This is a genomic window from Glutamicibacter bergerei (assembly GCF_054495185.1).
The window spans coordinates 1-56,306 of sequence record NZ_JBTMZF010000003.1 but is presented as its reverse complement, the minus strand read 5'-3'; the positions used below and the strand labels follow the sequence as shown (position 1 = coordinate 56,306).

Sequence of the window (56,306 nt, the reverse complement as noted above, 5' to 3'; positions counted from 1 at the left end):
CCAGCTCGGGCCTCGGTTGAAAATCAAGGAAAGGCAGTCACAATGACTACCATCGAAACCACTGCTGACACTGGCCGAAGGGTCAATGCTCCGTCACTGCCGGAAAGCGTCTGGGATCATGGCTACGAGTACATGGATCTGGCCAGTCAGCATGGATGGGGAGCTATTGGCTCATGGGGCAAAGACGGCTGGGATCTGGGGGATTGGCCATATATGATCATCTTCTACCGCGGACCAAGTGAAGCTACTGGTAACGCTTGGGGAGTAGGTCAGTACATCGAAGGCGACCTTGAAACGAAGTATTACGAAACCCGCGAGAGCTTCCTTGGAGCTATGGATCGCAAGGCGTTCGACCACTGGAAATTCCACACAGAGCAAGCGCCACCCAATTTGCCAGAAAAATTCGAAGATCTCCCGGAAGAATTCCGAGGAATGACCCGCTTCTAACCGCACTGGTTGCCCCGCTAGGGCGGGGCAACCGTGACTCCATAATTGCAGCAACATGAGACGGAGGAAGAGCGATGAAAAATGCGACCAGGGTTTACAGCAAGCCCAACTGTGTCCAATACAGCGCGACTTATCGAGCACTGGATAAAAAAGGCATCGAATATCAAAAAATCGATGTAAGCCAGGATCCTAGATCCCTCGAATTCATCCGTTCTCTGGGATACGCACAAGCCCCCGTGGTGGTCACTGGGCAAGACCATTGGTCAGGTTTCCGACCCGATAAAAACGCCGTCCTCTAACCCGGTTGTCCTTGCCCCGATGCCCGATTGTTGCACTCCTGAAAGCCCAGTCAAGGGCGCTACGCGTCGCTGCGCGATAGGCTCCCCCTACCCTTGACGGACCTTTCAGGAGTGCATTTTGGCATGTATCGGAACAAGGGGAATCCATGCAGTTATGCGCAAATCTTGCGTTTGATCTGTGATGCAATTTTTCTAGCAAGCTAATTTAAAGCATAAATAATTTGCAATAAAGATCTCAATCTATCTTGCTAGCAAGCTAGCAATTTGATAGACTTGAGGTATCAACAGGGGATAGGAACCCACGCTGGACCATCCAGCTCGGGCCTCGGTTGAAAACCAAGGAAAGGCAGTCGCAATGACTAGCATCTCAAGCAACGTAAGCATCTCAGCTTTCGTTCGTACCAGCCTCAAGTTCGACCCACAGGAAGCCGTAGCGATCGTGCTGTGCAACGAGGGATCGGCACTGGCCACCTTGCGAGTCGATCTCTACACCGGTGGACATGTAGCCCAATGGGTTGAAGCAATCCACGGCATCCTCGGCAAGGTCACCGCCGACAACGCCGTCGATGCAACGGTACTCGTTGCCTACGACGATCTAGGAGAATTCAAAGGCGGACAGTACAACGCGCTATCCGAGCTCCTGGAGGAGCTCGGTGCGCCGGTTCGGCGTGCGGTACTCGTCGCCAACGAGCAGATCATGGACTTCAACGGCGACGGAACCGACGCCGTAGCCTACGCAGAAGTTGAGGCCGAAGCTATTACCCTCGAAGACCGACTGCACGGCAAGAACCCAATAAACGATTGGGAGGCTTTCTTTCGGTCAACCTTCAGCACCGTTTTGGTGTTCTTCCGGTACCACGCCCGACGCACCACAGCTTCCTGATCAATGCGGACCTCATCGGCGGCAAACACCAACGTGTCAGGATCAGCTAAGGGTGCGATCAGTTCTTCACGAATCTCCGCAATCCGCGCCGCAATCAGCTTTTCGTCCGCTCGTTTACGATCAAACTTCTCCGGTTTGTGGAATGAGAGTCCAGCCATGCGCAGCAAGAAGTGGTAGGACGAATCCGAGGCATACTCCACGTTGAAGGTGGCCGAAAGCCAATGATCAAGTTTGGGGACATCCCAAAATTCCGCCGGCACATATTCGTCTCCCGGCTGTTGGGATAGAACCTGCAGGACAGCCTCGCGTTGTTCCTCGCTCAGGAAACTGCGGTTCAGATTTCCGGTATGCCCGGTATAGAGCGAGGCCATGCGTTGTTTCTCCCAATTCACTACCCAGTCCTTGAAGGTTGAGGGTTCACGGTCGACAAAGTCGGCAACAATAACCGGGTCAACATCATGGGAAAGCAACAACAATGCCTCGGCCTTTTTCACCACGTGCTTGTGCGGAGCCTCCGCCTTGTAACTCATCAGTAGGCGTCGTTCGGCATCGCTCAGGACAGGGGTTCGCATGCTTTCGAGTCAACACGACGCAAGCAAACAGTAAGGGGATTAACGCGCCGAGATCAAATGGTTTATGAAACCGATTTTGAACTGGGGGCGCCATAGAACTCCCATCGTTCCAGCGGCCCTGCCACTAGGTGAGGGATGGTTCTGAGTTCTCGCCTACCCGTATGTTGGATGCTCCCTGATAACGGTGACTCCCGGTACTTTCGCCTTGCAACCTGTGGGCTAGATGTGGACGCCATTTTACTCAATATCTCTGCTTGGCAGAATGCACATCTGGACAGCAGTAACGTGATGTGTTTCACTTGGGTCACGGATCTGACGCAACGATGAGGGAGAACCGAATGACTTTTGCAACAATGGGCCGTCGCGGATTTATCAAAATTACAGCTGTCGCTGGTGGCACGTTACTTCTCGGAGGGCTAACGGGCTGTGGCCAAAACGGCAGTGGTGGAGGGAGCAAGGGATATTCCGGTGATGTGGCAATCACTGGCCTTGCCAGCCTTATCCACTCCGCCCCGTTTTTCATCGCCCAGTCCGAGGGCTACTACGAGGAAGAAGGGCTGACCCTCGAGCACATTCAGTTCCCCGGAGGGCTTGACACTGTTCGAGGGATCGACTCGGGGATTGGTTTCGGCACGGCTTCCACGATTCCGGTCTTTATCGCGGCGGAGAAGGGGATGGACGTGAAAATTATCGGTAACGTTTATACAGCGGCTTCTGTCGACTTCATCACACTGCCAGACTCTCCGATCTCTTCCATTGAAGACGTGAGGGGCAAAAAAGTCGCAGTCAGCACACCAGGCTCGAATTCGTCTTATTTCGCAGACCGAACGCTGCGGGCTGCCGGCATAATTCCCGGTGAGGACGTCGAACTTATCAGCGTCGGCTCAGCGAGTGATTCCTGGACTGCCGTCTCCAAGAATGTCGTTGACGTAGCGTGGACCGCGTCGCCGCTCTCGGAGAAGATCGCGTCGGATAACGGTGCGAAGGTGGTTTGGCGTTCCCGCGATTATGTAACGGACTGGTCGGATACCTGCCTCGTGGCTACAGGAGCGTTCATCGACGAAAATACTGAGGCGCTGAAGGGCTGGGGCCGGGCACTCCAAAAGGGGATGGACCTTATCACGAACGATCTAGAAAAGGCCGCTGAGGTCTACGGAAAGGCTATCGATTTCAAGCCCGAGGTTGCGCTCGAGGCGCTTAAGAACTCACAGAACTTTTTCAGCCTGGACTTTACTGATGCCCAGCTGGCTGCTGTGGTCGCCGCCGGTAAAGAACAAGGTCAGATCACGAAAGAACCGGACATGGATGCCGTCGTTATGAGGAACTTCTTTTCATGAGCGAAACATTGGTAAGTAACAGTGACGTCGTTTTCGACAATATTGGGATGACTTTCGATACCAATGCGGGAGTAACCCAGGCAGTCGCTAACGTTTCTGGCGTTATACCGGAAGGAAAATTTATTTCCGTCATCGGCCCGAGTGGCTGCGGGAAAAGTACGTTACTTGACATGGTCGGCGGTTTACTCAAGCCCACCAAAGGCACGGTCAGCATTAATGGCGAGAACGTGACTGGTCCTCGGCGGGACACTGCAATGGTATTTCAAGAGGATTCCACCCTGCACTGGCGCACGGTACTGGACAATGTCGCTTTCGGGCTAGAGGTCAAAGGTGTCCCGAAAGCTGCGCGCTATGAGAGTGCACGCCGAATGATTGATCTTGTTGGGCTCAGGGGTTTCGAGGACCATCGACCGGGCCAGCTTTCCGGTGGAATGAAGCAGCGCGTTGCCATTGCCAGGGCTTTGGCAATGGAGCCACGCGTACTCCTCATGGATGAGCCCTTCGGAGCTCTGGACCAGCAGACCAGGCAATTCATCGGGAAAGAGCTGCTACGCATCTGGGAGAAAACCCGTAATCGTGTGTTATTCATTACCCACGATATTCAGGAAGCGGTCTACCTCTCTGATGAGGTCTGGGTCATGTCAGCTCGACCCTCCGTCATCAAGGAAGTGGTGACCATCGACTTGCCGCGGCCACGACCAGAGGGAACCCACGCTCTACCTAGGTTTCGTGAACTGGAAGACCACCTATGGGCGCTGGTGAAGGTTGAGGCTGAGAAAACGCTGGGACCAGGAGCGCGGCTGGCGTGAAAGTCTTGGAAAAGCCCATGGTTGTGGGGGCGAAGCAAAAAGCAGCTCTCGTATCGCGCGCAGCGCTAGTCCGTTGGGCAATTATTGTGGCGATTGTTGCCATTCTTGAGATCACCACTAGAACAGGCATGATCAGCCAATCTCTGATGGTGGCACCATCAGAGATCCTGATTCGATTAGTGGAGATTGTCCCAACGGACAGGTTCGGCCAAGACGCGTCCCGGACTCTGACTACCATCTTGGTGTCGTTCATCATCGGGCTTGTGCTGGGACTCCCGCTCGGGGTTTTCTTGTGGCGGATACCGGCTGCAGGGCGCATTCTTGAGCCGTTCATCGTGACCGGCTACGCAATGCCCACTTTGTTGTTTTATCCTGTTCTCTTGGCCGTGATGGGACTCAACGCAGGACCGATCATCCTTATAGCTGCGTCGATGGCCCTGATCCCGATTGCGCTAACTACGATGGTTGCCTTGAATGCAATCAAGCCTATCCTTCACAAGCTTTCAAAGTCGGTCAGTGCCTCCCCTCGGCAGTACTACGTGAAAGTTCTCTTTCCGGCGGCGACGCCGCTTATTTTCCCGGGCGTGAAGCTCGGGTTTATCTACTCAGTGATCGGCACTATTGCCATGGAATTCATCCTCGCATCCAAAGGAATTGGTTTTCGGGCCGGTTTCTACTATCGGGAACTCAATACCGCTGACATGTGGGCATATATCGCTGTTGTCATCGCACTGAGTGTGTTGGTGAACAGCGTGCTTACCTGGCTCGAGAAACGAATTAGAAGGGACATGCAGTGAGTACTGATGTAACGACTCCTTTGCTTCCGAGAAGTACCACCCAACAGAGCGCGCAAAGGTCCAGGGCTATCCGGGACAACATGTGGCGTGCTGCCGTGTTGGTGGCGGTGGTGCTCCTCTGGGCGCTGCTGTCTTCCATTAGTGACCTCGTCGCTTCGCCCGCTGACTCGCTGAACGCGTTGGTGGAGCGGTTCGCTAATGGCTCCATATACAGGCACCTAAACGCTACTATGCAGTCAGTGGCTATCGGATTCTTCATCGCCGCTGCTATAGGTTTTCCGCTGGGCTATGTCATTGGGCGGAGTAAGTTTCTCGGTGCGGTCTTCGATCCCCTGATCGCAGGCGCCTTCGCCATCCCGCGCGTAATCTTCTTTCCCATTCTTCTGCAAATTTTTGGAGTGGGGGTGGGAGCGCAGTCCGCAATGGCGGCACTGGCCGCGGTATTTCCCATTATGGTCTCGACAACGGCGGGCGTCCGTGCCATCAACCCGCTTTTGCCTAAGCTAGCGCGTTCGCTTAATCTATCCCCGCTGCAGACCGTGACCAAGATATACATACCGGCCATGGCACCGTCCCTTATGGTGGGCATTCGGATCGGCTTCAGTATCGCGTTCATCAACGTGATCATCGCGGAATTCTTCGCGGCTCGCGCTGGTCTTGGGCTCTTGGCGCTACGAGCATACGGGATGCTTGACCTCCCAACTATGTACGGAATCATCGTGCTCCTTGCTGTCATCGCACTGGCCGGGAACCTCGTGCTGTGGGCAATCGAGCGAAGGCTGGACAACAAGCTCTAGCCCGGGGGCTGTATGCCCGCTCATCGGTGTGTGTCTGATTACTCAACGGATTAAGAAAGGGAAAATATGTCTGCGACTGCTGCCCGGGAAGAATACCAGAAATTAAGGTCTCAATTCCAGGAAAAGGGGCTGGGAGGGAGGATCGGCTTCGGGAGTCGGCCGGCACTTTTGGTGATTGACATGATCCGCGGATTTACGGATCCGAATTCGCCCTTGGCCGGAGACCTTAACGAACAGCTTGCAGCGACTAAGGAGCTTCTGGATAGGGCGCGGGCTGCGGACGTCCCGGTGATTTTTTCTACAGTTGCCTATGATAGTGACCTGCAGGAAGCCGGCAAATGGATCCAAAAGATACCATCCAACAGCTGGTTAGTCGAAGGAAGTGAATGGGTGGAGCTTGACGATAGACTCGACCGTCAAAGCAATGAGATGTTGCTTGTGAAGAAGTACGCATCCTGCTTTTTTGGTACTGACCTTGCTGCGCGACTTGTGTCTAGGGGGATCGATACACTGCTCCTTGTCGGCGCTACTACCAGCGGATGCGTGCGGGCCACAGCCGTGGATTCCTGTTCGTATGGATTCCACACCATTGTGGTCGAACAGGGTGTCGGGGACCGGGCCGAGCTGCCGCACCTCGCAAGCCTTTTCGATATTGATAACAAATATGGTGATGTTGTTGGCCTGGAAGAGGCAAACACCTATCTTGAACATGTCCGTGGTTAGAACCAAGACGTCGAAGAAGTTAGCACGTCATCGCTCCAAATGCCCGTCGACGCAATTGCGGCAAACCATCGCCCCGCAGCACAGGCCAAACCTTGGGATCCTTCAGCGCTGACAGGACCCTGAGCATTATCGCAACGGTATTGTTCTCGTTCGCTCTCGGAACCTTGGCAGTGGTAGTTCCAATATTGGCCATTGTCGCAGGATATGGGGCGGTTGAAGTCGGAATGATTGTTGCAGTTGCCGCTGTTTCGCAGCTGGTAACGCGCCTATTTCTTGGTGTGCTGATGCGCAAGGTTCCCGATAAATCGTTCATCGCGGGAGCGGCACTCATGATCGCCGTCTCGTGTGCTCTTATCGCGCTCTCGCACGCCTTGGCGGTTTTCGTTGTGTCACAACTGGTTCAGGGTTCAGCTCGTGCCTTGTTCTGGACCAGCAGCCAGACGCACGCTGTTCGCACGTCAACTTCGTCCGTTAAGGGATTGACTGATGTCAATCTTGCAGCTGGGTTGGGATCCCTCTTGGGCCCTGCATTTGCCGGTTATTTATTGGAAATTTCCCCCTCGCTGCCGCTGATAGTAGCGGCAGCGGCGGGATCGGTAGCCGTCATTCCTGCAGTCCTTTTAAAAAGACTTCCGGTGTTTGCTCCGGATCATTCCAGCAGTGGAATTTTGGCTGGAGGACTGTGGCGGAGGCCAGGGGTTGATACCTCCTGCTGGATGAACGCTGGAGCTGGTGCTTGGAAGAGCCTCTTGGACTCCTACGTTCCCATCGTATTATCCCTCGCCGGACAAACCATCACCGTCATCGGCATCCTTGTATCAATAGCCAACTCAGCCGTTCTAGCCGGAAGTCTGGCCGGAAGCTGGCTGCGCAAACGTGGAAACAGGATTTCCCTTCTCGCTGGTCTACTAGCCGCTGGAGTCGGTTTGGCCGCGGCAGCGTCACTGGCAGGCATAGTAGTTGCCGCCGCAATTGCCCTTGCTCTGTCCGGGGTTGGTGCTGGGATCCTTCAGACTGTCGGGCCGGCGATAGCTGCCGATGAAGTACATCCCGAAGAGCGCGGGGATGTACTGGCGCTGACTGGCACCGTGCGGGCTGTGGCGCTCTTTCTTACACCGTGTGTGATGGCGCTGTTGGTCAGCGTGGTCCCGGTTGCCGCAGCGATGGTCACAGCCGGAGTCGTTATGACACTTCCGGCAGCAAGAGGTAAAGGCAGAAAAAATCTCCCCCAGTAATCCGAATCTGAGCAATCAGAATCAGCTCCGGGCACCCGCTCCAGCAAGATTAGCTCAATGCTCAACAGAAAGAGGTATCCGATGATAACTGAAGCGATTGATACGAATGCTGCGGATGTTCCCCGACTGAGGTTGCTGCATGGGCACTCCATCCCACGCCTAGGTCTTGGTACCTGGCCGATGTTGGAGGATGAATGTGAAGCTGCGGTACGTTTTGCGGTGCAGAGTGGTTACCGCCTGGTCGACACAGCATTCCAATACAGGAACGAAGAAGCGGTCGGCCGGGGGATCCGTACTGCGGGCATCCCACGGTCCGAGTTGTTCATATCCAGCAAATTTAACAAGGAGGCCCACAGCATTGATGGAGTGCAGCGGGCGTACGACGAGAGCCTACGGAAACTCGGTCTCGACTATTTGGACATGTTTATGTGCCACTGGCCGGTGCCTGCGCTGGGTAAGTATGTGGACGCTTGGAAGGGACTCGTGAAGTTGTTGGAGGAGGGTCGCGTGAAAGCCATCGGTGTTTCAAACTTCAAACATTCCCACTTGAAAGAAATTATTGGTGCGACTGGAGTGGCTCCTGACGTGAACCAAATCCAACTGAGCCCCGACCTCGCGCGAACAGGGCCACGCGCCGTCCACGGGCTATTGGGAACTGTCACTGAAGCTTGGAGTCCTATCGGACGATCCTCCGGGCTGAGGTCTGACCCGACGATCATCGAGATCGCTCGGCGTCTGAATAAGTCTCCTGCCCAAATCCTGTTGCGTTGGCATGTACAGCAGAAGATTGTGCCCATCCCGCAGGCCTCAGACCCGCTCTGGATCAAACAGAACCTATCTGTTTTCGATTTCTCGCTCAGCGCCGACGCGATGGCCAAGATTCGGCAGTTGGACAAAGGCGAGGGCGCTGCGCGCGATTCTGACATGCCTGAAAATGGCCATTGAGTTCGGACGTTATTTTCTCTACTGAGCGGTAGGGGTTGACGAGATCGACATTTTGAGACATTCTCTTTTATACAGAATCTTTCTCTGCGATGCAGAGAAGCATGTAGTCCAATGTAAGGAGATCTTCCATGACAGACCAGACCGGCGTTATCCAGGACGTGCAGCGAGGCATGATTCCTGCACACATCTACAACGATAAGGAAATCTTCGAGCTCGAAAAGGAACGCGTTTTCGGACGGAGCTGGCTTTTCGTTGCCCATGAGTCCGAGGTCCCCGAAGCTGGCGACTACGTCGTGCGCCACGTACTCGAAGACTCCTTTATCATTTCCCGCGACGAAAAGGGCGAGATCCGTGCTCTCTTCAATATGTGTCTTCACCGCGGCATGCAGGTCTGCCGGGCCGAGATGGGGAATGCTTCGCATTTCCGTTGCCCCTACCACGGCTGGTCCTACCGCAACGATGGCCGCATCGTGGGCCTTCCATTTCATAAGGAAGCTTATGGCGGGGAGGAAGGCTTCAAGAGAAAAGGTCAGACCCTGCTCCCTGCGCCTTCTCTAGGCATATACAACGGGCTGATTTTCATCAGCCTTGACCCTGACGCAGAACCTCTTGAGGACTTTCTGGGCGATTTTAAGTTCTACATGGATTACTACACCAAGCAAAGCGCTGACGGTATTGAACTCCGGGGCCCCCAGCGGTGGCGGGTCAAAGCGAACTGGAAAATCGGTGCCGAAAACTTCGCCGGCGACATGTACCATACACCCCAAACGCACACTTCGGTTGTAGAAATTGGCCTGTTCCGCGAACCCAAGGCTGAAAAACGCAAGGATGGAACAACGTACTGGGCGGGCAACGGCGGCGGTACCACCTACAAGCTTCCTGAAGGAACCTTGGAAGAGCGGCTCCGGTATGTCGGCTACCCCGACGACATGATCACGCGGATGAAGGAGCAATGGAGCCAGGAACAGCTCGATGTGGTGGGCAAGGACGGATTCATGGTGTCAGCAGCATCGGTCTTCCCGAACATGAGCTTTGTCCACAACTGGCCGAAGGTAGAAGAAGATTCTGATGAAGTTCTGCCATTTGTCTCCATCCGTCTGTGGCAGCCCATCAGCGAGGACGAGACCGAGATCATCTCGTGGTTTGCCGTGGACAAGAACGCATCCGAGGAGTTCAAGGCACTTTCCTACAAGGCCTACCTCATGTGCTTCGGCAGTGGCGGCATGTTTGAACAGGACGATGTAGAGAACTGGGTCTCGTTGACCAGCACTGCGGGTGGCCCGATGGCTCGCCGCTTGTTACTAAATAGTCGCATGGGCATGCTGGAAAACGGCGAGAACGTTGTAGAACCCCTGACCTCAGATGAGTATTCGGGACCAGGCTCTTCCCGCGTCGGTTACAGCGAATACAACCAGCGAGAACTCCTGCTGCGGTGGGCCGACCACCTCGAACGCCCGATGGAGAAGGCTGCCCAGCTGCATGTTGGATCTAATCCCATTCAGACCCCGTGCGGGGATGAAAAGGGGGATCCTTCACAGGAAGCCGTCGGGAGCACCGACACCCCAGCAGCCCAGACCATCACAGAGGAGGCCTAAGCCATGAGTATTGAATCCGATCGCAACGGCAAGACCCTTTCGGAGCAGTCTATCCTTGGCGGCCACGCCCCACGTACCCAGAGGATAGGAGAATCCCTCCCGTTTGATGACACACTCCATCTTCAGGCCCACCGGTGGCTGGTTGACGAATCCTACCTCCTGGACGACCAAGATTATGACGCATGGATGGCACGAATTGCTGAAGACGTGCACTATCTCATGCCCGTCCGGGTGACTACCGCCCTCGGTGCCGGTTACAGCACGTCTCCCGGTATGGCCCACCTCGACGAAAACATGTACTCGTTAAGTCGTCGAGTCGCACGGTTTGCCACAGAGCATGCTTGGACTGAAGATCCTCCCTCACGGTTGCGCCACTACGTCACGAACGTTCGAACGTTCCGCACAGACAATCCGGATGAAATTATCGTGGATTCGGCAGTGTTGCTCTTCCGAAGCAGAGGTGACGTGAGGGAGGCTGCTACGGTTTCCGCCGGACGCGAAGATCTTCTCCGCCGCACCGGAACCGGATGGGAGCTGGCACGTCGAACCATCATGGTGGATGAGTCTGTTATCCGCATGCAGAACCTGGCCATATTCCTATGAAGATTGAATGGGAAGGTGAGGAAGAAGACCGACTTGCCGCCATTCGTGCGGCAGAGGAACGAGACCGGCTGGAAGCGCACATCAATGGCGCTCCGATCATCATTGCCAATGAGTTTTCTGAGATTCACATTAAGAGGGTGGAGACCCGCAATGGTTCGCGGCTGATGATCTCATCTCCGCGCTCCGGCCAGTGGGTTGCTTTATGCCCACTGGAACTCGAATCACTGACATGGCAGGCGCCCTCGACGTTTTCGGCGATGATTGGAAATCCGTTCGGTCCACTTATCGGTGAGGGTGAACATCCGCCCCAATTAAAGAAGAACAACACTTAGTCTAAGGAGTTTGAGCATGCCAGTTGTAAAAGCAGACCTAGGAGCCTGCCAAGGCTACGCCAACTGTGTTGTCGGCGCTCCCGATTATTTTGACTTGGATGACGACGGGATCGTCGTCCTCCTCAAGATTGATGTACCCGAGGCTGACCGGCAGCGGGTCGTGGAGGCAGCTCGCAGCTGCCCCGTTTCCGCACTTAGAGTGGAGGACTAGTTGGATACAGTAACTGTCATTGTAGGCTCCTCCATCGGGGGTGTGCGAACTGCTCAGTCCTTACGCCTGGAGGGATACGAAGGGCGTATCGTCCTCGTCGGCGAGGAAACAGAACTGCCGTATGATAAACCGCCGTTGTCAAAATCTTTTTTGGCAAGCACAGCAACTGAAGCCTCTATCTGTTTACTGAACCAGCAGCAGGCCCAGGAATTAGGAATAGAGCTGCAACTTGGACATGCAGCCACCGGGGTCGACATCACAGGAAACTTGCTGCAGCTGCAGGGACAGGAAGCCTTACATTTCGACAACCTGGTCGTAGCCACAGGTTCCTCCGCTCGCTCATCTCCATGGGGCGACCGCCCTGGCATTCATGTTCTTCGCACCCTCGACGACGGCCGCAGTCTACGCGGAAACCTCGCAAAAGGTGGGCAGCTAGCTGTTATCGGCGCAGGTTTCATCGGCGCGGAAGCCGCGGCGACAGCGCGGATGCTCGGACTGCAAGTGACAATCGTTGACCCCCTGCCAATCCCTATGAGCCGCATCTTCAACTCTGAAGTCGGACAGTGGTTCGGAGACCTGCACCGCAGCAACGGAGTGACGACAATCTTTGGTACCGGTGTCGAGGCCATCGACGGCGAACAAGGTTCCTTCACCTTGCGGCTTACCAATGGCCAGAACCTAGAGGCTGCCACAGTTCTGGTCGGTATTGGTGCCGTTCCCAACGACACCTGGCTAGAATCTTCCGGTCTGCTCGTGGACAATGGACTGGTTCTGGACGAGTACTGCCGTACCGTTGATGCCCCACACATTTACGGTGTCGGTGACGTCGCACGCTGGCGGCACCAGAAGCACGGCGAAGATATCCGGATCGAGCACTGGACCAACGCCGTCGAGCAGGCCGCTTGTGTGGCTTACAACATCACTCACCCTGAGAACCCGCGCGCCTACACCCCGGTCGAGTACGTCTGGAGCGACCAGCACGACTGGAAGATTCAGGTAGTAGGCCGGGTGGGAGGAAACGCTGAACAAGATATCATCGGAGATCCGGAAGTAAACGGGCGTTTCGCTGCTCTTTACACGGTTGACGGCACCAACCTGAGTGGTGCCGCCATCGTGAACTGGCCTAAGGCGCTTCTGGCCTGCCGCCGCGGCATGGGCACAGGAATAACAGTTCAAGAATTGCGGGAAAAACTTGAACCTATGCTCGATCCCCAGCCTTTGCAGGCATCCTGATGGGACAGACTCAGTCACCCCTAATACATGCAGAAGAGCGAGAGACCATCGCTTTAGCCTGCCGTGTGCTGGCCCACCGTGGCCTAGCCGACGGCATTCTTGGCCATATCAGTCTTAGAATGGGAGAAAATAGGCTGTTGGTTCGATGTCGGGGTCCACTGGAGCGAGGTCTGGCCTTTACCGAAGCCCTCGATATCCGCTTGGTGGACCTCGATGGCAATGCTGCTGCTGAGGGCGAGCTGGCAGGGGGATACACAATCCCCAACGAACTCCCCCTCCACACCGAGCTGTTAAGACAACGCCCAGACATCAACGCGGTTGTCCACGCACATCCGCCGCAGGTTGTCGCAGCGGACCTTGCCGGGCTTAGTATCCGCCCAATCGTCGGAGCCTTCGATATTCCAGGCACTCGCCTGGCCGCGAGGGGGGTACCCGTCTACCCACGTGGAGTGCTTGTCAGGAACCGCCAGTTGGCTGCAGAAATGCTCCACGCTATGGGTGATCGTCCTGTCGTGCTGCTTCGCGGACACGGGTTGACCAGCGCCGCGGGGAGCGTGGAGCAAGCAGTACTTCAGGCGATCAGCGTAGATACCCTTGCAAGATTGTCACTTCAGGTGACGTCAGCTGGAGGAACACTCAAAGACCTCCCAGACTCGGACCTAGTTGAACTGCCAGACCTCGGTGGGTTGTTTAACATTCAAACGGCTTGGAGACACGAACTCGCTCGGATGGATGTCAATGTTTCAGGCTGAAGCTTGTCAACAGGAAGTACAAACACTCCCACCAGCGATGAGTACGATATTACGTATGGAGATATCAGAAACAGACACCGTATCCAAGTACGGTACGCCGCCGCAGTACCCTATCGAATCTGTTGACAATGCATTACGGCTCCTCCTGTTATTTGAAACCCAGCCCAGCATCCGATTAACAGATGCGAGTAGCTATCTCGGTGTTGCATCGTCGACAGCGCACAGACTTATGGGGATGTTGCTCTACCGAGGCTTCGTGCGACAAAACCCAGCTACTCGCGTCTATGAACCAGGCCAAGCACTCAGCTCCATCGCCTTCGCCATCAGACGCCAGGTGGACGTTATAGCACTCGCTCGTCCTGTACTAGAGCAGCTGTTCCAACAAACTGGGGAAACAGTCCACTTCGCCATACTTGAGAAGACAGAGGTCCAATTCCTTGATGCCATTGAAAGCTCAAGAGCAGTGCGGGTCGGTTCCCGCCAAGGCATCAGGCTGCCAGCCAACTGCACTGCTACAGGAAAGGCTATGCTAAGCCGGCTCACTCAGGAGCAGCTCCGAGCCCTGTACCCAACCCAGGAGCTCCCTGGACTGACAGGAAATTCAATCACGTCATGGACAGAGTTAGAAGCCGAACTTGATGAGATTCGACGGCTCGGATATTCCACAAGCAAAGAAGAAAGCGAAGACGGCGTCACCTCAGTTGCCGTATCGATCGAGGGACCAAGCGGCACACTTTACGGACTCAACGTTTCCGTGCCGGCCCACCGAATGGTGGACAGGTTGCGAGCCGAACTCGGGGTAACGCTCTCTCTCGCCGCTGAAAATCTGCAAGGCCTGCTGCTTTAGTCCGTGCGTGCCGTACCGGGCGGACTCACTGAAGGGACTATGGATGGGTTGGGTTATACACTGGGTCAGCTCCGGGAGAATGAGGACGATGGTGCGGATAGTGGCCGACCGGTCTGACGCACTGACATCGTGATGCCGACTCGTCCCGGGGTCTGCGGAGAGCCCAAGCATGTTCAGGGTGGACAGGCCAAGACGGTCCGAGGTGGTGATCCGGGTGCTTAAGTTCGGTGATGGGTCCAGTATTGAAGTATGAAGGGAGATCCAGTTCCGCGTCCCTATCCCTCCGACCTGACCGCTGCGCAGTGGGCGCTGATGGCACCACCGGCCGGATTCATGATGCGCTGCGTGCCACAGTGCGCAACGCGAACGGTCGGGATCCGATGGCGTCGGCTGGCATTCTCGATGCCCAGTCCGTCAAGGGTGCCGACACCGTGGGGGTGGACTCGCGTGGTTATGATGCGGGGAAGAAAACCAATGGCCGCAAGCGGCACCTCATCGTCGATATAACGGGCATGTTGATTGCCGTCATGGTCACCGCCGCCAGCATGCAGGACCGCGAGGGCGGCACACAGGTTCTGGCCAAGGTGCGGATGGAGATGCCTTCACTCGCCCACGTTTGGACTGATGGCGGCTACGTCGGGAAGCTGGTCGAGTTCGCCCGCCAGAGGTTGCCGATGACATTGGATATCGTGAAGAAATCCCGGGGCCAGCACACCTTCGAAGCGCTGCCGCGGCGCTGGGTGGTGGAGCGTACCTGGTCTTGGGTGGTGCGTTGCCGCAGCCTCGGCCACGACTACGAGCGGCTTCCCGCTCATGTCGAGGCCATGGTCAAATGGGCCATGATCGGGCTCATGACTAGGCGCCTGGCACCGTCACCCGGACGCCGTCCATGGCAACCCGGAACGGCCGAATGACCACTTTCCCAACACGTTCTTAGAAACCTTTCGACGGGTGAACTCTGGCTGGCATGACTTGCTGGCTCTCAATAGCTGCATTCGACATGGGTCCAAGTGCTTTCGGAGAGCAGATCGGTCCATCAGGTGATGCCCAAGTTCCCTGCCGTTGGTCAGCCTTGATCGGGCTGCATTGGCAGAGGAAACGCTTTAGGTCTGCCGCGTCAAAGGATCGGCGAATTCGAAGTGTTATGAGTCTGGTATTTTCGAAGGCGACTGCGATGGGTGGTGCCATCACTTCAAGGTAGTGCAGACAGGCTTCGAACATGGCCGTCCGAAGTCCCCTGCACAAAACTGCATTCCGTTCCGTAGCCGTCTGCACCAGCGATCAAATCCGGGCACTTCAGCGGGTTTCGCGTTCTTGGGGGGCGGTAGTAAAAGCGTGAAAGGGTGTGCTGGGTCTAGGTGTCCGTCTGGGGTATGCCTTAAGCTGACGCCAGCGCGGACGTTGCCAAAAAATTACGAAATCAAGGTTTTTACTGGCGACAGGTTTCATGTTCTTTATTGGATTACGTTTTGCTCACCGTGCGAATGGCATAGGCGTTACATACTTTGTTCTTTAATACGACGGTAGAGCGTTGCTCTAGACATTCCCATATCTCGGGCTACCTGGGTCGCAGGTTCACCGGCCTGGAGGAGTTTCGCCGCAGTGCGGATCTGCGAGTCGGTGAAGGTCGGACGTCGGCCGCCGAGATCGCCGCCGGTGGTGCGGCGTTTGGTAACAGAGTCGTTGATGCGTTCGCGTTTGATCTCCAGCTCCATTTGCGCGAGTGCTGCCATGACGGTGAAGACCATAGCTCCCATGGGTGTTTTGGTGTCCACGTCGCCGCCGCCGAGGTTTAGGACGCGCAGTCCAATATTTCGGGTGCGGAGCTCTTCGGCGAGGTCGAGCATTTTCTGGGTCGAGCGTCCGAGTCGGTCCAGGGTAGTGATCACTAGGGTGTCGTTCGGGTGAAGTGCGTCGAGTGCTTTATCCAGTCCGGGCCGTTTGGCTAAGGCGCCGGAGAGACCGTGGTCGATGTAGAAGTCATCTCGTCGGACGCCGGCGGCGAGTAAATCTTGAATCTGCCGGTCCGCATCTTGAGCTTTGGTTGATACGCGGGCGTATCCGATCAGTTTCGTCATTGGTCCTTCAAAAGTGTCTCGTAACTAATAGTGTAGACAATATTCTATGACATTAGTTGAAGCACATAGTTGCGAGAATTGTGGACCGTTGGTTTCTAGCGTATTTTTCGTTGGGGGAGTGGAGCCCGATGAGACGTCTTGCAACCTATAACTTTTGCGACGCATTCCAGTATGGGTGGAAGAAATCCAAGGACACGTGAACAGTTGATCTTTTCTGTCTTGTCGCACTGACATCATGGGTATGTGACCGAATCCATCGGTTTCGCCATTCATTCAACAGCGTTGTCGCGCCAGGCATCGCGGAAGAGGGCCGCTGTGCGTTTGACTAACATCCGCGTCGAGAACTATGCACGTTTAGGTGATTTAAAACTCTCAGTTCGGGGCCACCTAGTCATTGTCGGCGCTAATGACGTCGGAAAGACTTCCCTCCTGCGGCTCCTCAATCTCCTTTTGGGAAGTACCGCGCAGCTTTACCAGAATCTTTCTAACGACGACCTGCAGCAGCCGGACAGGCCACTCATTGTCTCCGCCACCTTCAGCTCCTTCACGGATGCCGAGCGTATTCTTTTTCACCGGGAGATTGACATCGATCCCGTCGACCGCTCAGAGTCACTCGATGTTCGACTCGAAGTCCAGATCGATCCGGAAGACATCGAGTCTGTCCTCATCTCAAGATGGTGCCCGGGGCGTGGCGAGGTGAGATCTCCTACCAGAGAACAGATCGTAGCGTTCGGATGGCGCTACCTTCCCGCCGTGCGGTCCTCGTCAGTCAATAATCTCGATGGTCGTGATGGTGCCGTCCAGATACTTCTACGCGCAGTCGAGTCCGAGCTCGGTGATGAAAAAGCTACTTTCAGCACGTTACTTGAGTCATTCAATGACAAACTTAGCGACAGTTCCGCCCTCACCCAGCTGAGAAAGGGCATGGCACAACACCTCTCGAGTTCGATGCCGAAAGAAGTAGAAACAGATCAACTGTCGATCCGTACCTCCGCAGACCCCAGCAAATCAGTTCTCGAGAACGTGTCCATGTACTTCAAACGAGAAGGAGAATTTGCACCGCTATCGGAACAATCCGATGGCATCCGTCAGCTGATATCAATGACACTATTTGATCTCGCCCAGGGTGCAGCGAATGTAATCGCGATTGACGAGCCTGAACTACATCTGCATCCGTCCAGCCAACGTACTGTAGCTGAGCTGCTTACCAAACAGGTGAACCAAAAAATCCTGGTTACACACTCGCCTTATATCGTGCAAAAGTTTGATCCTGCACAAGTGGTTGCCGTCAGCCCGGACGGCGCGTGCCATCAAATCGATCCGACGACGTTTTCCATTGAAGAGCGTACACAAGCTCACTGGTGGTCGCCACGCATGCTGGAAGCTCTCACGGCGCGCTTTGCAATTGTTGTAGAGGGCATAGCTGACCGCCTGATCGTTGAGGCAGCCGCCCAAGCACGCGGAATATCACTAGATCGGATCGGTGCGATGGTCTTTGAACTAGGGGGCGCGGAGAACTTCCCTACGGTCTACAAGTTGCTCGGTCCGCACGGCTTCAACGTTCACGTGCTAGGCCTGGTCGACGAGGCCGAAAGCCCCCGCTGGGTCGGGGCTGTCGGTGGCAGACCCAAGAATGTCATTGGCACCACCGTCTTCATCTCCAAGGTTGATCTCGAAGACGAATACTGTCGCTCACTGGGCGCAGATCGGGTCTCTGAAATGCTCATCGATGCACACGTCGCGGATGAGTCAGCGATTCTCTCTTCGTGCGCAGCGGGCAGTATTCCCGAGGTGGATATATCAGCTCTGGCCAAGTTTTGTCGCTCGAGTTCGAAATCAGGAAATCGGAAAGTGCCTGCTGCTCTGGCCGTTTCAAAGTTGCTCACTGCCGATGAAGCCTTGAAGCTCGAGAGCGTAGCAGCACTTCTTACCCGACTCGAAACAGTCGCGAGCGAATCATGATAGAAATTCCCGACTATGGCGAAGCCGTGAAACATGACGCACAGAACCTTCTGGTCATCGCCCCGCCCGGTTGCGGTAAGACAGAGTTGCTTGCTCGACGGGCAGCGCTATTGATCCCCAGACTTAGCCCGAACCAGAAAATTCTTGCCCTGACTTTCTCGAACAAAGCCAAGTCCAACCTCACTGGTCGGCTTGTTAGTGTTCTTGGAGTTGAACGCACTCGAAAATATGTCAGTATTCACAATTTCCATGGCCACGCAGCGGAGATCGTCAGGGCACATGGAAGAACGCTCGGCATTGATCCGCAATTTAATATGCCAGATAAGCGAACACAATCCGACGCAATCGCCCCCTTGCTCGACGGGCTTTCAGAGAATGTTGCTGGTGATCTAAACAGACGAATCGAAGAAGACCTCCGTAATGCAAAGCAGCGCCCTAATAGCGACTGCCAAGTACTTGAAGCCCTTGCCGCCCATGGAATTACCCAGTCGGCCGAGATAGAGTCGGCGCGGCAAGAATCAGGGACGATCTACTACGATGATCTACTCAGACATGCCCAGAGGCTGATCCGTGTGCCGGAAATTGCGTCGCTTTATCGCAAGCACTACGGCGCCATGTTGGTGGATGAATTTCAAGATCTCTCTCCACAGCAACTTGATCTGGCAATTCGCAGTTGCGAGCAAAGTCGCACTTTCGTGGGGGACCCGCTCCAAGGCATCTATAGCTGGACAGGTGCCCGACCAATCGATGTGGAGAGACGACTGCGCAAGATCTGTGGCGAGCCTGTCGATCTCGGTGTCTCCTATCGATCTTCACCCAGAGTCCTCGGACTGCTGAACTTGGTCTCTGTCGGGCTTGGTGGTCAGGCTCTCCAACCGAAAGATCCCAACGCCTGGTTCGAAGAAGGCATTACTGTCGGAGCTAAATTCTCAACGGGGGCAGAAGAAGCCGCGTTCATTGAACGGGCGTCGGGTCACATTCTTAAGAAGCAACCAAGCGCCACAATTGGAATCATCTGTCGAGCAGCCTGGCGACGTAAACCTATTGACGCCGTATTTGCGGAGTCCTCACTGCCCAGCACACGGTGGGACCTCGCTGTCGATGATGCGGGCATCATCGAACTCATCAATGACGCTACGACGCGGCTTGGCGGAAACCCAGACCTTGCTGTCCTTAAGACCGAAGTACTCGCCCGGATAGATGCCACTGACTTGGACACTGCTGCTGACGTGGCGGAGGCTTTGGATCATCTCGAAAAACTGGCCACTGATGCCGGATCAATTCAGGCTGCTCTTATGCAATTTCGCATCCTCGATCAAGGCGACACCGCCATCCGACCGGGCGTTCATCTGCTCAATGCACACACTGGGAAAGGGCAACAATTTGATTGGGTTTTCATCCCCGGTTTCGAACAAGGCCATGTGCCCAGCTTCTTGGCGAAAAAACAATCCGAGATCGCAGAAGAACACCGCGTCCTCCTGGTGATGCTCTCCCGAGCTAGACACGGCGTAATACTCAGTCGAGCAGATTCACTGATCTCGAAGAAGGGTCAACCATACTCGACGAGAGTAAGTACCTGGGCTAACGAATTAAGAATCGGGCTAATTACTGATCAAGTCGGATTGCTCGAACATGTCGCTAGGATGCCGGAACAATCAAGTTGAGAATATTTACTGTCACGTAACCTAGGTGTCTCGAATCCCATGTGAGTTGCAATGTGCACCAATCCATAATTAGTAATCTTCATTCATTCTAATTTCATGTTCTAGCTGGCCTGCGGTGACTTGAACCCAGGACCCGATTTGCATCATTAAATCCGTGACGAATTCAGCTGCGCTTTCTAGGAGTTGTTCTCTCCCATAGCGAGTGACCATCACAGCCTGAACAGGTTCGTGGTTTTTCACTCGGTGCCGTTCGTCAAAGGGCTGGTAATGATTTGGAAGTGACGGATCTGGATGGCGGAAAATTTCCGTGTGTGGCTCTACACCGGCTTTCACCATGTAGTCACTAGAGATTGAACCTGAATCGACTGACTGGAGTATTAAAGCAATAATATCTTTCGCCATGGCCAAGAGATCATCTACAGGCACCTGCCCGACTTCTCTGATGTTTTGTCCGAACACCCCGTCGCGCGTGAAAGCGAGGGCAAAAGAACCATTTCCATGAAGTTCAATGCGAGCTTGTATCTTACCCGGTCCGCTAGTGCGAGAAGAAGCAAAAATAAATTTCCGCAGACCAACCCGAGTATCATTTTCCAGTAATTCGGACAGAGGTGAGAAACCTTTTTGCTTGAAATATTGATGACTGGCATGGAGGAAACGTCTGGCGCTTATTGCGTTTAGCCTGCGTTCATCTAGTCGCGATTGTAAGGGGACCGCGACGCCTATGATCCACGTAGGTCCGATACCTGGATTAGTGCCCCCAACGCTCTTGACCGTGTCAGAATAGATCTTCGCAAAGTCTTGTTCTTGACGTTGGCGACGCTGTTCTCTTTGCCTATAGGCGTCCGCCAACTGTCGTTCTGCCATTCGTCTGGTGTTCGACCCATCTCGCCATGGCGCTTGAAACCACTCATGATTTCCCTTTTGGTACAGCAAGTGCGGGCTATCAGCGCTTGGGGAAATTAACGCGACGAGCACCCCTTCATCGGAATTTCCCTCAGCAGTAAGGAACATCAGGTCTAAACCGGTGACAGGAGGATAAATTAGGTTGTTGGCTACTTGGCGTATATTCCTGAGATCGGTTTCACCGAATGATTTGAATGTTTTAATAAGTCCAGCCGCAGAGGTATCACCGTCCTGTTCTTGCACGCCATAGACAATCATCCCCCCACCTGAATTGGCCAGTGCTGCAATGTCTTTGGCGAGTTCGATTCCTTGTGCTTGACGACCCGCAGCATCTGTCGCTGTAAGAGGTGGTACAGATTTCCAATCAAGATTTGAGTTTTCTTCAATGCCTTCGTCAACCGCGCGTTGAATCAGCGAAAAATCTAGTGTGCTTCCAATATCGCCAAGTGCGGCATGTAGGGGTGTCCAAGGCATATTCTCAGCTTAACCCGTATAGAACGAAGTGATCCTTATAGATTTATATTGAGCAGTCTAAACCGTGAGTTCGGTGTTAAGCCTGAGCAACCTCGAGTAAATCGTCCGACAGTTACGTGTGTACGAGTTCGTTCTTTATTTTTTGCTTTGTTTGTTCAACGCGCGGTAAACGGTGCTACGGCTGACGCCAAGAACCTCACCAATTTGAGTCACTGTCATATCTCGTTGCTCATAGAGCCTTTTGGCAGTGCGCAGTTTATCGGGGGATAGAGATGCTGGGCGGCCTCCAGTGCGGCCGCGCGCTCTGGCGGCTTGTAGGCCGGCGTTGGTGCGTTCGCGGATGAGGTCGCGTTCGAATTCGGCCAGAGAAGCGAAGATGTTGAATACGAGGCGGCCACCGGAGGAGCTGGTGTCGATGTTCTCCTGGAGGGACTTGAACTCGATGTCTCGTTTTTGCAGTGCATCCATGTGGTTGATCAGATGGCGGATAGAACGACCGAGGCGGTCCAGCCGCCAGACCACGAGAGTGTCACCGGGGCGGATCTGATCGAGCAACTTGTCGAGCTCGGGGCGCGACTCGAGCGAACCGGAGGCAGTGTCGGTGAAGATGCGATAGCACCCCGCTTGGGTCAGTGCATCGAGTTGAAGTTGTGCGTCTTGATCCGCGGTGGAGACTCTGGCGTATCCGAGGAGGTGTCCCATGCGTCCCAATGTATCAATACTCGTTGGCCGTGTAGTGTATCGGCACATAGTTTATGACACTGGGTTTTGCGACGAAATGGCGTTGAAAATCTGTTGAGTTTTCAAGTGTCGGTGTTTTTCGGTCGAGCCACCGAGTCCGTGTGTCATAAACGACCGTTTTTGAAGCGAGTCATAGGTACTCCAGCGTTCGACTAAAAACATCCACTGTGTCCAATGTGTACACAAATGATATTGTGGTTACATGAACTCGATTACCTCTTCCCTCACGATTCGGGAACTTCGCAATGGACTGGCTGATACGGTAGGCCGGGCCAACTTTGGGCATGAGCGTGTGCAGATCACGAAGAATGGAAAGCCCGCTGCAGTCCTCATTGGACCTGAAGATTTCGAGCTTTTGGAGCAGCTGGAGATGCTCCGGGACGTCGCCGATTATCGAGCAGCCAAGTTGGTCGATGGCGGTGAGCGTATGAGCCTCAGTGAACTGCGCGCTGAGCTGGACGCGTGAGTTCGTACCGCGTCGAATTTACTACCGCGGCCGCTAAAGAGCTGAAGAAGCTAGACCCGGGTATACGGCGGCGTGTTTTGTCTGGTATTGCTGATCTGGAGAGAGAGCCTCGCCCTAGCGGGTGTAAAAAACTGGTAGGTGAAACTAACGCGTGGCGGGTTCGGATTGGTGACTACCGCGTTCTCTATGAGGTGATGGACGACGTTCTTGTTGTCACGGTCGTCCGAGTGGCACACCGTCGCGAGGTTTATAGGTAGTCGTTGCCTAGGTTGTCAGCTAACCGCGTCTGGGACGTTGTAGTGAGTGCGCCAGAAACGAACGATATTCACACAGTGAGAGCTACGCCCCGACATATTGTGCCCTGTATTGTGTGAAGTAACGGACGAGGCGCATTAATTGTCCAGTTGGTGACTGGACAATTTCGAGGAGCTTCATCATCGGCACTTATGGTTGATACATGTCCCAGATCGAACGAGAACTACCCAATGATTACTCTGATGCTCTGTTTGCATCACGGTTGCTTGATGAACCTTAGCGTCAACCAAACCTTCAGCAGACCCGCTGTTCCTCAGATGAGCGTCAGTTGACGTAAAGAACCGTTTGATACTGAGGCATGTAACCGATGTATTGCTCGCCCTTGCAATACCGCTGAATACTGACCGTGTAACCCTTGTTTCGGAGGTGCTTCACCCGAGCATTGGTTTCAGCTTTGCAAATTTGCAGGTTGTTGTACCACCGAGTCTGGGTGTCCGCTTGGGCTGCAGGAGCTAAAGCCACCATCCCGGCGGTCAGGCAGAGCGCTGTCGCCCCGGCGGTCACCATCTTCTTAATCTTCAGCACAGTTCGGTCTCCTTTATTCACATCAATTCGCTTTTATTAAAGACTAACTTGCTATTGTGTTCAGTCAACCCTAACTTGGCCATTAAAGCCACAAGAATCAGGCCTACGCGAGCACGATTTTCTGACATGTTGGCATTCACCCCAGTTCGTATAGTCCAGGGGCTCATTGACGGTTTATTTTGCTCTGTTTGGCAAAAAATATGAGAAAACGTTCCGGGTGGCCCGGAACGCTTTGCTCGACCTCGCGAAAAGGTTATTCAATTATGTGCGCCGCGTGAGTTCGCATCTCGATCATAAGCCGAGCAGGTGGAGCAACACAGGTCTACTCGGGGAGATTCAGGTAACTCTCAGAATTCTAATTGCAGCACGTGCAAAGAACGCAGTCAATGGATCTATCTATCTATCAATCAATCGGGTCGGGACAGATACCGTGCAAGGTCTGAAAAGTTTCATGGGGATGAAGAGGGCGGCGAGACTGAGCTAAAGGGTTCCGTTCGCCGCCCTGATTCTTCGCTTTACCTTGTTGCTCATTTTCCAGAATCGGGCGTCCGCTGGCGCGGCCGGCTGTGGACCGGCCTGGCGGCCGGTCGTCTTTTCTGTTTTTTGCTGCTGTCCTTCGGAGTGTACGGGCCACCTCCAAACCCACAAGCCACTCGCTGCGCTTCGGGCGTGCTGCACCCAGAAATTCTTAGGTCCGCGCTCCTTCGTCGCTTTTTCCGGCCAAAGATTTTCTGGTTTCCGCACCCCTGTCGGGTTGATGGGTTTTGCGGCTGGCCCCGCTTCATTTCATTTCGCCAGCAGGCAAAAAACAACTGGGGGAGACGTTGGGCAGGTGGTTAGTTCCCTGTCCCTCTCACCCAAGGCGAAAGGAACCAAGAGATGCAGACCAAAACCAAAGACACCCAGGAAACTGTCACCGTCCCAGCCATTGTTGGACGGGACGTTTACGGCGAAGGGTATGACTGGATGGCGAGCCTGACGGGCACTAGCTGGAATGAACTTTCAGCATGGGGACGGGACGGATGGGATCTAGGATCCTGGCCATACATTATCTTCGCCGTCGCGCAGACCGAAGACGAGCAAGGAAAGCTATTCGGGTACTGCACTTATGTCGAAGGGGACGTGGCCGCGCGTTGGTATCGCACGCGTGACGCGCGAAGTCTGGCGATCAGTAAAGAAGCGTACTGGTATTGGGCGAGTGGCCAAGCTGATGGGCCGGAAGCTCTGGAAGGTTTGGACCCGCAGGAGTTCCGGCCCATTGATGGACTGTGCGAACCGTTTAACCCCAGCTGGGCTAAATAAGGTTCAAGGTGCCCTTCGTGCTTCCTAGAAGAAGCACGAAGGGCACTTTCGCGCGTGGCGCCGTACTGTTGCCGCGCTAGGCGATCCTGCTTTTGGATCATTCGCAAAACGAGACGGACAATCCAGAGAGCACCTAGCTAAGAGACTGCTGAAGAAATCAGCTGTTCGTCACTGGCGACAGATCCACGGGTAAAAATTGCACACGATGTCCCGTTTACTTTTCTTCCTGTGGCTTCGGGGCTACCGGCGGAATATACGCTTTGAGCTCTGCGCTGCTCAACCCGAGACGTTCGCCGATCGATTTCTTCGATTCACCCGTTGCCAACATCAGGCCCACCACCTCCATAGCTTCACGCGCAGTGGTGGCTTTCTTCTGCTCAGCTGTCGCGCGAAGTTCCGCAATCTTTTGCTCGGTCTCTTCGTCAATCTTGGCTAGCTGATCCTCGTGGACGAAGAACCCCGCAGCTAACTCGATCAGCTCCTCATTGCGGCGAGTAATCTCCTCCGCTTTCGCCCGTGCTTTCTCCCGGGCGGCCAACGCTGCAGAAGACTTTCGTGGCTTACTCATCAAATAATTCCTTCACCATCAACAACACAATCATTTTTTGGCGAGGGGACACCCCTCGCGCACCCCGGCCCAAAGCGATAACGGACTTCACTCACGCTCAGGCTCTGTGCTGCGTGGAGTTTTCCACCTATGGACGGCTTTGAGATCACAGGGCATCTCCACCCGCCCACACGTGGAAAACTCCACGCACGGTTTTACACAAGAGACTTAACCGGGCACAGCTGCGACCCTATCAAACCCACCTTGGCCACACCTGCACACAGCCAAGATCGCATGTGCAAAACCGCACCAAAAGAAAATTTTTGATGGTCAGATCAATCTTCCTTCCCGTGTGCCCCTCATCCTCGTCCCTCAGCTGAACACGTCCAGTCGACTTTGCGAAACGGTCAACGACCTCCGGCCAGGATTTTTTCCCGATTCTCAAAGAATAGATCTGTCACACCTCTTGCATCCTCGATAACTTTGGTCAGAATTGCTAGAATCGTCTGTGTGATGACCCTGCATAAGCTCAGCGCAGGCGACGGCTATCAGTACTACACCCGCGAAGTCGCTTCAGCCGATGAGCTGCGCACAGCAGACCGGACACTGGGGGATTACTACACCGTCACCGGTCACCCACCAGGAATCTGGGGAGGCCGCGGAGCAAAGAACCTCGGGGTCTCTGGCACGGTGACCGAAGAGCAGATGGAACTGCTCTATGGTCTGGGACAGCACCCCCTAGCAGGCCAGATCGACCCAGAGACAGGCACGAAGATCGAGGCGAAACTCGGTCAGCGCTACAAGCGTTTCGACCAGTACGATGCGGCACTGACGAAGAAGATCACCACAGCCATGGGTGACTTCACACGCTTGAAGCACCGCGAACCGAGTGCTGACGAACGCCGCATCATCCGCGCCAAAGCCGGCGGACAGCACTTCTACGAGCTGCATGGTCGCAAGCCTAAGGACAAGGAAGAGCTCTCCCAGTTCATCTCCCGCCAGACCCATAAAGGGTCCAACGCGGTGGCGGGTTATGACATGGTGTTCTCCCCATCCAAGAGCATCTCCTACCTCTGGGGTGTCAGCGACCGCAAAGTGCAAGTCGCCATTGAAAAGGCGCATCATGCGGCGATTGAAGACGCGATGAAGTACCTGGAAAACAACGCCACGTTTACTCGGCGAGGCAAGAACGGCGTCAGATCCGAGGACGTCGACGGTGGTCTGATCTACACCTCCTTCCGGCACTATGACTCACGTGACGGCGACCCGCAGCTGCACGATCACATCGTCGTCTCCAACAAAGTACTCGGCATGGACGGCAAATGGAGCGCCCTAGACGGGACCGTGCTTCATAAGTACGCGGTGTCGGTGTCGGAGCATTACAACGCCAAAGTCATGCAGTACGTCTGCAAAGAACTGGGAGCATCCCCAGTCGCTCGCACAGTCGAAGGCAAGCGTCCGATCATCGAAATCGGCGGGGTGCCGATGGCCGCGATCGAAGCTGCCTCCTCACGCCGGAGCAACATCAAAGAGAACCTTGCACAGTTGGTTGCTGGCTTTGAGGAGCGCCACGGACGTGCCCCGAACTCGAAGCAGCTGATTAAACTCTCCCAGCAAGCGACACTGGAAACCCGTGCGGCAAAGAAGAAAGGCCGTTCCCTTTCCGAGCTCACCGGGCACTGGCAGACCAAGTTCAGCGCTGTTCCTGGAGCGCTGACAGGTGATGATTTGTTCGCTGCGGTGCGTGCCTATTCGAAGGCCCAGAACCCGGACTACGAGCCCATAAACGTGCTGCCAGCGGAGACGATTGAAACGCTGGCGCAGTCGACCATCACCCGTCTGGAACAGAACCGTTCCACTTGGACACCGGCGCATGTGGAAGCCGAAGTGCGCCGACAACTCACCAACGAGTACCAAGCACAGCCCGTCGCAGACAGTGTGATCGTTCAGATCCGGACCGCTGCCCTGGACTCGTTGAGTCTGCAAGTCACCCCGGATCTGCCCGTCCCGGCCGCCATACCCGGAGCAATGACTGCCGTGCACCGGTACCAGAAACCCCACGCAGCCCTCTACACTTCCGAGACCATTCTGGAAGCTGAACATACCGCCGTGCAGGCCGCCCGGACCGAGGTGATCCCTGCGGTGACGCAGGGGGAATTCACCCGCGTCCTGGAGAACTTCGAAGGCCGGCTAAACGCCCAGCAGATAGCGCTGGCTCAGCAATTCTCCTGCAGCCCCAAGCTTCTGGTCGCCGGGATCGGGCCGGCCGGCACCGGCAAAACCACCTCCATGCGCCTGGCCGTCACGGCAATGCAGCACAGTGGCCATCATGTCGTCGCTGTGGCTCCGTCAGCGAAAGCAGCCTCCCTGCTAGGTAATGAAGTCGGCGCGGAAGCAATGACTGTCGACCGTCTCCTACGTGCCCCGGACAAGCTGAACCCCGGTGACATTGTTCTGGTTGACGAGGCCGGGATGCTTGGCACCCCGCAGTTCGTGACCCTCATCCTGCAAGCGAAAAAGCGCGGCGCACTGGTGCGGGCCATCGGCGATGACAAGCAGCTTTCCGCCGTCGGAGCCGGCGGACTATTGCGTCTGCTGAACGCGGAAGAGCAGCTGGTGAACTTGGAGGAGATCCACCGTTTCCGCAACATCGATGGCACCGCGAACCTTGAAGAAGCCGCCGCCTCGTTGGCGCTGCGTGAAGCCCCAGCTGTGGGTAAAGATGACCCGTGGGCGTACTACCGCGCCGAACGGAAGATCCAAGCCGGCACGGTGGACCACATGGCTGACCAGGTTTTTGCTGCGTGGCAGAAAGACACCAACGAGGGGACCAAATCCCTCATGCTGGCCGGAACCAATGCGCAGGTTCAGAGCCTGAACCAGAAGGCGCAGGCCTACCGGCTGCACAACGGCCAACTCGACGAAACCCAATCACTGACCGGCCGAAACAACACACAGATCTATGCTGGCGATGTCATCCTGACCAAAAATAATGACCGCCGGATCAGTGTTCACCAGGGCAAAGACTTCGTGAAAAACAACGATGCCTGGGTAGTTGAAGGCTTTCAAGACGGCCACCTGCTGGCACGCCACCAGCAACACCAAGGACTTGCGGTGATTCCTGCCGCTTACGCGGAAAAGCACGTGATCCTCGGTTACGCCGACACCGTCCACACCGCCCAAGGTGCCACAGTTGACACGGCCCACGCACTGCTCACCAACCAGAGCGATCGTGCCGGCGCGTACGTTGCGACCAGCCGCGGCAAATACAGCAACCAGATCTATGTGGGACTGGCAGAGAACGAACGCCCCGATGAAGTGCTGAAGGATATTGCCGGACGTACCGACCTGAACATCACCGCGCACGAATCGATCACCCGCGAACACGACAAGGCACGCGACCTCAACGGGCTTGGTGAAATCTACCGCGACTTGGCAGACCAGGCACAGGCCGCACGCTTTGAGCAGATCTTCCGCACCGTCGTCGGGGAAAACACTGCCAGCACGTTTATTGCCGATCCGGCCTGGGGTGCTGTCAACCGCCATCTGCAGACCGCGGAATCCCAAGGAATCAAGCTGGAAACGCTGTTGGCTGACGCCTACCACCAGCGCGAATTCGCTAATGCTGACCAGCCAGCAGCCGTGCTGGCATGGCGCATGGAACCGCTGATCGAAAACCGGACCGAAACACTCGCCGAAGCGCATCGTCCGCTGCGCGAGGTGAGTACCGGGCATCTGGAAGAACTCGAACGCCGAGCTACTACGCAAGCAGACATTCTGGCTGTTCCGTACCGGGAGACTGCCACTCAGCAGGCGACTAAGGAAGGACTGAGCCCTTACACGCGCCGGTTGTATGGCCACCTCACCGATGACGCACTGGCCGCCCGGGTCAAAACCACCGGTGACGATTTGCTGCGCCAAGTTCCCTCTGACCCAGAAAACAACGAAAAACTTTTGTCTTGGTCGCTGGACAGGTTGCGCGAAGAACAGCAACGACGGGAAAATATGCCAGAGTTGCTGCGCCAAGCAGAGATCCTGGACCGTAGCCATGAGCTGCACAGCACAGCTTCCGGAACGATTGTCGAACGCATCAGCCGTGAGCTGGAACTGCGCGAGCTCGAACAGCCAAACCTTCAACCACCACATGTTCGCAACGAGCTGGGTGAGTGGTACGCACCATCGTCCGAGCTGCATGATCCGCGCACCCCTCACGCGTGGAAGCAGCAGCTCACCGGATACCGTCACGTGCTCGAGACCGAGCAGCAGCGGGTCGGCGCGCAGCTGGCGCAGAACCCACCGGTCTGGCTGGAAGCACTTGGTCCAGTGCCAGGACGCGGTGACCGGGCCGAAGAATGGCGCAGGGTCGCAGCCGAAGTCGCAGCCTACCGACGTACCTACAATATTGCTGACTCAGAACCAGAACTGTTGCCGAAGACTCATGTGAAGAAGAGTGAAGTGGCGCAGGATCTGCGAAACCGTGCGGCCGAGCTGCACAAGCACTCGGAGCTGACCACTCGCTCGCCGATGACAGACGAGGCAACTGCAGAGATGGCAACGCAGAAGAATGATGAAGCAGCCACTACGCTCAGCCCTACGAGCGCTGAAGCGAAACTTGCTGAGCTACGCCGGCTCAGCCAAGGCAACACGCAGCCCGCGACAGATCAGGAGAGCACCGTGCCGGCAGATGCAGAACATGAAATGAGCGGTCAGAAGCCAACTCAAGCAGCGGAGTCGCTGCTTGAAAAATTGCGTAGGAACCGTACTGAACTGCAAGACGAGCAGAAGAACAAGGTGCACGATGACGAACTACGCCGCAAAGGGCCCAGCGGCTCTTCCCTGCGTTAGAACTTCAGAGTTTTTGGAGCTTAGCATTCGGGCCGTTCTTCTTAGCTTTGGAGGGGACGGCGACAAATCGAGAAAAAGACCAGTTGTATTTTTGTAATACACGCAGTACGCTGTGTATTACGCGCTTCATGGTTTTGAAAGGATCTTCGTGGCGACAATTACAGTACGTATAGATGATTCCGTGAGGGATGCGCTACAAGCTAAAGCGGCCGAAGGGCGTCAGACTCTTAGTGATTTTGTGCGTGATCGGCTTCAAGATTCGGTGTTTACTTATCGCGAAGGAAACGAGAGTAACAGAGATGTCGGGCCAGATACGTTGTCCGCACTCGACCGACATAAGCTTGCCCTTCTGCATAGAATTCTTGGACGCGTGTTGCCCGAAGATGCTGGGGACGTCGACGGAGACAAGAAATATCAGCTTGAGCGGGCAGAAGTTCTTGAGCAAGGCTTTACTAAAGAGTATTCCACTGAGTTCTACGGCATTCGAGATGAGCTAAGCGCGCATCATTGCGACTTCGTTATGGACGTGCTCGATATGTTCAGAATCGCTTTGTACAGCATTGCTGAGCTGCAACAAAACGGCGTTGTGATCGAGGAATCAATCCAGAGGGCTTTGAAGTTTAATGGTTTTGACCACAATGACCAGTTCGAAAGTCAGATGTCAGATTACGCCAACTTCCTTGTCAGCGCTGGCAAGTGGAGAGAGCAAGAAGACTTCATACTAGGTCCCGAAAAAGGGAACTCGCATTATCAAGCAATGCCGGTTTATTCGCGGATGCTCACTGAATATCGAGAAGTGAAGCAGCATCGAACCAGGAAATCTGGTTTGAAGAGCTATCTTCTAGACGAAAATGAGCTAAAGCAGATTGCGGGAGCAGCTGTGCATCCTTCAAACCGCTAGGCTGGCACCGCGTGGGCGAAACCAAGCAGGGATGAGCGTCGGTTAAAAGGCAGATGCTCGGATTAAAGGTTCACACTCACGCACAACGGGTGAGGGAATGGCCTTTAAGCCAAGCATCCAGTAACTCGCAAGACGAGCTTTCACTAACTAAACTATAACACCTATGACAGATAGCATCTACAACCTGAGGAGCCTCCTGAATGGCGAAGCGCAGTGGAGGACACCCACCCTGGATCTCTAAAGGACGTTTCCAGAAATACATGGATGCTGCGAATGGGGACGCAAAGCTTGCTCTCGAACTTTATTCCTGGAACGCAGATCTGGGAGCTGCGCTCTTCAAAGACTTTTCTCACTTTGAGATTGCATTGCGAAATTCCTGCGACAAAGCGTTGTTTCGTAGGGGGCAGAGCCTTAACCCAAAAGCGGACTGGTTAAAGTCGAAGGATGCTTCGCTCTTGGTTCTACCTAATTCCCCCGGAACACAGAAAACGGTAAGAAAGCTGTCTGAAAGCCTAGAAGACGCGCGAGAATATTCAGGATTCTTTAAAGATTCGTCGCTACCACGTGGGAAAATCCTTGCGGAGCTTTCATTTGGATTCTGGAAGTACCTTTTCACCCACGAAATGCGCCAAACTCTGTGGGAAGAGTGTCTTGAAATTGAATTCAGATATGTAGACCGAACGAAAACCGTAGATCCGACAAAGTTGCATGCAGATCTTGAAAAGCTTGCAAAACTGAGAAACCGGATTGCGCATCATGAGTCAATTTTCGATAAGTCACCACAGGCAGATCACGATGCACTGCTACGAGTCATTGAGCTTCTCGGTGCAGAAGCGAATACTTTTGTGCGTTCCCACTCAACGGTTCGAGCAATTATTGCTTCACGCCCCACGCGATAATCCTTTTTCAGGGCAATCCGAAGAACAAAAATTCTCGGATTACTCCACAAGGTTAGTCATTTCTGGAAACTTCATTGTGCTTGCGACAAGTAGTTCTCCGTCAGCCATGCAGTGAATTCATTCTTGGACGGTTCAGGGACCGGGTCCACCCGGTCTGGGGCACGGTGCTCGCGCCTGCATCCAGCCATACCTCCCTTGTCACCAGGCGCATTGACGATATCCAGCACATCTGGCAGATAGCGAAGGCTCCAATACACTAAATCACTATTAGGACTCGTTGCCCCGTAGTTGGCGGCCTTCCATGCGACGTAGAACCCCATCAGGTGAGCTACGACGTTAGGATGCCGGAACCAACACGAAGGAATCATGTTCACGCTCAACCCCGCCCCGTAGGTTGCGTTGAACCACGGCAGCCATTCATTGATTTCACCCAGTAGCTCAGTATTTTCTTCGGGGTCACCTTGATGAAGATTCCACGGGGAGGGTGTCTGCTCCTTACTCTTCTGTAGCAACGTTTCCAGCTGGCCAGCGAGCTCTACAAGGACTGCTTCTTGTTCCTGGAGTCCTTGCTCGACTTTGTTCTGGCGTTCCAGCAGTGGCTCAACGATGGGAACGATCAGTTCGATGAGCTCATCGCGGTTATTCTGCTCGCTCACGTTCCGCCTCCTTTCCTCCGACATGGTCGGCGTCCAGAAAGACCTTGCCGCAGGTGCGCAGTGTCTGGTCTTTCATGTCTTTCAAGTCCTGATGGTCTTTGCGCTGCCACACCATTTCGGTGTGCACCACGTGCGGCGGCAGGTTCCGATACACGGCGGTGGCTTGCCCGAAGCGCAGGTGCTTGAGTTCTTCGGCGCGGACGATTGCTTTCTCCTCCGTGCTGGTAGTAGTTGACCCGCCGGTTTTGCTGGAGGAATGGCTGATGCGTGCTTTGTCGCGTACGCCCATGTCGCTGGCGTAGGTTTTCAAATCTTCGCTGTTGATGCCGGGGAAAATCAGCTTCAGGCTGGCGTTGGATTCGATGGCTTTAGCTTCTTCTCTGCCCCAACGTGCTTCGTTCTGGATGAAGGACTGGCTGATGCCGATCACTTGGATGCCGCGGCCACCGGTATCGGTGATGAGCTCGGCCATGTTGCTGAATGCTGCCACGTTAGGTGCTTCGTCAAGCACCATGCGGAATACCGGCCAGAGCCGGCCGGAGGCAAAGGTACTGGATTTGCGCCGTGCGGCCCGGTAGACCTGATCGGCGAACATCGTGCTCAGCGTGCCGAGCGGGGACTTTTCGCCGTCCACCACGATATGCAACGTGTTGGGTCCTTCGAGGAAATCGTTGATGTCGAAGGCTTCCTCGCGGCGGAACCGGAACTGGGACAGCACCTTCTCGGTGACCAATGGTTCAGCCAGAGAGAGCAGAGTGGATTTGATGGAGTCTTCGGTTTCCCCGGCCCTCGATTCGGTACGCTCACGCAGAGGCTGGATGAAGGCCCTGGATTTGTGGTGGTCTTCCAGGATCGTAATGGGGTCAGGGTTGTGGGAGTCGAAGATCCACAGCAGCAGGTCATCCATGGTGCGGTCCTCCAATGCGGCGGCGTGCAGCAGCCGGCCGAGGACGGAGCCTGCTTTGGCGCTGAACCAGGACCCGTTTTTGGTGCCTTCCATCGGTGCTGCATTCGCCCAGGCCTTGCCGCGTTCCAGTGCTTCGTCTTCGTCCTCGCACCCGTAGATCGGCGTCCATTTCACCTTGTGGGGCCAGCCGGTGATGTCCTCCCAATCGCAGACAAATACTTCGCCTTGCGTTTGGCGTGCGGTGGCAGTCCAGGCGACCACGTCGGGTTTGGTCGACGTTGCCAGGACCGGGCCGGGGGCGTTCAGCACCATGGGCACCACGATGCTGGAGGTTTTGCCGCCGCGGGCCGGGGCATAGACCCAGAGGCTGTCTTCGAGCTGGATATACAGGGCCACTTTTTTGGATGCGTTGGTGTAGACAGCCAGTGCGATGAACGCTTCCGCGGTTTTCCTGGTGACCGACGGCCCATAGATCTGGCGTGCCTTATGCCAGGCGGCGGTGAAGCCCATCATCGAGGTGATCGCCGCACCCTGGGGATTGAACGTGGCGGTGTTCTTGCGCGGGGTCACCCATAGTTCGGTGATCAGTACGTATCCGGCGATGAGCAGGACAATGATGCCGCCGAGGATGAACCAGGACGCGGCAGGCCAGGAAAGATCCCCGTCGAGGCCCGCTTCGAGCAGATCCAACGGATTCCAGGAAACTTTGGAATCCGTGGGGGTGATTTTCTCGCCCCAGTTCAACGCGGACAGCACGATCCCGGCAAGCACCGCAATGATCAGAAACGTGATGAAGTTACTGTCACGCTGTGGGGAGGCCATGATCCTGCTCCTTTTCACTCGTGGTCCTAGCAACCAGGGCTTTGTCGGTGTCGGTGAGGATTGTTTCCACGTCGCTGCGCAGATGCTTCACCTCGAACGGGGCTTCGTTGCCGATTTTCATCAGGCAGGTGCCGGTGGCCAGGTTCAGGATCGTGGGGTAGCTGGAGGCCGGAAGGTCGAACATGTCCACTGCTGCCCGGGCGTCCGGTGCTTTCTTCTGCTGGTAGACCAGCACGGTGTCGCATTCTTTGATGATCGCTTCCGCGTCGGTGCCGGAGGGGATGTCTGAGACGTGGTGGAAGAAGAACCAATTAGACAAGCCGATGGCGCGGGAGACTTTCTGGTTGCGGCGGATCACTTTGGCGACCGAGGTATGGACCAGGTGCCAGGCTTCCTCGACGACGAAGTGGGTCTGGCGGCGGTTCTTGGCTTTGAACAGGCGGTTGGTCATCCACGTGTTGATCACCGTCATGACAATTGCCAGGGCTGGCCCGTTTTCTGGTAGTTGGGAGACGTCGAAGACGGTGAGTCCGTCTTTGAGTTTCACATCCGGTGTGGTTTCGTTGTCGATCATTCCCGCCAGGTCTTCTTCGACGAAGCGTTCGAGTTCGAAGGCGACGTCGTACCCCCATTCACGCAAAGTAGTTTTGTCGATTTCCAGGTGAGTGGAGTCTTCTTCGGCGGGGTCGATCATCCGGTGGATGACCAGACGGATGGTGGGAGTGGCGCCCTGGGCGGCGGCGTCTTTCAGTGCGCGGCGGTGTGCTGTGCGCAGGGCTTTGCCTTCGCGGGGGCTGATGGGCCGGCCGAGGACTTCTTCGGCGACTGCGCGCAGCAGCATGGACTGGCTTGGCGGGGTTTCGCCGGTGGTGCTGTCTTCTTCGGTTTCCGCGGAGATGGACGGGTCAAAAATGTTGATGCAGGATCCGCCGCCGCCGATCTTGAACGTGACAGGTTCCCCGCCCTGGTACCGGCAGAGTTCGGCGTATTCGCCTTCTTCCGGGTTGGAGTCGCTGGGTTTCTTGTCGATGACGATGACGTTGCGTCCGATGATCATGGGGCGCAGGCATCCCCAGGTTTTCCCGGCGGAGCTTTTGGCGGAGCCGATGTCGCCGATGACGACGACGTTGGCGTTGTTCACGGTGTGGGGGTAGGCGAAGATCGGGTCGTGCATGACGCCCCACCCTGATGCCAGATCAATGCCGAACAGCAGGCCTTTGTAGGAGGTGGGTGACCAGGGCACGGCGAGGTTGCTGACTTCGGCCTGCCGGGTGGTGGAGATCGCGCCTTCCGGGGCTGGATCATAGAGTCCGTAGCGTGAGCCTTTGCGTGTTTGGCGTCCGGCATCCCAGGTGATGTCCGGACGCTGCTCTGCCCGTGGCGCCGGGACATCGGTGGTATGCCGAGCTTCGTCCGTATTTGGAAAAGGAATATGCCATCGAGGCGGAGTATATCGATCCGGTGAGGATCCCGTTCGACAAGATCCTTTCTGGGCCCGTGATGCAGGGGAGTGAGCACAATCCACAGGTTGTAACGGCTGATTTCAAGACCGATGCCGGGACTTGGTATGTGGAGCTGCATCAGAATGAACTCGGTGGGAAGTGGCTCGTCGGTGGCATCCACGAACTGATCAAGCAGTAGAGATGAAGAGGCAGTGACCGCTTAGAAAAATAACCGGTCACTGCCTCTTCATCTCTAGCCAACGAATATGGCTGCGTGGAAACCCCTGCCGGAATTCGGCATAAACACGGACCAATTCCATACTGAGGTCAACAACCCAACAAAAGTTCCGAACACTGGGGCCAAAAAATCTAGACCAATATGGATAAGCCAGCTGGTTTTTTAAACATGCACCGCACTAGGGTTCCTGTATCTGTTCGTATGTCCTTTCGTGGCTATCCGAGGCCGAGCTGCACGAAGATGAACCACACGAGCATAGGGACAATTGCGATCATTACGATGGCCCAGAGGAGGAGAGCGCGGAAGAAGAGTCGTTCGTCCTTTGGCGGGGCACTAGCCATGAGGAGCGCGCCGCTGGTGGACATCGGACTTACATCCACTACCGAAGAGCTGATGGCAATGGCGGTGATCACTCCGATTGGGCTGAGCAGCGGGTCCAAGGAAATAGGTGTAACAATGGGACTGATTACTCCAAGCGTTCCGGTGGTCGAGGCGAAAGCAGAGACTATAGCGACAACATAGCTCGTAATCAGTGCTGCAATTGATCCGTTACCGAGGCTAGCGATACCGGCCTCGAGTTCTTTCAACGCACCCATCTCTTCGAGCATTCCGACATAAGTGACGATGCCTGTTACGAGGATAATCGCGTTCCAAGGCAGTCCCTCAATAGCAGGCTTTTGAACTCCGGGCTTGATGCAGATCAGTGCGATAGCGATGATCAGGGACGCAACGCCAACATCCAAACTGAAAACCGTGGTTAGAATCAGTAGGGTTCCCACCCCGGCTAGCGTAAGGATCCTCATAGGAGTCGCGTCCACTTTCACCGGTGCCCCGAGCGAAACATCGATATCGGGTTGCGTGCGTGGGTCGGCTACAGCGACACCGGTTTGTGTTCCGGTTGTCGTTCGGTACTGACCTGCGTCATGACCCACGGAGTCATCGGCCAGAGTGGTCCTAAGAGCAGTCCCGCTGCTGGTTGATTCTGAGCGGGGGAGGGACCGGCCATCACGCCTGTTCATAATGGCCTGGATAGCGACGTAGGCGATGAAGGCGAGGATAGCGTTGAATATGAAGCAGTAGAGGAAGAGCTTCAGGGAATCTCCGGAGGCATCCGCGTTATCGAGCATCACATTGGCTAGAACCCCAAAGGGGTTGACCGGAGAGAACGCACCAGCGTTGGCTCCTTGGACGATGACTAAACCCATTGCGAGCGTACTGATCCTGAACCTAGACCCCAGTGCCAACGCCACAGGTGCCACAATAGCGATCGCCGCAGGCGTGAATGCTCCTGCTGAAGCCAAGCCGGCGGTCAGAAGAAACATTAGTACCGGCACTAGGAAGCGCCGGTCTCCGGCGAGTCGCTCGGCCCAGTACGCGAGTAGGTCGATCGTGCCGGTGACGCGCACGATTCCAAACAGCAGCGTAGCTCCAAGAAGGATGAAAAACAGGCCGCTGGGGAATTGTGCGATGACGTCTTTGATGGGCATCCCAACAACGAGACCTCCGACGACGAATGCTGCTACTAATGCTACAAGGCCTGCGTTGATGCGCGTAAATGAGCCGAGAGCAAACGCCCCAATCAGAACGAAGAATGCGATCAGAGACAAAGACATGGTGACTCTCCCCTAAGCACGCCGAGAAGCAGCAGGTGCGTAGGCTCCGGAGAGCAGACCCCCAGCTCCGGCAATTGAAGGTTCATGTCCGAGCGCTTTCAGGATCTCGTACGCAGTTGCCGTTGCGGCCGTAATGACGGGTACTCCCAGCAGATCCTCTGCTTTCTGGACCGCAGGTAGTGATGGCATCTGCACACATGCCGAAAGAATCACGGCATCAATACCCTCACGATTGAGGCCTTGAGCAATCATCGGAAGTTTCTGTGGATCCAATGCACCGACGGCTAGATTGTCATCAACTTCTAAGCTGATCGCATCGACTACCTCTATGCCGGCACCTTCGATGTACTCACGCACCATTTGGGTAAGGGGCAGCATGTAGGGCGCAACCATCGAAACCTTTCGTGCCCCGATTGATTGCAGAGTACGCACCAGTGCGCCGGCACTGCTTGAAACCGCAGCAGGATGACCGTTCTCCTCAGCCGCGGACGCAATGATCTTTTCTGATTTTTCATGGGAATTGGGGCCCTGCGCCATCACCGCCACGAGACAGGCGTAAGCAATGACATCGACGGCGGCGTCAGAAACCGCACGAGCACATTCCCCCGCTTTATCCACCATGGCCAACAGTTCCTCGCGGTTGACGTTCTTCAGTGCAGCACGCGCGGAGTGGAAGGTGTAATGATGACCGGTGGCCTCTGACTGGCGGCGGAACAATTCCGGAAGTTCCGTTTCCATAGTGGTGTTTGAGCTGGGGACAATGAGTCCAATTCTGGACGTTTTGGCATCCTTCTGTTCAGGGAAAGTTTCGCAAGTAACGGTTGACATGTTCACGGGTTCTCCATTGAAAGCGCAGAATCAAAAGTGAGGAAATCCCACTCTGTAAGTTGTAAACTCAGTATGCGGGTTATTTGTCGAGTGTGTCAACTACGTCACACTACGGACACGAGTGATCTGGAATAAGCAACACCGCAGATGCATAGCGAGGTAAAGTCAGGGCTTATGGAAGCAAAGAAAGCGTCTGCAGCCGCGCCGATTCTCGTACTGCAGAAAGCGGTCCAAATTCTTAACTGTTTCACTGTGGAGGATCCTGAACCGACATTGCAGCAACTGATCAAGAAAACACGACTGCCGTCCAGTACATGCCAACGACTGGTTCAGAACATGGTCCGAGAAGGATTTCTAGACAGGGAAGACGACCGTTACCGCATCGGAATCGGTTTGGTTCGTTGGGCTACTCCAGGCACAGTCGGGCTTGATGTCGTTCGTCTCATCAAACCGATCCTTCAGCGACTGAGGGATGAGACCGGTGAGAGCGCCTGTCTCTACACCAGAGACGGAGCTTTTCGAACGGTTGTGGCTGTTGCTGAGACACGACATGTCGTAATGCGCCCATTCATGGTTGGGCAAGTGATGCCAATTCATGCTGGTGCACCTGGGAAGATCTTTTTGGCATACGATCCTGAAGCCTGGGATGCGCTGAGGGACTTGCCATTGACAAAGTTTGCTCCCTCAACTCCGGACAAGCTAGAAATCCTTGAGCGGCAAGTGGAAACTGCTCGCGAACAGGGCTTTTATGCTGCCTTTGGCGAACGCCATGAAGATGTTGGCTCTATAAGCGCCCCCGTATTCGGTCATAGGGGGGCCCTCACTGGTGTTCTAGGTTTGGGGTTCCCAACGCAGCGGGTCGGCCCCAACGACGTTGAACGACTCGGCCCCATCATCGCCCGCTATGCGGTTGAGGCTAGCAACGCATTGGGGTACTCGAATCCAGATATATAGATGTCTGGCCCACAATACAGCGACGGTCAACACAGGTCGATAGCATTGGCCGCGAACCTTGGGATACTGGCTGTGCGGAAAAAACAGATCGGGGCTGTCGATTGATGATTGACTGGACAGATGACTTCGCACTTCTACCGCCCAGCAGAGGGCCACCGGCTTCCGCACGATCCGTTCAATGCAATTGTCGGGCCGCGTCCGATCGGTTGGATTGGGACACTTTCCCCTGCTGGAGTTCGCAATCTCGCCCCGTACAGCTTCTTCAATGCCTTCTCCTACAAGCCACCACTCATTGGCTTCTCAAGTACGACCCGCAAGCACACCGCGCTCAACGCCGAGCTGAGCGGTGAGTTCACCTGGAACCTGGTCACGCGCCCCCTTGCAGAACAAATGAACGCAACGTCAACGACGGCCGACCTCGATGAATTCGTCGCATCCGGCTTGGAAGCCGCCGATTCCGTTGATATCAGTGCACCGCGCGTCGCCGCCTCACCAGTAAGTTTCGAGTGCCGGGTCAGTGACATGATCCCGCTGCGCGGTGCAGACGGGCACGCTTCCACCGGTGTACTCACGATCGGGGAAGTCATCGCGGTGCACATCGATGAAGCCATGATTCCCGAGGGTATTTATCAGACAGCTCTCGCCCAACCTGTCCTGCGTGCAGGTGGGCCAAGTGCCTACTTCGAGATCCTTGCCGAGGGCCGTTTTGATCTCGTGAGGCCACGCTAGAACTTCAGCAACATATAGAGAGCAGACCAGACAGCTTCTGTGGCTTTCTTGGGTCCGTCAATCGAAGCCGAGCGTCGCGTCCGCACGGGAACCTTCACCGGGTCATTGATCGATGAGAGGGCGAGCGTGGACGTCATACGCAAGCCGATAGCTACCGCCCTGTCGGTATTGGCCCTGTCTATGCGGACACGTCCGCCTCTACAGGTATAGCCAATGTTCTAACAGCAGCGCTGCATATGCCCGTTGTTCTTGAGGCACGGATCAGTCGTGGGAAAGTTAGTGTTCTAAAGATGTGCCCTCTCAGAAGCAGCCTGGGTTTCCTCAGCGCTTCAGCTGGCGTCGATGCCCCAATCCTCTGGCCGGAGCTTGTCGAATAGAGGGGCCTCTCGTGCCCCACAATAGCGGCATGGTGAAAATTTTGATACGACCCGAACTCACAAGATGAGGTTGAATGCCCGCGCTGCAACGGCCGCGGTGTATTCGGACTCATGGACAGCATGTGTACGTTCTGCCGCGGCAATCAAGTTGTCGCCACAGAATTCGCCGAGGAGTACGACCGAACTCACAAGATGAGTTCTAGGACCACCACTAGATGAATAAGTCCTAATCGGTTCCGAGGACAAAAGACCCCAGTTCATATGAACTGGGGTCTTTTAATCGCTGGCGGAGAGTGTTAAGCCTCGTATGTGAACCCAAAACTCAACACCCTCCTGACCACACTCTACGTCCTACTCACCGACCGTGTCTTGCCGGATTTGGGATACGACCGCTCGAGCAAACCCGGCCGCAAGGCCGCGCTTAACGACGCGGAGCTGCTGTGCCTGGTCGTGGCCCAGCACCTGCTGCACGGGCATTCCTCCGAGTCGCGGTGGGTGCGCTACGCCCGCATCCACCTGCGGGAACTGTTCCCCGGGATCCCGCAGCAATCGGGATACAACAAGCGCGTGCGCGCCGCCGGAACACTGATCAGTGCGGTGATCACCGCCCTGGCCCGGGACACCGAATCCTGGCACGAGATCCTCCGCCTGCTCGATTCGACCCCGGTCCCGTGCGGCACCAGCCGCGAAACCGTCAAGCGCTCCGACCTGGCCGGGCACGCCGGCTACGGATACTGCGCCTCGCACTCGCGCTACTTCTGGGGCTTCCGCCTGTACCTGATCAGCACCCCGGAAGGCATGCCGGTGATCTGGGGACTGGCCAACCCGAAACTCGGGGAACGCGAGGTCACCGAAGCCCTGCTGCGCCACGACCACCACCTGGTCCGCGACGGACAGGTCATCCTCGCCGACAAGGGCTTCGCCGGCAGGGACTTCGAGCGGTTCATCGCCGAGGACCGCGCGCCCTTCCTCTTGCCAGGTGTCAACGGACAGGCTGCGCTTGTTGCGGTTGATCGAGAGGAAGATCGGGTTGTCTTGGCCGCCCCGGTCAGGAAAGGAGTTGCGTGCGATGTCCCCGGCACCGGGACGTTCGATCTTGATGATGTCAGCACCGAAGTCCCCGAGCATTTGGGTGGCGCTTGGACCCATGAAGACCTGGGTGAAGTCAACGACGGTGATCCCTGCCAGGGGAAACGTCAGGGCTTCTTCGGTCTGTTCTTCGCAAAGATCGTTGGGGCAACTGCCTGGATAACTCGGTGATGGAAAACTTCTTCGGACACCCAAAGGAAGAGATATTCCACCGCCAGGAATCCACCGACACCGGTGGATTCATTGCCGAGCTTGAAGGATACATTCGTTGGTACAACTTTGAGCGCATATCGTTAACGCTGCAGGGCCTGAGCCCGATGGAATATCGGGCCCAGGCCCTGGCTGCGTAGACTCTTAGTTGCCGAGTCCAACTTTCGGGGTCTAGTTCATCATCACCCAATAACATTGGGTTTCTTCGTTCCGCGTTCTCACTCCCTTTTCTAGAGGCTAACGTTGAAGACCAGCGGAACTAAGGTATGCAGGACGATCATGATCAGCACCAGGGAGATCGTGTTCATCCACAAGCCGGCCTTCACCATCTGCTTGATGGTTATCTCCCCGGAGCCAAAGGCCACCGCGTTGGAGGGAGTTGCTACTGGGAGCATGTATGCGGAGCAGACTGCCATGGTTACGGCGATCGTCATGATCAGCGGATCCACACCCACGCCTACGGCTACCGCACCGAAGATCGGGAAGAAAGCGGCCGCAGTGGCTGTGTTCGAAGTCAGCTCGGTCAGTGCTAGTCCAACGATGATGACGGCAAGGACGATGGCCCAGCTAGGCAGGAAACTCAGTCCGGAAACCTGGGTTCCGACCCACTCTGAGAGCCCTGTGGCGGTGAACATCGCCGAGAGCGACAGTCCGCCCCCAAAGAGCAGTAGCAGTCCCCAGGGAACCTCTCGTGTGGCGGACCAACTGAGCAGGGCCTCACTTTTCGGGTTGTCACGGCGTTTTTCAGCTGGCACGATGAAACAGGCCACGGCGGCGGCGATCGCGACCTGGGCATTCGAGATCGATGCAAGGAACGGCAGGTACTCCTGGACCACTGCGATCTCTGCGATGAAGGGGATCGCCACCCAGAAGAAGATTGCGACCAGGAAGACCAGTGCGACTCGCTTTTCCGCAGTCCGCATCGATCCGAGGTTCTGGTGCTCCTCTCGGATCAATTCGCTTCCACCGGGGATCTCGTTTACCTCGGGGCGAAAGACAATCTTGGTCAGCACCAGCCAGCACACTGCCGTCATGACCACGGCAAGGGGCACCCCGACGAGCATCCACTGACCGAAGCCCATCTCGAAGCTCTGCGATTCCAACAGGTATGCCGTCATCAAGGCCATCGGCGGCTGGCCGATGATCGTCGCCATGGAACCGATGGTTACGCCGTAGCCGACGCCGAGGATCATGGCGGCGGAGAACTTCTTCCCGGAGGCGCGGCTATCGAGCTTCCGCACCAGCCCGATGATGGAGGAGGCGATCGGCACCATGATCACTGCGGTCGCGGTGCTGGACACCCACATAGAGATGAAAGCTGAGGCAATCATCAGGCCGAGGACGATTTGTGCGGGTTTGGTCCCCACCAACTTGATGGTCAGCAAGGCCACTCGCAGATGCAAGTTGGATTTCTGTGTTGCCAGACCGAGTATTACACCCCCCATAACTAGGAAGATGACCGAGTTGGCGTAGGGACTGGCTACCTCCTCCAGGGTTCCTGCTCCGACGAGTGGGAAGAGGATGAGCGGGAGCAGCGAGGTTGCCGGAATCGGCACGGCTTCGGTCATCCACCACAGTGCCATCCAGATCGCAATTCCGGCAATGGCCCGTCCTTCAAAGGTCAGACTGCCCGGAAGTAGCAGCGTCAGAACGAAGGCAACTATCGGGCCAGCGAGAATTAACCACCAATTCCGCCCGCCACCGGTGTCCATCGCATCCTTGCCTTGCGGACCCTCTTTCTCAACGGCGACGGCATTCTGTTGTCTACTCATATTTCACCCTCCGGGCTCTGTCTACACAGAACCAAATTATGTACGTCACATCATCGTGAAGATTTCAGAAGAACGACTAGACCAGTTCAGGGTTACCGTAGACTAGGTCTTTTTTTGCTTGAATAAACCGGCATGCCTGCAAGCCTGGGTATATGGGGTCTGACGCGCCAAACACTGTGTCTTTTACCTGGTCGCAGCGCCGGAACCAGAGGGTTGGCCCTCATCTATGCCCTTAGCCGATTGGCATTGGGGCTAACCGACGAACGTCTTTTTCGGAATTGCGGAGACGAAGGCGTCAGAGTGGAACCGTTCGGGGTCGAGCCCGCATTTGCGGGCGAGATCGTCGACTGCTGAGTGGACCATTGTTTCGCTGCCGCAGGCATACACCCTATGGCCGGTGAGGTCCGGATGGTCGTTCATGGCAGCCTGCTGCACCCATCCGGTGGCACCGTCCCAGTCACAATCGGGGCGTGAGAGAACGGGTGTGAACGAGAACCAGTCGAAGCGTTTGGCCGCAGCACGGAGAAGATCCATCTGGTAGAAGTCCTCGACACTCCGCGCACCCCAGTATAGGTGGACGGGGCGGGTCTTCCTGCGCGCGATGTGGTCGAGGATGATCGACCGCATCGGGGCGAATCCGGTGCCTGTGGCCAGTAGCAGGATCGGATCCTCGGAAATCAATCCCTCCTCAGGATCATCCGAGTCCTCGACGAAGAACTCGCCGAACGGCGCCTCGATCTCGACCGTGTCGTGGAACTCGAGCTGCTGCAGGATCCGTGCCGAGAACGCGCCACCTGCCGTGTGACGCACGTGCAGCTGCGCGAGGTCGTTGTGCTGGGGCGAGTTGGCGAGCGAATACGAACGGGTGTCGCCGTCGTCGAGGATCACGTTGAGGAACTGACCGGCCTGAAACGGCGTGCGCCGACCGATCGGGTACCGCAGATCGAGGATCGTAACGCTCGGGGCGACCTGACGGCGATGGTAGACGGTGGTGGTCAGGCGCTTGCGCTTGGGCACCGTGCGCGCCTCGATCCTCTTCGGCGCAATCTCGACGTCACCGACCGGCCGCGCGCGACACATGTGCACCTCGGCCGGGCCGCAGACGGCGCCGGTGCCCGGAACGTCGACCTCGCCGGACGTCAGGGTGCCGACGCATGTGTCGCACACGCCCTTGCGACACGAATACGGGATCACCCAGCCCGCACTCTCGGCTGCTTCCAAAATGGTCTGCTCCGGTGCGCACTCGAAGGCGACCTCGGAGCGTTTGATGCTGATGGTGTTCATGTCATTCCTTCCAGTCCGAATGGGCAAGTAAGCGCAGGGCCGACAGCACCGCGCTCGGGTCCGCCGTGCCGAGGCCGGCCTTGCCGAACACCGGCCCGTGCCCGACGCTTGAGAACGAGACGCCGGCACCGATCGTCACCGCCGCAGCATCGCGTCTGGCGACCGTTTTGATCGGAATGTGACCCTGGTCGTGATACATCGCGAGGTAGCCGTCGGCGTCGCGAGTCCCACCGAGCACGACGTCCGCACCGGTGGGGCCGACCGCGTCGATGCCGAGCTCGCGCAGCTTCGCCACCGCTGGCTCGGTGACCCGCGCGTCGTCGCCGCCGAATAAGCCACCCTCACTCGCGTGGGGGTTGATGCCGAACACGTGGATCGCGGGCATGCTGATGCCCATCCGGCGCAGCGCTGTGTTCAGTGCGACCCCGGCCGAGACCACGCGGTCCGGCGTGAGCTTCGCAATCGACTCCGAGAGCTGCTCGTGCAGGGTCACATGAGCGATTCGCATCCCGCCGCCGACCAGCATGAGGAAGACCTTCTCCTCCGGAATGCCCGTCAGCTCAGCGATGAGCGGCGGGTAACCCGCGAATTCGATGCCGGCCTGGCGTACCGCAGTCTCCGAATGCGGACAGGCCACCACCCCGGCATAGTCTCCGGATGCCGCAAGGCGCACCGCTTCGGTCACGTATGCGATCGTCGCTGTGCCCGCGGCCGCAGTCACCTTGCCGGGAGCGAAGTCGGCGGGCTTCAGCACCCCGACGTCGACGAAGTCGCACACCCCAGGTTCTGCGATCACACCCGGCACAGCGTCGCGCACCGCGAGCCCCAGCCGCTCGGCCGAGGGTGCGAAGACGTGTCGGTCTCCGACCACGACTGGAGCGGCGGCCCCGAGCGCGGCAACGGCCGCGGCGGCGATGTCGGCACCGCTGCCGTTCGGATCACCGATGCTCAAGAGCAGCCGATCGGCGACTGTCATAGCGGAAGCACCAGCAGCGTGTCGGTGCGGGAACTGTCGCAAACGACGATCCGGCGGGACAGCAAGGCCTTGCCGCCAGCGAGCGAATACTCGTCGAGGTAGCGACCGCTCGCGAAGACGTCGGTCGGGCCGTTGCCGGTGATCCGGATGACAAGGAAGGACGTCTCACTCGTCACTGTCTGAACATCCTCAGAGAGGATTGCGGGCTGGCCGAGCAGATGCCGGTAGGCGTGTGGCTCATAGATGTTGGCTTCCTTGAGCGCCGAGACCCGGTCGCGCAGCATCGCCTTGTTGTTGGCCCAGATGACGCCGGCGGGCAGTCCGCGCCGGTGATTGTCGGCGGTGGTGACCTTATAAAAGGCATCGTTCGTAAAGTGCTCGGGCCAGTCCTCGATCGGGCCATCATCGATCGCGCGTACATAGCTGGCCTGGGCTCGGCTGATCAGGGTGAAGGCGTCCATCACTCGCCCTTTCCGATCGTGAAGCCCATCGCTTCTCGATAGAACTTCCAGAAGCCCCGGATCGAAGCCTCGGTCACACGGCTCTCGCTGGAGATGGATTCGTCGCCGCCCATCTGCATAGTGGCGAACTCGGTGCTCGCACCCGCGATGCCGCGCTGCACGAAGCCGCCGATCGCACCGTCCTCCATCGAGACGAAGCCTGCCGGGCCGACGAGGTTGGACTGCTTCATCCGGATCAGCTGCTGTTCCTCAGTGTCGTCCTCGAATCCGAGGAGGGTCCAGTTTAGACTCGTGGATTCGACGCCTGTGGGCAGCACCTGGCGGACCGCAATCGAGTTTTGAATCTGCTGCAGCACGAAACCGGGGGCCACTGACAGGATCTGCAGGGTGATGTCGTCGCCAACCTCGCTGAAGCTGTCGACGAGCGACGGATCTTCGAGCTGATATTCAGCGTCAGAACGGATGCCTTGGTCCTTGTAGTGTTCTTCAGCCTCAGTCTCGCGGTTGTTGGCGGACCAGCTCACATGATGGGCCCCGTTGGGCGAGACGATGATGCCGCCCTTCTGGTTCAGCTTGTTGATGCCAAACGTGGTGAAGAACAGGTGCAGGATACTCGCGTGATAGGAGTCCTTGGTGTTCTCCATGTAGAGCTTCCAGTTGTTTGGAAGCGTTTGCGTGAAACGGCCGAGCACGACCGGCTTGCGTCCGCCTAGCACACGGTCGATGTGATCGAGGATCTCCTTTCCGAGGTACTCCTCGATCTCCGGCACGTCATTGTTGAGACTGCCGAAGATGAGCCCATGAACGTTTGCGAGACGAAGCCGGCGAGGACCGTGCGCGGCCTTGCAGAAGCTCGACCCCATGCCTCCTTTTCCTTCAATTCCGTCCTCGAACGCGACCCCTGTGAGGTCGCCCTGCAGGTTGTAGGTCCAAGCGTGGTAAGCGCAGGTGAAGTCTTGAGCATGGCCGTATTGTTCCATCGCGATTAGAGAACCGCGGTGAGCGCAGCGATTCTCGAACGCGTAGATTTCGCCGTCGTGGTCACGCGTCACCAGGATGGGCTGCTCGCCAATGAAGGTCGCGCAGAAGTCACCGGGCTCGGCGAGTTCCGCCTCGAGGCAGAGATAGTTCCACATCCGGCCATGGAAGATGTTGCGCTGTTCGGCTCGGTAAACATCCTCGTCCTGGAATACCCAGTACGGCACCTCGGTGAGGTGCTCAGGCCAATGACGGGCGGACATATTAATTTCTACCGCTGTTGCGGTAACCTTCGACTCGATCACGCGTGCTCCTTTGATTCTGACGACACCGAATTGCGTTCGCTATCCGGACAGGTGTAAACTTTACGAACATATGGGATCGAATATAATAACCGAAGTCGCACTTGTCAAGAAAGGACACTCTTATGTCAGAGGAAACGATGGCAGGCCTTGAGAAGGGCCTCGCCGTTCTGGAGGCGTTCGGCAAGGACTTCCCGAGGCTGACGATCAGCGATGCCGCGCGTGTGACGGGGCTAAGCCGAGCGACGGCGTTGCGATGCCTCAATACGCTCACCAAAGTCGGCTACACGACCTTCGACGGCAAGTTCTTCTCGCCCACGCCAAGGGTGCTCCGGATCGGCTCGACGTACACTGAATCGGCGAACCTCCCCCGGCTCGCGCAGCCGCACCTGAGTGCCATCCGCGACGCGATCGACGAGACGGCATCGCTAGCAGTGCGAGATGGCGACAATTCGCTCTTCATCGCGCGCAGTGAGGGGTCACGACTGCTGCACACCGGTGTGCGCATCGGCACTCGGCTCCCGCTCTATGCGTCGTCAACAGGGCAGGTTCTGCTGAGCGCACTCAGCGAGGTTGAGCTCGCTGAGTATTTGAGCGCTGCGCCGTTCCCCGAGCGCACACCTCACACCCCGGTGAGCGCCGAAGCAGTCGAACGCCGCGTCAAGGCCGCCCGCACCGACGGTATATCCATCGGTGACGAGGAGCTCGAACCGGGACTGCTCTCGATCGCCGTACCGCTGCGCGATGTGACGGGACGCGTCGTCGCGGCCATCTCGGTCAGCGCATCGACGTCGCGTACAACCACGGACGATCTTCGCAATCGACTGGGCCCGGTGATGCAGCAGCACGCGACGGAGCTAAGTCGCTTGCTCTAGACCGGCCGTTTCATGAGGGCCGGCGTCACTGACCGTCTGTAACGAGAAAAAGGGGACTTGAACTGAGAAAATAGAGGTGTCGAAGCTTCATTCCCACCGGTTCAAAGGGCCCCGTTTTTACGCCGTCCCCGCTTGAACGAGGGGATCCGCCAGGGCCTGCGGATCCTGGTGACAGCCCGCGCAGCCATGGCCGCGGACCGTACCCGTTCGGTCAACGCGCTCAATGCTTTGGTACGCGGCAATGCGCTTGGCATCGATGCCCGAGGGAAGCTCACCAGATCAAGGAGATCGCCGCCTGGCGCGAGCGCGAGGAAGAACTGGCATTGCGTATCGCCAGGACCGAATCGCTCCGCCTAGCCAAACACGTCCTGGACCTCGACAAGCAACTGAAGGGCCAACGAACAAAAGCTCGACGAGCTGGTCAAGGTCAGCGAGGCCGCGCCCCTGCTCAAGGAGAAGAGCTTCCGGGCAGTGGCCGCTGCTAAACCTGGTGGCGTGGTCCCACGAGGGACGGGCCCGCAGCGAGGCTTCATTCGCCTGTCTGGCGGGCGTGAATCCCTGCGTCATCCGGGAACACGGTTCGGCACCGGTTGAACCGGGGCGGCGACAGAAGGCTCAACAGCGCCCTCCACATGGCCGCGATCACCAGGATGACCTATGACCCCGAAACCCGCGACTACGTCGACAAACGCCGTGCCGAGGGTAAGACCAACAAGGAGATCCGGCGTTGCGTCAAACGCTACCTGGCCCGCCGGGTGTTCCGGGTCCTGAACATCGCGGCCCAGACGAAAAAAGTCCAGGACGTGGTTTGCCAGACATAGTAGGGTCAACAAGGACCACTGGGAACTGGCCCTGGACCAGCACGGAAACGAGCGCCATGACGCATGGGTCATCGACGCCACCAGGGTCATCGAGCTGAAGAATTACCCCCCGCCCCCAAACACGCGCCTGTATTTAACGGGCAGAACCGCTGCATCCTGGAGCGAAGGCATCGCTCTTTGACGTTGACGGGCACCGGGTGACGGCGTTCCTCACCAATGCCCCGCGTGACAACGTCGCTTTCCTTGATGCCCGGCACCTTGCCCGTGCCAGGTGCGAAAACCGGACAAGACGCTGAAGAATTCAAATCTCGGAAAATTGCCCTTCACGGCATTTTCAGCGAACCAGCTTTTCGTCTGGCGAGTCTGCTCTCCAGTCGAACGCCGATAGGGCTTGGATTCACTGCCGAATCCGAGCTGAGACTGCCGTACAACGCGTACGCGATTGCCGGGGATGGAGAGCACCGTGTGCAACACAAAATACACCCGGTCTCCTACGCGCCATGGAATGAGCCCTTGTCCTTCGAATCCGGGGATGCGGTGGTTTCAACCCAAATCCAAGGCGCCAGGTGCGCCACGGTGATTTGCAACGACATGTGGCATCCGTCCATCCCCTGGTTGGCCGCACAAACCGGGGCCGAGGTGTTGATCGTGCCTGTGGCAAGCATCGAGGGAACGAATGCCGATCTCGTGCAACGGACGTGGAAGGTGAATCTCGAACACACGGCACTTCTGCTCCAATGCTATGTGGTCTTCATCAACCGTTGCGGAACCGACAGTGGCGCAACGTTCTGGGGGCGTTCCCGGGTCGTTGGGCCAGACGGAAAGATTCTGGTTCAAGCCGGTGCAACCGAGGAAACCCTCCAGACAACGCTTGATCTCAAGACACTGCGCGCGCTTCGAGCGCAGTCGCCTGTGCTGGCGGAGTCCCGCCACGACGTGGTCGCCAAAGGCCTCAACGGCCAGACAGCGAGTCCCAGAAACAAGAAAGGAAGCACCTCGAGTGTTTGATGTACACGTGCATGCCGCACCAGACGTGATCGGGAGAATCGGCAACGACGATGACATTTGCAGGGAGTACGCCAAGGCCGGATTTTCCGGATTTGTGCTCAAAGCGCACCACGAATCGACCGTGGGCAGGGCCGCATCACTTGCCAGGTCCTCGGGTTTGGACGTTGTCGGGGGTATCGCACTCAACAGGCCGGCCGGCGGCGTGAACCCGGCAGCCGTCGTTTCGGCACTGGAAAGTGGTGGAAGGGTGGTGTGGTTTCCGACTGCCGATTCCCATACCCAGGAGACCGCGGCGCTGCCGCGGCTGAGCGATCTGGATCCTAGGCTTGACCGCACCGTTCTCTCGGTACTCCCGGTGCTTGAGCCGAACGCTCGGCAGGCAAGCGATATTTCCCTGGTGTTGGATCTCATCGCTGAATACGACGCCGTGCTGTGCACCGGACATGTGAGCACCGCGGAGTGCGTTTGGCTCTTGGAGCAAGCGCAAAAACGCGGCATCAAGCGTTTCCTGCTCACACACCCCTCCTACACGGTGCCCGGGATGAGCGTCAGCGAGATAGCGGAATTGGCTGAACGGGGGGGGCATTCGTGGAGATCACCGCCTTCCAAATGTGGCATCAACCCGGCATGACCGCAGGCCATCTGGCTCAGGTCGCAAAGGCCGCAGGCGACAAGTTGGTCTTGGCCTCGGTCGCTGGACAGCCAATTAGCACTTACCCGCCCCAGGCGTTGCAGGAGCTGGTTTCGGCGCTTCGAAAGGAAGGGCTGGATGAGGGTTGGCTGGCGGCTGCTGCTTCAGCTGTTCCTCGTACTCTCATCCTGAACTGACGTCGGAGCCACAAGTGATAACCCAGCAATCAACCAGCCTGGGTCGATCGCATCTTTGCTGGTTCCAGCATTTTGTCGAGGTCCTTGACCGGCCTTTTGAAGTCGATGGGTGGTGTTGTATCGAGCAGATCGCCCGCTTCCGGGATAGTCCCAACCGCACCGTACAGAAGACTCTTCCGGAATGGTCAGTCTTGACTGGGGGATCTCGCAAGCCGGTCCTCCACCGGACACGCCAACCGCTGACCTGCTGCTTTGCTAATGGTGACCTATGAAGTGTCCGTATAGGGTGTACGGTGAACTGTCCGGTGAAGGATCCCTATGTGACACACTGATCTACATGTCTAAGATCATGATCGGTTACGCACGCGTGTCCACGGAAGAGCAAGACCTCACCGCCCAGCGTGATGCCCTGGCATCCCTCGGCGTTGAACCCGAACGCGTCTATGTTGATCATGGCTTTACCGGCAGGAACAAGAATCGCGCAGGACTTCACGAAGCCCTCGCCGCCTGCCGGGCCGGAGATACCTTCGTCGTTACCAAACTCGACCGCCTGGCCCGGTCCGTCCGAGACGCCCACGAGATAGCCGACGACCTCGCCAGACGCGAAATCAAACTCAGCATCGGTGGTTCCGTCCACGACCCCACCGACCCAATGGGCAAACTGCTGTTCAACGTCCTGGCGATGATCGCCGAGTTCGAAGCCGACCTCATCAGCATGCGCACCCGCGAAGGAATGAAGGTCGCTAAAGCTAATGGCCGACTCCGGGGAAAACAGCCAAAACTCAGCGTCAAACAAGAAGCCCATCTCCTGGAACTACACGATGCAGGGAAATACACCATGACCGAAATGGCCGAACTTTTCTCCATCAGCCGATCCACCATCTACCGGGCCGTTGAACGCGACCAACGCAAGAAAACCGGCACAATCACTCCGTGACATCTTCCTGCCACCACCGAAAGATGACGTGCGGCTCTCATCCGTTGCCCCACACTGCGAAAGCTTTGCGTCGGGCATTTCGCTTTTTCGCGAGCCCTATCCACGCCAGGATCGACACCGGGATGTCGTTAGCGTGAATTTCCGTACCGATCTTCCTCAGACCCCGTGTAACCGCCGCTCTGTGTTGTCGCCGTCATGGGATGGAAGTCGGCCGTGGGTTTTCTGGAACTCCAGGACTTCAGCCAGCAGCTTTCGCCAAGTGACCGTCGGACGGTCCACTCCCCTAGCGGCCAGTGCTGCTTCGTGTGTGGCACGGGTGCCTGGCTCATATCTTTCCCGGGATTGGAAGTGAGCGTGGATGGTAGCAACGTTCTGGCGACAGCGGTCAGCGATTTCACGCACGGTCAGTCCGGCAGCGTACATCATGTCCCATTCGGGATGCCTCGACACTTCCCAACCAGCCATACAAACAAAGCTACTCCAGCAACGCACAACAGCGAAGAGGTCTAGAAGTCGGAATGGGAGCATAAAATATCTACCGCTCTAGTTTCCACCCAACGGTCGTAGGGAATAGTGCCCAATGAATTTCGAAGAATCAAAAACTTTTGCGTGTCGCAGGTCGATTAACTTGATTGCGCAACCATAGGATGATGATATGAAGAATCCGCATGGCCGCGCTTACGGCACCATGAAACACCCTACGCCGATGGGGTGGAAGGTCGAGCGCGAAAATAAAGAGCATTTCGCGGATCTCGCGAAGAAAGCCGGCATGTCTGCCGCAGCATTCTTCGACCTTATGGTGGAGACCTTGGAATATGACGGCCGAGGACTTCCCACGTGGGTTCCACAAAACGATAGCAAGGAAGGCCATCTGCCTATCGACAAGCTTTAAACAGAAAAGCCCGCGCAATGCGCGGGCCTAAGCTCTGAATCCGATCTATGTCTCTCGCCAAAGTTACTACAGATCGTGATTTACCAAGTTAGCTTCCGGCTACCACACCGGACGCTCCCTCTTCTTTACCCTGAAACAGGAAAGACGTTGTATGTCTATAGTAGCGCCTGAACGCGCCCACGCAACAATCCAACCCACTGAAACACACCCAAACAGTGCGATTCAGACCACAAAAACCCCCCACTGGGACACCCGACCGTGCAACGGACGCATCGCAGCGATCCAAAAACACGTCACCAAAAGCCACAAACCCTTCCACCGCGCAGACACCCCCGAAGGGTTCACGCCCAAAGGAAAAACCCAGTTCAACGCCTCCAAAGAAGCGTTCGCCACCAAACACACCCAAACCCCTCCCCCGGTCCACATCCGCCGCGTCTCCCGCGCCCAAGAAACCTCCGACCGGGCCGTAGCCTGGGCAATCCCCACCGGCAGCAAAAAGATCGACCACACCGCCCAAGCCTGGCGCGCCACCCGATCCCTCGACGAACTGCTCTGCCGCCGCAAAGACTGCCAACGCAACACCCTCGCCGTACTCTGGGTCCTCCTTCGCTACACCGACCACGACTCCATGACCGTACGCATCACCTGGAACACCATCGCCGACAAAGCACGCGTCAGCCGCGCCACCGTAGGCAACGCCCTCAAATTCCTACGCGCCCACGGCATCCTCGGCATCGTCGCCTCAGGCCGCAGCGCAGAATACGCAGCCAAAGCAGGCCAACCAGCCACCAACGAAGCACCCGTCTACGTCATCTGCCGCCCCACCGGCCTCGGCCTACGCCCCCAAGACGCACCAGACACCACCACCCACCGACCAACACAAACAACCCCCAACCGCGCGGCCTGTGGAAATAACTTAGAACCCCTCCCCGTAGGGGGGTTAACCACTTACGAAGTAAGTTCCTACACGCGCACGCGCGAGAAAAACACTCACAATGAGCCGCTACGCGGCACTGAAAATCATTTTGGGCACGGCTGCGCCGCGCGAACTCACCAAAACGACCAGCGACCAGTCCAACTGTGGCCAGCTTCCCGAACGATCAGCTCTAGAGGACAGGGATTATCGGCTGCCGCTGAAATTTTGCGGCTTATCCCTGGATTCCGGCCCTTTTCAAAGAAAAATATTCTTTCGATAATGAAGCCATTCTTCCAAGCAGGCTGGACAATCTCAGATATCCAACATGCTTTGGACTGGCGCACCACACCAGGTCTTCACGGCCGCGAATCCTGGGGGCCACTACCTCAGCATGACCGTGAAACTCAGTCCTACATCGACCACTGCCGAGGTCTACGCGCCGCAATCCTGCACCGGCTAAACCTGTGGCGTACCGCCACCGGCGAAATTATGCTCAGCAAATCCCAACGAGCCGCCGCTGAAAGCACCCAGGCACGAGCTGCAGCACGCGCCGCAGCCCACCGCCAAGCCACACGCGCCGCACAACGCCCCGCACACCAAAGCGCCGCAGCAACAGGCGCAGCAATGGCACGCGCAGCCCTAGCCGAAGCCCGACGCAGGAACCACGCCTAACACTTATCCAACTGAGAGCTGGCCTAAACTAGCCACAAACCCAAGGAGGCACGATGAAACCCTACACAGCAGCCGAATCCACCGAACGATTGCGTAGCCAACGCACCCCCTTATTTCTTGCACCGCTGTCGCCAGTGCTCATGGCCATCGCAATGATTATGTCCAACTCACTTGATTTGTGATTCGGCATCGCACTCTTGGCGCTCATCCTTGCAACAGCCAGTTTCATGCGCCTGATCTGGCAAGTAGCCCACTATCAAGACTTTAGCGACACACGAGAATGCCAGGTACTCAAAGCAATCTCTCTCAGCGCCGTGCCCATCGTTGTCCTGGCCCTTGCACTGCACTTCCTGATCTAAGCGGCTCACAACCTCACGTATAGACCAGGAATCATCCCTAGGATGCTCTACAAGATCCCACGTGACTAAATCGGATCTAATATTTCGTCCAAGCCGCACTTGCACGCGCCAGACCACATAATCAATCCGATCAGAAGAAGAATTTTTCACTTTGAAACCGGGGATTTCCCACCACTTCACACCTTCATAGCTTGTCAAGGCCCCTCCCCCGCACCAGCAGATAGACCCAAACCAACTTATTGATCTAGCTTGCTATCTATCATGAAAAATATCTTGCGAGTTTGCTAGCAAAATAGTAAAGTTGGATTTAGTTAGAAAACTTGCAAGCTATCTTGCGAGTTTGCGTTATTGCATGCTAAATAGCTTGCGTGCAAATAATTAGGAGGCGAACATGGCTACAACTATTGCCCTTGTGCAAACTAAAGGTGGCGTAGGTAAAACCACTAGCGCCATCTATCTCGCCTGTGCCCTGATCGCCCAGGGGTTCACCGTCGAGCTCTGGGACACCGATATGCAAGGTTCTGCCACAGAATGGGCTGAAGATGCGGAAGATGCAGGAACTCCGCTCCCGTTCCCCGTCGAGATCGTCAATATCGCCAAACTAAAGCGACTAACCGGAAAAAGCACCAAGGATTTCGTCATCATCGACACTCCCCCAGGTGACCCCGCCACAATTGACGCAGCAATCAAGATCGCCGACGTGGTCATCATGCCGACAGAACCAGCCGTCATGGATCTGAAGCGACTCGTTGCTACGAACGCGAACCTTCCGTCCGACAAAGCCCGAATTGCACTGTTTACGAAGGTCAACGAACAGACTGTTGCCCTGCGTGACGGCTTGGAATATCTGGAAGACAGCGACCTGGCGCTATTCAGCACTCGAATCAAGCACCGCCAAGCATTCAAAACCGTCCCAGGCGAAATTCCTACCGACCTGATGGGCTACGACGAAGTTGCTAAAGAACTAATGGAGGCACTGTCATGAGCAGTCTCAAAGACAAAATGAAGCCATCTGCAAAGTCAGCGAACGAAAAGTCCGCTTCGGTAAGCGAAAGCTTCAGAAGCGCAGAGGCAGATGAAATTGACCTGAAGCCACTGAACGTGCGGATTTCAAAAGAGCTGCACACACAGGTAAAGCTCTATGCGGCGGCTAACGACATGAAGCTACAAGTCCTGGTTGCAGCAGCGCTTCAGGAGTATTTGGAAAAGCGAGCCTAAAGTGATCGTGAGACAATAGACTAACTTCCTTTCCTTGGAAGCAAACCGGGCCCGACCGCCTTCCTATGCGGTCGGGTCCACCTTTTAATGGCCGAATTTCGGT

At 56.4% G+C, this 56,306-nt stretch carries 57 protein-coding genes and 5 pseudogenes; 43 read left to right on the top strand and 19 right to left on the bottom strand.

From position 1 onward, the window contains the following. Positions 1 to 42 precede the first annotated feature (42 nt). From ACX5K5_RS17360 to ACX5K5_RS17350, 3 genes are all read left to right on the top strand, one after another. On the top strand, positions 43 to 447 hold the full coding sequence (locus ACX5K5_RS17360) for a hypothetical protein (RefSeq protein ID WP_459175554.1): 405 nt from the start codon (positions 43 to 45) through the stop codon (positions 445 to 447). A gap of 74 nt (positions 448 to 521) precedes the next feature. Continuing rightward, positions 522 to 746: a glutaredoxin-like protein NrdH gene (gene nrdH, locus ACX5K5_RS17355; protein ID WP_459175553.1), complete on the top strand. Its 225-nt coding sequence runs from the start codon at positions 522 to 524 to the stop codon at positions 744 to 746. 355 nt (positions 747 to 1,101) lie between these two features. Further along, entirely contained in the window at positions 1,102 to 1,629 is a 528-nt protein-coding gene (locus tag ACX5K5_RS17350) for a hypothetical protein (RefSeq protein WP_459175552.1), read from the top strand. Here the strand turns inward: ACX5K5_RS17350 and ACX5K5_RS17345 are convergent. Beyond that, positions 1,530 to 2,201: pseudogene (locus ACX5K5_RS17345) on the bottom strand (transposase); the annotation flags it as partial. The gene ACX5K5_RS17350 and the pseudogene ACX5K5_RS17345 sit on opposite strands and share 100 nt — an antisense overlap. Before the next feature lie 338 nt (positions 2,202 to 2,539). Between ACX5K5_RS17345 and ACX5K5_RS17340 the strand changes: the two are divergent. The 15 genes from ACX5K5_RS17340 to ACX5K5_RS17270 all read left to right on the top strand — a co-directional run bounded on the left by ACX5K5_RS17340 (position 2,540) and on the right by ACX5K5_RS17270 (position 15,331). After that, positions 2,540 to 3,538, top strand: a complete 999-nt coding sequence (locus ACX5K5_RS17340; protein WP_459175551.1) for an ABC transporter substrate-binding protein — start codon at positions 2,540 to 2,542, stop codon at positions 3,536 to 3,538. Further along, a complete protein-coding gene (locus ACX5K5_RS17335) occupies positions 3,535 to 4,347 on the top strand; it encodes an ABC transporter ATP-binding protein (protein ID WP_459175550.1) in 813 nt (270 codons plus the stop codon). The genes ACX5K5_RS17340 and ACX5K5_RS17335 overlap by 4 nt, the downstream gene beginning before the upstream one ends. Further along, positions 4,344 to 5,144, top strand: coding sequence for an ABC transporter permease (locus tag ACX5K5_RS17330; RefSeq protein ID WP_459175549.1), 801 nt, complete (start codon positions 4,344 to 4,346; stop codon positions 5,142 to 5,144). The genes ACX5K5_RS17335 and ACX5K5_RS17330 overlap by 4 nt, the downstream gene beginning before the upstream one ends. Positions 5,145 to 5,224: 80 nt before the next feature. Beyond that, entirely contained in the window at positions 5,225 to 5,941 is a 717-nt protein-coding gene (locus ACX5K5_RS17325) for an ABC transporter permease (protein WP_459175548.1), read from the top strand. Positions 5,942 to 6,007: 66 nt separating this feature from the next. Next, positions 6,008 to 6,664 carry an N-carbamoylsarcosine amidohydrolase gene (locus tag ACX5K5_RS17320; RefSeq protein WP_459175547.1) on the top strand — a complete coding sequence of 219 codons (657 nt, stop codon included), beginning with the start codon at positions 6,008 to 6,010 and terminating at the stop codon, positions 6,662 to 6,664. A 92-nt stretch (positions 6,665 to 6,756) separates the two neighbouring features. Then, positions 6,757 to 7,899, top strand: a complete 1,143-nt coding sequence (locus tag ACX5K5_RS17315; RefSeq protein ID WP_459175546.1) for an MFS transporter — start codon at positions 6,757 to 6,759, stop codon at positions 7,897 to 7,899. Positions 7,900 to 7,980: 81 nt separating this feature from the next. Further along, entirely contained in the window at positions 7,981 to 8,844 is an 864-nt protein-coding gene (locus ACX5K5_RS17310; protein WP_459175545.1) for an aldo/keto reductase, read from the top strand. A gap of 128 nt (positions 8,845 to 8,972) precedes the next feature. After that, positions 8,973 to 10,439, top strand: a complete 1,467-nt coding sequence (locus ACX5K5_RS17305; protein WP_459175544.1) for a Rieske 2Fe-2S domain-containing protein — start codon at positions 8,973 to 8,975, stop codon at positions 10,437 to 10,439. Between the two features lie 3 nt (positions 10,440 to 10,442). Then, a complete protein-coding gene (locus ACX5K5_RS17300; protein WP_459175543.1) occupies positions 10,443 to 11,042 on the top strand; it encodes a 3-phenylpropionate/cinnamic acid dioxygenase subunit beta in 600 nt (199 codons plus the stop codon). After that, positions 11,039 to 11,374 (top strand): hypothetical protein, encoded by a 336-nt coding sequence (locus ACX5K5_RS17295; protein WP_459175542.1) that lies wholly within the window; start codon positions 11,039 to 11,041, stop codon positions 11,372 to 11,374. The genes ACX5K5_RS17300 and ACX5K5_RS17295 overlap by 4 nt, the downstream gene beginning before the upstream one ends. A 16-nt stretch (positions 11,375 to 11,390) precedes the next feature. Next, entirely contained in the window at positions 11,391 to 11,585 is a 195-nt protein-coding gene (locus ACX5K5_RS17290) for a ferredoxin (RefSeq protein WP_459175541.1), read from the top strand. Continuing rightward, positions 11,586 to 12,818, top strand: coding sequence for an NAD(P)/FAD-dependent oxidoreductase (locus ACX5K5_RS17285; protein ID WP_459175540.1), 1,233 nt, complete (start codon positions 11,586 to 11,588; stop codon positions 12,816 to 12,818). After that, positions 12,818 to 13,570, top strand: coding sequence for a 3,4-dihydroxyphthalate decarboxylase (locus ACX5K5_RS17280; RefSeq protein ID WP_459175539.1), 753 nt, complete (start codon positions 12,818 to 12,820; stop codon positions 13,568 to 13,570). Before ACX5K5_RS17285 ends, ACX5K5_RS17280 begins: the two co-directional genes overlap by 1 nt. A 37-nt stretch (positions 13,571 to 13,607) precedes the next feature. Then, complete coding sequence (locus ACX5K5_RS17275) at positions 13,608 to 14,417, top strand: IclR family transcriptional regulator (protein WP_459175580.1); 810 nt, start codon at positions 13,608 to 13,610, stop codon at positions 14,415 to 14,417. A 302-nt stretch (positions 14,418 to 14,719) separates the two neighbouring features. Further along, positions 14,720 to 15,331, top strand: coding sequence for an IS5 family transposase (locus tag ACX5K5_RS17270; protein ID WP_459175538.1), 612 nt, complete (start codon positions 14,720 to 14,722; stop codon positions 15,329 to 15,331). A gap of 582 nt (positions 15,332 to 15,913) precedes the next feature. Here the strand turns inward: ACX5K5_RS17270 and ACX5K5_RS17265 are convergent. Continuing rightward, entirely contained in the window at positions 15,914 to 16,495 is a 582-nt protein-coding gene (locus tag ACX5K5_RS17265; protein WP_459175537.1) for a recombinase family protein, read from the bottom strand. Between the two features lie 243 nt (positions 16,496 to 16,738). Between ACX5K5_RS17265 and ACX5K5_RS17260 the strand changes: the two genes are divergently transcribed. Both ACX5K5_RS17260 and ACX5K5_RS17255 read left to right on the top strand, forming a co-directional pair. After that, complete coding sequence (locus ACX5K5_RS17260) at positions 16,739 to 18,457, top strand: ATP-dependent nuclease (protein WP_459175536.1); 1,719 nt, start codon at positions 16,739 to 16,741, stop codon at positions 18,455 to 18,457. After that, on the top strand, positions 18,454 to 20,121 hold the full coding sequence (locus ACX5K5_RS17255) for a UvrD-helicase domain-containing protein (RefSeq protein WP_459175535.1): 1,668 nt from the start codon (positions 18,454 to 18,456) through the stop codon (positions 20,119 to 20,121). Before ACX5K5_RS17260 ends, ACX5K5_RS17255 begins: the two co-directional genes overlap by 4 nt. Positions 20,122 to 20,190: 69 nt before the next feature. Here the strand turns inward: ACX5K5_RS17255 and ACX5K5_RS17250 are convergent, their stop codons facing one another. Continuing rightward, positions 20,191 to 21,498 (bottom strand): AlbA family DNA-binding domain-containing protein, encoded by a 1,308-nt coding sequence (locus tag ACX5K5_RS17250; protein ID WP_459175534.1) that lies wholly within the window; start codon positions 21,496 to 21,498, stop codon positions 20,191 to 20,193. Between the two features lie 135 nt (positions 21,499 to 21,633). Continuing rightward, positions 21,634 to 22,200: a recombinase family protein gene (locus ACX5K5_RS17245; protein WP_459175533.1), complete on the bottom strand. Its 567-nt coding sequence runs from the start codon at positions 22,198 to 22,200 to the stop codon at positions 21,634 to 21,636. Between the two features lie 241 nt (positions 22,201 to 22,441). Here ACX5K5_RS17245 and ACX5K5_RS17240 point away from each other — a divergent pair, with 241 nt between their 5' ends. After that, positions 22,442 to 22,705, top strand: coding sequence for a type II toxin-antitoxin system Phd/YefM family antitoxin (locus tag ACX5K5_RS17240; protein WP_459175532.1), 264 nt, complete (start codon positions 22,442 to 22,444; stop codon positions 22,703 to 22,705). Further along, positions 22,702 to 22,962: a type II toxin-antitoxin system RelE family toxin gene (locus tag ACX5K5_RS17235; RefSeq protein ID WP_459175531.1), complete on the top strand. Its 261-nt coding sequence runs from the start codon at positions 22,702 to 22,704 to the stop codon at positions 22,960 to 22,962. Before ACX5K5_RS17240 ends, ACX5K5_RS17235 begins: the two co-directional genes overlap by 4 nt. A gap of 322 nt (positions 22,963 to 23,284) precedes the next feature. Here the strand turns inward: ACX5K5_RS17235 and ACX5K5_RS17230 are convergent, their stop codons facing one another. Then, on the bottom strand, positions 23,285 to 23,545 hold the full coding sequence (locus ACX5K5_RS17230) for a hypothetical protein (RefSeq protein WP_013350364.1): 261 nt from the start codon (positions 23,543 to 23,545) through the stop codon (positions 23,285 to 23,287). Between the two features lie 879 nt (positions 23,546 to 24,424). Between ACX5K5_RS17230 and ACX5K5_RS17225 the strand changes: the two genes are divergently transcribed. Then, the gene (locus ACX5K5_RS17225) at positions 24,425 to 24,847 is read left to right on the top strand and encodes a hypothetical protein (RefSeq protein ID WP_459175530.1); all 423 of its coding nucleotides are present in this window, start codon (positions 24,425 to 24,427) and stop codon (positions 24,845 to 24,847) included. A 214-nt stretch (positions 24,848 to 25,061) separates the two neighbouring features. Here the strand turns inward: ACX5K5_RS17225 and ACX5K5_RS17220 are convergent, their stop codons facing one another. Further along, positions 25,062 to 25,415, bottom strand: a complete 354-nt coding sequence (locus ACX5K5_RS17220; protein ID WP_459175529.1) for a hypothetical protein — start codon at positions 25,413 to 25,415, stop codon at positions 25,062 to 25,064. Between the two features lie 492 nt (positions 25,416 to 25,907). On the opposite strand from ACX5K5_RS17220, the gene mobF reads away from it, so the two are divergent. From mobF to ACX5K5_RS17205, 3 genes are all read left to right on the top strand, one after another. After that, complete coding sequence (gene mobF, locus ACX5K5_RS17215) at positions 25,908 to 30,239, top strand: MobF family relaxase (protein WP_459175579.1); 4,332 nt, start codon at positions 25,908 to 25,910, stop codon at positions 30,237 to 30,239. A gap of 148 nt (positions 30,240 to 30,387) precedes the next feature. Then, positions 30,388 to 31,140 (top strand): YfbU family protein, encoded by a 753-nt coding sequence (locus ACX5K5_RS17210; protein ID WP_459175576.1) that lies wholly within the window; start codon positions 30,388 to 30,390, stop codon positions 31,138 to 31,140. Positions 31,141 to 31,340: 200 nt separating this feature from the next. Beyond that, positions 31,341 to 32,039 (top strand): Abi family protein, encoded by a 699-nt coding sequence (locus ACX5K5_RS17205; RefSeq protein WP_443452158.1) that lies wholly within the window; start codon positions 31,341 to 31,343, stop codon positions 32,037 to 32,039. Positions 32,040 to 32,110: 71 nt separating this feature from the next. On the opposite strand, the gene ACX5K5_RS17200 is transcribed toward ACX5K5_RS17205, so the two are convergent. Genes ACX5K5_RS17200 through ACX5K5_RS17190 form a run of 3 tightly spaced genes read right to left on the bottom strand, consistent with a single transcriptional unit; the run spans position 32,111 to position 35,667 of the window. Next, positions 32,111 to 32,695, bottom strand: coding sequence for a DUF4913 domain-containing protein (locus tag ACX5K5_RS17200; RefSeq protein ID WP_459175575.1), 585 nt, complete (start codon positions 32,693 to 32,695; stop codon positions 32,111 to 32,113). After that, positions 32,679 to 34,424 (bottom strand): type IV secretory system conjugative DNA transfer family protein, encoded by a 1,746-nt coding sequence (locus ACX5K5_RS17195; RefSeq protein ID WP_459175574.1) that lies wholly within the window; start codon positions 34,422 to 34,424, stop codon positions 32,679 to 32,681. The genes ACX5K5_RS17200 and ACX5K5_RS17195 overlap by 17 nt, the downstream gene beginning before the upstream one ends. Further along, entirely contained in the window at positions 34,405 to 35,667 is a 1,263-nt protein-coding gene (locus ACX5K5_RS17190) for a putative type IV secretion/conjugal transfer ATPase (RefSeq protein ID WP_459175573.1), read from the bottom strand. The genes ACX5K5_RS17195 and ACX5K5_RS17190 overlap by 20 nt, the downstream gene beginning before the upstream one ends. A gap of 176 nt (positions 35,668 to 35,843) precedes the next feature. On the opposite strand from ACX5K5_RS17190, the gene ACX5K5_RS17185 reads away from it, so the two are divergent. Continuing rightward, a complete protein-coding gene (locus tag ACX5K5_RS17185) occupies positions 35,844 to 36,065 on the top strand; it encodes a hypothetical protein (RefSeq protein WP_459175572.1) in 222 nt (73 codons plus the stop codon). 254 nt (positions 36,066 to 36,319) lie between these two features. On the opposite strand, the gene ACX5K5_RS17180 is transcribed toward ACX5K5_RS17185, so the two are convergent. Together ACX5K5_RS17180 and ACX5K5_RS17175 are read right to left on the bottom strand one after the other, a co-directional pair. Beyond that, a complete protein-coding gene (locus ACX5K5_RS17180) occupies positions 36,320 to 37,717 on the bottom strand; it encodes an SLC13 family permease (RefSeq protein WP_459175571.1) in 1,398 nt (465 codons plus the stop codon). A gap of 12 nt (positions 37,718 to 37,729) precedes the next feature. Beyond that, entirely contained in the window at positions 37,730 to 38,545 is an 816-nt protein-coding gene (locus ACX5K5_RS17175; protein ID WP_459175570.1) for a maleate cis-trans isomerase family protein, read from the bottom strand. A gap of 174 nt (positions 38,546 to 38,719) precedes the next feature. Between ACX5K5_RS17175 and ACX5K5_RS17170 the strand changes: the two genes are divergently transcribed. Both ACX5K5_RS17170 and ACX5K5_RS17165 read left to right on the top strand, forming a co-directional pair. Further along, positions 38,720 to 39,499 carry an IclR family transcriptional regulator gene (locus tag ACX5K5_RS17170; RefSeq protein WP_459175569.1) on the top strand — a complete coding sequence of 260 codons (780 nt, stop codon included), beginning with the start codon at positions 38,720 to 38,722 and terminating at the stop codon, positions 39,497 to 39,499. Positions 39,500 to 39,619: 120 nt separating this feature from the next. Further along, the gene (locus ACX5K5_RS17165; protein WP_459175568.1) at positions 39,620 to 40,228 is read left to right on the top strand and encodes a flavin reductase family protein; all 609 of its coding nucleotides are present in this window, start codon (positions 39,620 to 39,622) and stop codon (positions 40,226 to 40,228) included. 434 nt (positions 40,229 to 40,662) lie between these two features. Here the strand turns inward: ACX5K5_RS17165 and ACX5K5_RS17160 are convergent, their stop codons facing one another. Beyond that, entirely contained in the window at positions 40,663 to 40,794 is a 132-nt protein-coding gene (locus tag ACX5K5_RS17160; RefSeq protein ID WP_459175567.1) for a hypothetical protein, read from the bottom strand. A 120-nt stretch (positions 40,795 to 40,914) separates the two neighbouring features. Here ACX5K5_RS17160 and ACX5K5_RS17155 point away from each other — a divergent pair. Then, positions 40,915 to 41,634: pseudogene (locus tag ACX5K5_RS17155) on the top strand (IS982 family transposase); the annotation flags it as partial. Here ACX5K5_RS17155 and ACX5K5_RS17150 read toward each other — a convergent pair. Next, positions 41,557 to 41,754, bottom strand: a pseudogene (locus ACX5K5_RS17150) (CoA transferase); the annotation flags it as partial. The pseudogenes ACX5K5_RS17155 and ACX5K5_RS17150 overlap by 78 nt on opposite strands. Positions 41,755 to 41,864: 110 nt before the next feature. On the opposite strand from ACX5K5_RS17150, the gene ACX5K5_RS17145 reads away from it, so the two are divergent. Then, positions 41,865 to 42,044, top strand: a complete 180-nt coding sequence (locus ACX5K5_RS17145) for an IS3 family transposase (protein WP_264271722.1) — start codon at positions 41,865 to 41,867, stop codon at positions 42,042 to 42,044. Between the two features lie 90 nt (positions 42,045 to 42,134). Here the strand turns inward: ACX5K5_RS17145 and ACX5K5_RS17140 are convergent, their stop codons facing one another. The 5 genes from ACX5K5_RS17140 to ACX5K5_RS17120 form a co-directional block, all read right to left on the bottom strand. Further along, positions 42,135 to 43,676 carry an SLC13 family permease gene (locus ACX5K5_RS17140; protein WP_459175566.1) on the bottom strand — a complete coding sequence of 514 codons (1,542 nt, stop codon included), beginning with the start codon at positions 43,674 to 43,676 and terminating at the stop codon, positions 42,135 to 42,137. Positions 43,677 to 43,928: 252 nt separating this feature from the next. Further along, on the bottom strand, positions 43,929 to 44,960 hold the full coding sequence (locus ACX5K5_RS17135; protein ID WP_264271724.1) for a 2Fe-2S iron-sulfur cluster-binding protein: 1,032 nt from the start codon (positions 44,958 to 44,960) through the stop codon (positions 43,929 to 43,931). Between the two features lies 1 nt (position 44,961). Beyond that, positions 44,962 to 45,936: a PdxA family dehydrogenase gene (locus ACX5K5_RS17130; RefSeq protein WP_459175565.1), complete on the bottom strand. Its 975-nt coding sequence runs from the start codon at positions 45,934 to 45,936 to the stop codon at positions 44,962 to 44,964. Then, positions 45,933 to 46,397, bottom strand: coding sequence for an aromatic-ring-hydroxylating dioxygenase subunit beta (locus tag ACX5K5_RS17125; protein ID WP_459175564.1), 465 nt, complete (start codon positions 46,395 to 46,397; stop codon positions 45,933 to 45,935). The genes ACX5K5_RS17130 and ACX5K5_RS17125 overlap by 4 nt, the downstream gene beginning before the upstream one ends. After that, complete coding sequence (locus tag ACX5K5_RS17120; RefSeq protein WP_459175578.1) at positions 46,397 to 47,638, bottom strand: aromatic ring-hydroxylating dioxygenase subunit alpha; 1,242 nt, start codon at positions 47,636 to 47,638, stop codon at positions 46,397 to 46,399. Before ACX5K5_RS17120 ends, ACX5K5_RS17125 begins: the two co-directional genes overlap by 1 nt. A gap of 164 nt (positions 47,639 to 47,802) precedes the next feature. Between ACX5K5_RS17120 and ACX5K5_RS17115 the strand changes: the two genes are divergently transcribed. The 7 genes and pseudogenes from ACX5K5_RS17115 (at position 47,803) to ACX5K5_RS17085 (ending at position 52,146) form a co-directional block, all read left to right on the top strand. Beyond that, positions 47,803 to 48,552, top strand: coding sequence for an IclR family transcriptional regulator domain-containing protein (locus ACX5K5_RS17115; RefSeq protein WP_459175563.1), 750 nt, complete (start codon positions 47,803 to 47,805; stop codon positions 48,550 to 48,552). Between the two features lie 117 nt (positions 48,553 to 48,669). Next, positions 48,670 to 49,373 (top strand): annotated as a pseudogene (locus ACX5K5_RS17110) (transposase); the annotation flags it as partial. Positions 49,374 to 49,383: 10 nt separating this feature from the next. Then, positions 49,384 to 49,719: pseudogene (locus ACX5K5_RS17105) on the top strand (IS1380 family transposase); the annotation flags it as partial. Continuing rightward, entirely contained in the window at positions 49,689 to 50,381 is a 693-nt protein-coding gene (locus ACX5K5_RS17100) for a nitrilase-related carbon-nitrogen hydrolase (protein ID WP_459175577.1), read from the top strand. The pseudogene ACX5K5_RS17105 and the gene ACX5K5_RS17100, both read left to right, overlap by 31 nt. Next, positions 50,374 to 51,012 (top strand): DUF6282 family protein, encoded by a 639-nt coding sequence (locus ACX5K5_RS17095; protein ID WP_459175562.1) that lies wholly within the window; start codon positions 50,374 to 50,376, stop codon positions 51,010 to 51,012. Before ACX5K5_RS17100 ends, ACX5K5_RS17095 begins: the two co-directional genes overlap by 8 nt. Further along, the gene (locus tag ACX5K5_RS17090) at positions 51,009 to 51,209 is read left to right on the top strand and encodes a hypothetical protein (RefSeq protein ID WP_459175561.1); all 201 of its coding nucleotides are present in this window, start codon (positions 51,009 to 51,011) and stop codon (positions 51,207 to 51,209) included. The genes ACX5K5_RS17095 and ACX5K5_RS17090 overlap by 4 nt, the downstream gene beginning before the upstream one ends. A 337-nt stretch (positions 51,210 to 51,546) precedes the next feature. Then, complete coding sequence (locus tag ACX5K5_RS17085) at positions 51,547 to 52,146, top strand: recombinase family protein (RefSeq protein ID WP_459175560.1); 600 nt, start codon at positions 51,547 to 51,549, stop codon at positions 52,144 to 52,146. 156 nt (positions 52,147 to 52,302) lie between these two features. Here ACX5K5_RS17085 and ACX5K5_RS17080 read toward each other — a convergent pair whose 3' ends face one another. Next, positions 52,303 to 52,611: a hypothetical protein gene (locus tag ACX5K5_RS17080; RefSeq protein WP_459175559.1), complete on the bottom strand. Its 309-nt coding sequence runs from the start codon at positions 52,609 to 52,611 to the stop codon at positions 52,303 to 52,305. A gap of 190 nt (positions 52,612 to 52,801) precedes the next feature. Between ACX5K5_RS17080 and ACX5K5_RS17075 the strand changes: the two genes are divergently transcribed. The 5 genes from ACX5K5_RS17075 (at position 52,802) to ACX5K5_RS17055 (ending at position 56,203) form a co-directional block, all read left to right on the top strand. Then, positions 52,802 to 53,038, top strand: a complete 237-nt coding sequence (locus tag ACX5K5_RS17075; protein WP_459175558.1) for a hypothetical protein — start codon at positions 52,802 to 52,804, stop codon at positions 53,036 to 53,038. Between the two features lie 151 nt (positions 53,039 to 53,189). Further along, on the top strand, positions 53,190 to 54,626 hold the full coding sequence (locus ACX5K5_RS17070) for a hypothetical protein (protein WP_459175557.1): 1,437 nt from the start codon (positions 53,190 to 53,192) through the stop codon (positions 54,624 to 54,626). A gap of 53 nt (positions 54,627 to 54,679) precedes the next feature. Further along, positions 54,680 to 54,808, top strand: coding sequence for a hypothetical protein (locus ACX5K5_RS17065; protein ID WP_459175556.1), 129 nt, complete (start codon positions 54,680 to 54,682; stop codon positions 54,806 to 54,808). A gap of 568 nt (positions 54,809 to 55,376) precedes the next feature. Further along, a complete protein-coding gene (locus ACX5K5_RS17060) occupies positions 55,377 to 55,970 on the top strand; it encodes an AAA family ATPase (protein WP_459175555.1) in 594 nt (197 codons plus the stop codon). Then, positions 55,967 to 56,203: a hypothetical protein gene (locus tag ACX5K5_RS17055; protein WP_443462340.1), complete on the top strand. Its 237-nt coding sequence runs from the start codon at positions 55,967 to 55,969 to the stop codon at positions 56,201 to 56,203. Before ACX5K5_RS17060 ends, ACX5K5_RS17055 begins: the two co-directional genes overlap by 4 nt. The last annotated feature ends 103 nt before the right edge of the window (positions 56,204 to 56,306 follow it).

Bases quoted from the DNA above. Each gene is read 5' to 3' on its own strand.
- ACX5K5_RS17360 (WP_459175554.1), top strand. From the start codon at position 43: ATGACTACCATCGAAACCACTGCTGACACTGGCCGAAGGGTCAATGCT.
- nrdH (WP_459175553.1), top strand. From the start codon at position 522: ATGAAAAATGCGACCAGGGTTTACAGCAAGCCCAACTGTGTCCAATAC.
- ACX5K5_RS17350 (WP_459175552.1), top strand. From the start codon at position 1,102: ATGACTAGCATCTCAAGCAACGTAAGCATCTCAGCTTTCGTTCGTACC.
- ACX5K5_RS17340 (WP_459175551.1), top strand. From the start codon at position 2,540: ATGACTTTTGCAACAATGGGCCGTCGCGGATTTATCAAAATTACAGCT.
- ACX5K5_RS17335 (WP_459175550.1), top strand. From the start codon at position 3,535: ATGAGCGAAACATTGGTAAGTAACAGTGACGTCGTTTTCGACAATATT.
- ACX5K5_RS17325 (WP_459175548.1), top strand. From the start codon at position 5,225: ATGTGGCGTGCTGCCGTGTTGGTGGCGGTGGTGCTCCTCTGGGCGCTG.
- ACX5K5_RS17320 (WP_459175547.1), top strand. From the start codon at position 6,008: ATGTCTGCGACTGCTGCCCGGGAAGAATACCAGAAATTAAGGTCTCAA.
- ACX5K5_RS17310 (WP_459175545.1), top strand. From the start codon at position 7,981: ATGATAACTGAAGCGATTGATACGAATGCTGCGGATGTTCCCCGACTG.
- ACX5K5_RS17305 (WP_459175544.1), top strand. From the start codon at position 8,973: ATGACAGACCAGACCGGCGTTATCCAGGACGTGCAGCGAGGCATGATT.
- ACX5K5_RS17300 (WP_459175543.1), top strand. From the start codon at position 10,443: ATGAGTATTGAATCCGATCGCAACGGCAAGACCCTTTCGGAGCAGTCT.
- ACX5K5_RS17295 (WP_459175542.1), top strand. From the start codon at position 11,039: ATGAAGATTGAATGGGAAGGTGAGGAAGAAGACCGACTTGCCGCCATT.
- ACX5K5_RS17290 (WP_459175541.1), top strand. From the start codon at position 11,391: ATGCCAGTTGTAAAAGCAGACCTAGGAGCCTGCCAAGGCTACGCCAAC.
- ACX5K5_RS17280 (WP_459175539.1), top strand. From the start codon at position 12,818: ATGGGACAGACTCAGTCACCCCTAATACATGCAGAAGAGCGAGAGACC.
- ACX5K5_RS17275 (WP_459175580.1), top strand. From the start codon at position 13,608: ATGAGTACGATATTACGTATGGAGATATCAGAAACAGACACCGTATCC.
- ACX5K5_RS17265 (WP_459175537.1), bottom strand. From the start codon at position 16,495: ATGACGAAACTGATCGGATACGCCCGCGTATCAACCAAAGCTCAAGAT.
- ACX5K5_RS17255 (WP_459175535.1), top strand. From the start codon at position 18,454: ATGATAGAAATTCCCGACTATGGCGAAGCCGTGAAACATGACGCACAG.
- ACX5K5_RS17250 (WP_459175534.1), bottom strand. From the start codon at position 21,498: ATGCCTTGGACACCCCTACATGCCGCACTTGGCGATATTGGAAGCACA.
- ACX5K5_RS17245 (WP_459175533.1), bottom strand. From the start codon at position 22,200: ATGGGACACCTCCTCGGATACGCCAGAGTCTCCACCGCGGATCAAGAC.
- ACX5K5_RS17240 (WP_459175532.1), top strand. From the start codon at position 22,442: ATGAACTCGATTACCTCTTCCCTCACGATTCGGGAACTTCGCAATGGA.
- ACX5K5_RS17225 (WP_459175530.1), top strand. From the start codon at position 24,425: ATGCAGACCAAAACCAAAGACACCCAGGAAACTGTCACCGTCCCAGCC.
- ACX5K5_RS17220 (WP_459175529.1), bottom strand. From the start codon at position 25,415: ATGAGTAAGCCACGAAAGTCTTCTGCAGCGTTGGCCGCCCGGGAGAAA.
- mobF (WP_459175579.1), top strand. From the start codon at position 25,908: ATGACCCTGCATAAGCTCAGCGCAGGCGACGGCTATCAGTACTACACC.
- ACX5K5_RS17205 (WP_443452158.1), top strand. From the start codon at position 31,341: ATGGCGAAGCGCAGTGGAGGACACCCACCCTGGATCTCTAAAGGACGT.
- ACX5K5_RS17195 (WP_459175574.1), bottom strand. From the start codon at position 34,424: ATGGCCTCCCCACAGCGTGACAGTAACTTCATCACGTTTCTGATCATT.
- ACX5K5_RS17180 (WP_459175571.1), bottom strand. From the start codon at position 37,717: ATGTCTTTGTCTCTGATCGCATTCTTCGTTCTGATTGGGGCGTTTGCT.
- ACX5K5_RS17175 (WP_459175570.1), bottom strand. From the start codon at position 38,545: ATGTCAACCGTTACTTGCGAAACTTTCCCTGAACAGAAGGATGCCAAA.
- ACX5K5_RS17170 (WP_459175569.1), top strand. From the start codon at position 38,720: ATGGAAGCAAAGAAAGCGTCTGCAGCCGCGCCGATTCTCGTACTGCAG.
- ACX5K5_RS17165 (WP_459175568.1), top strand. From the start codon at position 39,620: ATGACTTCGCACTTCTACCGCCCAGCAGAGGGCCACCGGCTTCCGCAC.
- ACX5K5_RS17145 (WP_264271722.1), top strand. From the start codon at position 41,865: ATGGAAAACTTCTTCGGACACCCAAAGGAAGAGATATTCCACCGCCAG.
- ACX5K5_RS17140 (WP_459175566.1), bottom strand. From the start codon at position 43,676: ATGAGTAGACAACAGAATGCCGTCGCCGTTGAGAAAGAGGGTCCGCAA.
- ACX5K5_RS17135 (WP_264271724.1), bottom strand. From the start codon at position 44,960: ATGAACACCATCAGCATCAAACGCTCCGAGGTCGCCTTCGAGTGCGCA.
- ACX5K5_RS17130 (WP_459175565.1), bottom strand. From the start codon at position 45,936: ATGACAGTCGCCGATCGGCTGCTCTTGAGCATCGGTGATCCGAACGGC.
- ACX5K5_RS17125 (WP_459175564.1), bottom strand. From the start codon at position 46,397: ATGGACGCCTTCACCCTGATCAGCCGAGCCCAGGCCAGCTATGTACGC.
- ACX5K5_RS17120 (WP_459175578.1), bottom strand. From the start codon at position 47,638: ATGTCCGCCCGTCATTGGCCTGAGCACCTCACCGAGGTGCCGTACTGG.
- ACX5K5_RS17115 (WP_459175563.1), top strand. From the start codon at position 47,803: ATGTCAGAGGAAACGATGGCAGGCCTTGAGAAGGGCCTCGCCGTTCTG.
- ACX5K5_RS17090 (WP_459175561.1), top strand. From the start codon at position 51,009: ATGACCGCAGGCCATCTGGCTCAGGTCGCAAAGGCCGCAGGCGACAAG.
- ACX5K5_RS17085 (WP_459175560.1), top strand. From the start codon at position 51,547: ATGTCTAAGATCATGATCGGTTACGCACGCGTGTCCACGGAAGAGCAA.
- ACX5K5_RS17080 (WP_459175559.1), bottom strand. From the start codon at position 52,611: ATGGCTGGTTGGGAAGTGTCGAGGCATCCCGAATGGGACATGATGTAC.
- ACX5K5_RS17075 (WP_459175558.1), top strand. From the start codon at position 52,802: ATGAAGAATCCGCATGGCCGCGCTTACGGCACCATGAAACACCCTACG.
- ACX5K5_RS17070 (WP_459175557.1), top strand. From the start codon at position 53,190: ATGTCTATAGTAGCGCCTGAACGCGCCCACGCAACAATCCAACCCACT.
- ACX5K5_RS17065 (WP_459175556.1), top strand. From the start codon at position 54,680: ATGAAACCCTACACAGCAGCCGAATCCACCGAACGATTGCGTAGCCAA.
- ACX5K5_RS17060 (WP_459175555.1), top strand. From the start codon at position 55,377: ATGGCTACAACTATTGCCCTTGTGCAAACTAAAGGTGGCGTAGGTAAA.
- ACX5K5_RS17055 (WP_443462340.1), top strand. From the start codon at position 55,967: ATGAGCAGTCTCAAAGACAAAATGAAGCCATCTGCAAAGTCAGCGAAC.